This window comes from Streptomyces sp. NPDC005202, from assembly GCF_040608235.1.
In the GTDB taxonomy this organism is placed as follows: domain Bacteria; phylum Actinomycetota; class Actinomycetes; order Streptomycetales; family Streptomycetaceae; genus Streptomyces.
The window spans coordinates 1-57671 of the sequence record NZ_JBEXHW010000001.1 but is presented as its reverse complement, the minus strand read 5'-3'; the positions used below and the strand labels follow the sequence as shown (position 1 = coordinate 57671).

Sequence of the window (57671 nt, the reverse complement as noted above, 5' to 3'; positions counted from 1 at the left end):
CTCGCCGTATCTCCCCGTCCTCGTCACCGACCCGGTGGTCCTGATCCGCATGTGCGTCCTGACCCGCACCGTCCTGATCCGCATGGGCGTCCTCATGGGCGCCGTGACCCGCACGGTCCGGATCCGCTTCCCGCTCGGCCCATGACGGTCTGCTCCGCGCGTCCCGGACCGGCTCCGGGTGCGCACCGCACGTGCTGTTCAGGGTGATCCCCGGCGGTCCACTCCCCGACTCCCCCACCTGCCCGGCGCGTTCGGCGAACAGCGCCTCTGCGCGTCGGCGCAGTTCCTCGGCCGACGCGTGACGGTGCCGGGTTCCGCGCCGGGCGAGTGGGCGGCGGTGGCGGGTCCGGCCGTCCGAGGCGGGGCCGCGGCCCGGGCCGCTGGTTGCGGTCGCTGTGCGTGAGCGTGATCGAAGTGCCATGCGACGAGGATCGGGCACCTCGCCACGTTCGCGATGATCTTGCTCAATTTTCGGGGATTACCGCCCAGTTGTGGATAACTCCGTCACCCACACGAGTAACAGTCCACAGGCCACCGCACGATCCCGACCGCAGGAGCACGGCAGCACAATCGGAGGAGTACGGCAGCACCACCACACGAGCTTGGCAGCACAACCACACGAATACGGCAGCGCAGCCACACGAATACGGCAGCACGAGCGCACGAGTACGGCAGCACAACCGCACACCACCCTGCCGTCGCCGCCGTGAGACGACAGCCCTCCGCGGCGGCCGACGTCAGCGGGGCGAGACCACAACCCCCAGAAGCCCCGGCCCCGTATGCGCCCCGATCACCGCCCCGACCTCGCTCACGTGCAGGTCGGCCAGCCCGGGCACCCGCGCCCGCAGCCGGTCCGCGAGGGCCGACGCCCGGTCCGGGGCGGCGAGATGGTGGACGGCGATGTCGACCTCGGCACTGCCCGCCCGCTCGGCCACGATCTCCTCGAGGCGGGCGATCGCCTTCGAGGCCGTCCGTACCTTCTCCAGCGGTCCGATGCGGCCGCCCTCCAACTGGAGCAGCGGCTTCACGGCGAGCGCGGAACCGAGCAGGGCCTGCGCGGCACCGATCCGGCCGCCGCGGCGCAGATAGTCGAGCGTGTCGACGTAGAAGTAGGCGGAGGTGCCCCCGGCGCGCTTCTCCGCGGCCGTGACCGCCTCGTCCACCGTGCCGCCCGCCTCCGCTGCCTCGGCCGCTGCCAGTGCGCAGAAGCCGAGCGCCATCGCGACCATCCCGGTGTCCACCACCCGCACCGGCACCGGCGCCTCGCGCGCCGCGAGCACCGCGGCGTCGTACGTACCCGAGAGCTCGGCGGAAAGATGCAGGGAGACAATGCCGGAGGCGCCGGATTCGGCGACCTTGCGGTAGGTCTCGGCGAAGAGCTCGGGGCTGGGGCGCGAGGTGGTGACGGGCCGCCGCTTCTGCAGCGCCTGGGCCAGCGAACGGGTCGAGATCTCGGTGCCCTCTTCCAGCGCCTGGTCGCCGAGGACCACAGTCAGGGGCACCGCCGTGATGCCGTGGCGCTCCATCGTCCGCGGCGGCAGGTAGGCCGTTGAATCGGTGACGATGGCGACATGGCGGGACATGAGCTGGAGGTTACCTGCCGTAGTGCCCTGACGGCAGCCCGGCCCCTCTCACCCGGTGCGCGAGTGGCCGGATCAAGTGGTGCTCTCGGGGCGGGTCTTCTTTTGCCAGGGGTACGCGGGGCGGCGTCCCGGCGGGGTGATGGCGGGCCGGGTCGACTCCTGTGCGTCGGAGGACCGCGGGGGCTCCGGCCAGGTCGGCCGGGACGCCTCGGCGACCGGGGGATCGGGCCAGGGAGGCGGGGCAGGCGTGGGATCCGCCTTCGTCCAGTGGCGCAGGGCGCCGGCCTCCACGTCGATCTGGGTGCTCAGCGCGTCGAGGTCGTCGTCGGCGAAGCGGCGGGCGCGGTCCCGGGCCGCCCAGCGCAGCGAGTCGGCCGACTGTGTGATGCGCCGGGTGCGCGCGCGCAGTGCCGGAAGCCGCTCGGCGAGCGTCGCCCGGTCCGGTTCGGACTCCAGGCGCTTGAGCTCGGCGTCCAGTTCGTGCCCGTGCACGCTGAGGCGTTCGAAGAGGGCGACGGACTCCTTCAAGGATTCGTCCTCGGCCACGCCCGCGTGCAGAGCGTCCTGAGTGGCGCGCATCGACGTGCGCAGCGTGAGCCGGAGCTGGGCCAGCTCGCCCACCGGGCCGGGCTGGGCGAAGGACTTGGCCCGCAGCGTGTGGTCCTCGACCGTGCGGCGGGCCTGCGTGACGGTGCGGTCCACGCTGCGCTTGGCGGCGCCGATCACTTTCACCGTGGCGTAGGCGCCCAGCGCCAGGAAGAGCAGGAAGAGCAGGGCGAAGACTGCGACGACTGCTTCCACGACGCTCCTCCTCGGCTCCGGCGGCACCTGCCGCGCCGCTCTTCAACGGTAAACGCAACGGGCAGGCCCGGGGTTCCAGAAAAACCCCGAACCTGCCCGTAGGGGACTACCCGGAGGCGCCCCGCGCCTCAGCCCTCAAGAGCCCTGAGGAGTGATCCACGAGCTCTCGAACGCCTACGCCGGAACGATGTTCACCAGCTTCGGCGCCCGCACGATCACCTTGCGGATGCCCGCGCCGCCCAGCGCCGCGACGACCTTCTCGTCGGCCAGCGCCACCTTCTCCAGCTCCTCCTCGGAGATGGACGGGGAGACCTCCAGGCGTGCCTTGACCTTGCCCTTGACCTGGACGACGCAGGTCACGGTCTCGTCCACGACGTACGCCGGGTCGGCCACGGGGAAGTCCTGGTGGACGACCGAGTCGGTGTGGCCCAGCTTGTGCCACAGCTCCTCGGCGATGTGCGGGGCCAGCGGCGCGATCATCAGCACCAGCGGCTCGGCGACCGAGCGCGGCACCGGGCCTCCCGCCTTGGTCAGGTGGTTGTTCAGCTCGGTGACCTTGGCGATGGCGGTGTTGAAGCGCAGGCCCTCCAGGTCCTGGCGCACACCGTCGATCGCCTTGTGCAGCGCGCGCAGCGTCTCCTCGTCGGGCTCGGCGTCGGTGACGGTGACCTCGCCGGTGGCCTCGTCGACGATGTTGCGCCACAGCCGCTGCAGCAGCCGGAACTGGCCCACCACCGCGCGCGTGTCCCAGGGCCGGGAAACGTCCAGCGGGCCCATCGCCATCTCGTACAGGCGCAGCGTGTCGGCGCCGTACTCGGCGCAGATCTCGTCCGGAGTGACGGCGTTCTTCAGGGACTTGCCCATCTTGCCCAGCAGGCGGGTGACCTTCTCGCCCTGGTAGTAGTACGCGCCGTCGCGCTCCTCCACCTCGGCGGCCGGCACCGCGATGCCGCGGCTGTCGCGGTAGACGTAGGCCTGGATCATGCCCTGGTTGAACAGCTTGTGGAACGGCTCCGCGGAGGAGACGTGCCCCAGGTCGTACAGGACCTTGGACCAGAAGCGGGCGTACAGCAGGTGCAGCACGGCATGCTCGGCGCCGCCGACGTACAGGTCGACACCGCCGTGCGGCATGCCCTCGCGCGGGCCCATCCAGTAGCGCTCGATCTCCGGGTCGACCAGCTTCTCGCTGTTGTGCGGGTCCAGGTAGCGCAGCTCGTACCAGCAGGAACCGGCCCAGTTGGGCATGGTGTTGGTCTCGCGGCGGTACTGTTTCGGCCCGTCGCCCAGGTCCAGGGTGACGTTGACCCACTCCTCGTTGCGCGACAGCGGCGTCTCGGGCTGGGTGTTCGCGTCGTCCGGGTCGAAGGTGCGCGGCGAGTAGTCCTCGACCTCCGGCAGCTCCAGGGGCAGCATCGACTCGGGCAGGGCGTGGGCGACGCCGTCCTCGTCGTAGACGATCGGGAAGGGCTCGCCCCAGTAGCGCTGGCGGCTGAACAGCCAGTCGCGCAGGCGGTAGTTGACGGTGCCCTCGCCGATGCCCTTGCGCTCCAGCCACTCGGTGATCCGCGCCTTGGCCTCGACGACGCCCAGGCCGTCCAGCTTCACCTCGTCACTGGAGGAGTTGACGACCTTCGCGTCGTACGACACGAAGGCGTCGTCCCACGTCGACGGGTCGGTGCCCCGGCCGTCGGTCGGCTCGACGACGCAGCGCATCGGCAGTTCGAAGGCGCGCGCGAAGGCGAAGTCGCGGCTGTCGTGCGCCGGGACGGCCATGATCGCGCCGGTGCCGTAGCCCATCAGGACGTAGTCCGCGATGAAGACCGGGATCTGCTCGCCGTTGGCCGGGTTGGTCGCGAACGCGCCGGTGAAGACGCCGGTCTTGTCCTTGGCCTCGGCCTGCCGCTCCACGTCGGACTTCGAGGCGGCCTGCGCTCGGTATGCCGCGACCGCCTCGGCCGGGGTGGCGTGGCCGCCGGTCCACACCTCGTGGGTGCCCTCGGGCCAGGCGGCCGGCGTGAACTTCTCGACCAGCGGGTGCTCGGGCGCCAGCACCATGTAGGTGGCGCCGAACAGGGTGTCCGGGCGCGTGGTGAAGACCGTGATCGCTTCGCCGTCGATCGGGAAGTCGACGCGGGCGCCCTCGGAGCGACCGATCCAGTTGCGCTGCTGCAGCTTGATGGCCTCGGGCCAATCCAGCTCCTCCAGGTCCTCCAGCAGGCGGTCCGCGTACGCGGTGATCCGCATGTTCCACTGGCGCAGCTTGGCCTTGAAGACCGGGAAGTTGCCGCGCTCGGAGCGGCCGTCGGCGGTGACCTCCTCGTTGGCCAGCACGGTGCCCAGGCCGGGGCACCAGTTGACGGGCGCGTCGGAGGCGTACGCCAGGCGGAACTCACTCAGGACGTCGGCGCGCTCGGCTGCGCTCAGCTCGTGCCACCCGCGCGTGTGCCCCGGTACGGTGCGCTCACCGCTCTCGAATTGGGCGATCAGCTCGGAGATCGGGCGGGCCTTCTTCGCCTCGTCGTCGTACCAGGAGTTGAAGATCTGCAGGAAGATCCACTGGGTCCACTTGTAGTAGTCCGGGTCGATCGTGGCGAACGACCGGCGCTTGTCGTGGCCCAGGCCCAGCCGGCGCAGCTGGGCCTTCATGTTCTCGATGTTGGCCTCGGTGGACACGCGCGGGTGCGTGCCGGTCTGCACGGCGTACTGCTCGGCGGGCAGGCCGAAGGCGTCGAAGCCCAGGGTGTGCAGGACGTTGTGGCCGGTCATCCGCTGGAACCGGGCGTATACATCGGTGGCGATGTACCCCAGGGGGTGGCCGACATGCAGGCCCGCACCGGAGGGGTACGGGAACATGTCCATGATGAACTTCTTGGGTTTGGCGACCAGCTCGGGGTCGCCGACCAGGTCACCCTTCGGGTTCGGCGCCTCGTACGTGCCCTCGGCGTCCCAGAAGTCCTGCCAGCGTGCCTCGATCTCGGCCGCCATGGCGGCCGTGTAGCGGTGCGGCGCGGCCTCCGCCGACACAGCAGCGGCGGCAGCGGGGTTCGTCTCGCTCATGATCCTCAAAGCTCCATCGATCGTCTCTGCCAGCGGAAATGAAAAATCCCCTCGCACAGGAGGGGACGCCGCGCCGATGCCGACCATCCGATTCGCCCGGTGGTCGGGACTGATCAGCGCGGCTCGCTAAGCAGAAGGCGTACGGCACGCATGACGTCAGGGTACCGCAGCCGTCGAGTGCGCCGCGACGGGCTTCCGGCGACCCGCCCGGTGGCCCCGGACCCGCTTGTGAAGGTTCGGAAAAGTTGAACAAGGTTCAAATATTACCTGGCGTAACGGACCCTATAGGGACAACACGCGTCCCGCGAGCCCCTTTGATAACAACGCAATAACTCAAATGGCGTACCGCTCAGTTTGCCGCCGCTTAGAGTTCGTCCTCGGGACCGCTTTCCCGAACCGCTCGGAGTTGCCCCCATGAACCCTCGTCGCAGTAACACTGCGCTCCCCAAACCAGGCCGCTCGGCCTATGGGGTGGCGTCGGCTGTCGTCCTGCTCCTCATACCCGTGATCGTGCTGGCCGGAGGTGACAGGGTCCAGGACTTCCTGAATTTCGGTGCAGGCGTCCTCTCCCTCGTCTCCCTCAGCTGCTCGGTGATCTGGGGCCTGGTCGCCCAGGACCGGATCTTCCTCAACACGCGCCAGCGGATCGTGGGCCAGGCCGTGCACCGGACGACGGCGGTCGCCTCGATCGCCTTCCTCCTGCTGCACATCACCACCAAGATCGCGCTGGGCCACACCCAGCTGATCGCCGCGATCATTCCGTTCTCGCTCGGCGTCTCCGGAAGCGCCGGCCTGATCGGTCTCGGCTCCGCGGCCGGTCTGCTGATGATCTTCGTGGGCATCACCGGCGCGCTGCGCAGCAATTTCGCCTCCCCCGCCCCGGTCGCGGCCCGCTGGCGGGCGATGCACATGCTGGCCTATCCCGCCTGGTGCGCGGCGCTGGTCCACGGCCTGTACGCGGGCCGTCAGGCCAAGCCGATCTTCGTGATCCTCTACAGCCTGTCCCTGCTCGGCGTCATGGGGGCCCTGGCGCTGCGCGCGGCGCCGCGCCCGGTCAAGCGCAAGGTCGCCGACCGGCTCGTCGCGATCCTGGGCACCGAGGAGCGGCCGGGGATCGACGACCTGGAGGCGAGCCGGGCCAGGGTGGCGGAGTCCGCGCTGCCGGGCTACGAGAACGCGCGAGCAGCCCGGCCGGCGCCCGCCGACACGACGGGCTCCCTGCCGCGGATTCCGAGCCCTTCCGCGCCGCTGTACGAGACCGCGGCGCCCGCCGCGGCCCCCGAGCCCGCCTCCGGCTTCGCGGCCGCCTACCGGGCCGTCTCGACGCCTTCACGGGCCCAGCAGCCCTTCGCGGCCGACCAGACCGCCCGCATGGACCTGCCGCTGGACATGCAGGCCACGGAGGCGATCCCGCGCATGGAGAACACCGGCAGCACGTCGGGCAGCTGGCCGATCCCGTCTCCGCCTCCCGTCGGCGAGGCGCCCCCGTCGGCCTACGACCCGCTGAACGACACGGGATACACGATCCCTGCCCATGGCAATTCGGGCACAAGCGCGTACGGCGCGAGTGATGTGTACGACACCGGTGAGACGAACACCCTCTACGGCACGTACAACTCGAATGACACGTACAACAGCGGTCCCGCCACTGAAACACTGCCCGGTGCCTCCTACGACGCACCGGGTTCGGGCGAAGCTTGGAACACGCCTTCCGGAGGCTTTAAGTGAACGAGGCCCTGCCCGACGTCCCAGAAGTCCGCGTGGTCGGCCTTCCGCAGCTCACGTCGGGCTTCGACCTTGTCGAAAGGCTCGATCTGCCCATGCACCTGAAGGTGCACGGGCCGCTCGAACCGATGGGCGGCGAGCAGCTCGCGCAGCTCGCCGAGCGCATCAACCTCAGGGGCCGCGGTGGCGCGGGTTTCCCCTTCCACAAGAAGCTGCGGTCGGTCGCCGAGTCGGCGATCCGCCGCGGCGTGCGGCCGGTCGTCGTGGTCAACGGAAGCGAGGACGAGCCGGCCTGTCGCAAGGACACGGTGCTGATCAACCGTGCCCCGCACCTCATCCTGGACGGCGCGCTGCTGTGCGCGGAGGCGATGGGTGCCCGCACGCTCGTGGTGGGGGTCACCCGGGAGTCCACGCAGCGCTCCATGGAGGCCGCGCTCGCCGAACGCGGCCTCAGCAATGGGCGCCGATCGGCCCTCCGCGCGCGCGTGCAGCGCAATCCGGTGCGCATGGTTACCGGCGCGGCCGCGTCGCTGATCCGCTCGATCGACGGCGGCCCGGCGATTCCGCCGGGCCGCAAGATCAGCGCCTCGCAGAGCGGCGTGGGCGGCGCGCCCACCCTGCTGTCCAACGCCGAGACGTTCGCCCAGCTGGCGATCGCCGCCCGCATCGGCCCGGAGCGCTACGGCAACACCGGCCTGTACGACGAGCCGGGCACCGTCATGCTCACGGTCTCCGGGGCGGTCGCCCGCCCCATGGTGATCGAGGTCCCGACGGGTGTGCCGCTGCGTTACGTCCTCCAGCTCGCCGGCGCCCCGCCGGTGCCGCAGGGCGTGCTGACCGGCGGCTACCACGGCAAGTGGATCGACGCGGCGACCGTCAACGAGGCGATCGTCTCCCGCAACTCACTGGACGCGGTGGGCGGTTCGCTCGGCGCGGGCGCGATCCTGCCGATCAGCCAGGAGACCTGCCCGCTGGGCGAGTCGCTGCAGGTGGCCAAGTGGCTGGCCGAGGAGAGCGCGGGCCAGTGCGGCCCCTGCTACCTCGGTCTGCCGGCTGCCGCGCGCGGCATGGAGGACATCCTCAACGGCGGCGGACCGGCCGCCCTGGAGGCCCTCAAGCAGGTCGCCAAGAACGTGAAGCGGCGCGGCGCGTGTTCGCACCCGGACGGCTCCGCGATGTTCCTGGAGTCGACGATCAAGGCCTTCACGGACGACCTGGCCGCCCACGTCCTCGGAAACGGCTGCGGAAGGCCCGTGGAGGGCGTTCTGCCGCTCTTCGAGGGCGGCAGGGCCCCGACGGGCGTCCCCGGCGGCGCCGAGGCCGAGGAGACCGGCCCCAGCCGCCAGAAGATCTACGTCGACTGGACGCTGTGCCGGGGCCACGGCCTGTGCGCGGACATCCTCCCGGAGGTCTTCGAACTGGGAGCCGACGGTTTCCCGACCGTCGCCCAGGCGCAGGTGCCGCGCTACGCGGAGGCGAAGGCCCTGCGCGCGGTGCGCCGCTGCCCGGCGCTCGCGCTGCGCCTCGAGGAGGACACCCGCTCGCAGGCCCCGTCCCGCAACCTGCCGGTCCTCTCCCAGGGCCGCGGCCGCCGCGCCCTGGGCCGCTGAGCACGCTCACGGCGGGTCGCCCAGGTGGGCAACCCGCCGTTTCTCCGTACCGGGTTGCGGCACGCCACACCCCACCACACGTCGAAGGCGGGTCATCCGATCGGATGACCCGCCTTCGATTTCTGTGGAGCTAAGGAGAATTGAACTCCTGACCTCTTGCATGCCATGCAAGCGCTCTACCAACTGAGCTATAGCCCCTTGCGGTGTCCCGCCCGGTTTCCCCGGCGGCGACGCCAACATTACACGGTCCAGGGGGTGCAGCACCAAATCGGTTTCCGTTATGCCCGATATGGGCGGCACGCGAGTTGGGCCGGGACCTCGACGCGAGGCCTCGGCCGGGATCACGCCGTGACGAACGAATAGAACCGCTTCAGAGTGCAGTGCTCCTCGAGGAGCCGGCCGTAGATGGGCTCGCCCTCGAGCTCGCGGTACGTCTCGATCGGGTCGCCCTTTATGATCAGCGCCCGCGCGCACTCCTCGCACCAGTACTGGTAGTCGGGGTTGATCGGCTCCATGTCACGGACGATCGGCGTACCGCTGCCGCACCAGTCGCACTTTCGCCTGTGTGCACCCATCGATCAGCTCCAGCTGTGGCCGCAGGCCGTGCACACGTACGAGATCCCGCCGTTGTCGCCGAGGACTTGGGCCACATGGAGGGACCCGCAGGAAGGGCAGCTGAGGCGGGTGACCGTGTCCCGTATCAACGCCGCATCGAGAAAGCCACCGACCTCCTCGAGGATGCTCGCAGGCATCGCTACTCCCTCCCGTCGGGCCGCGCCCCCTTCCGGCCGTTTGATTCTGCCACGGCCGGACCAATACGGTCAGCGACGCCTCGGTACCAGTCCGGCCACAGCACCCGCCGCGGCCGTTCCGGCCAGCACGTACATGCACGCCGAGAGCGCCTCCGCAGAGGTATACGCCCCCGGGGCCCCCAGTGACTCAAGCCGGTTCAAGAACACTGTGCCCAACGCCGCAACGCCGATCAGCTGACCGAGCTGCGCGACCGTCGCGAGCAGGCCGCTGGCGTCCGCCGCGTCCTCGGGCCGCACGGTGGCCAGCGCCATGGTGAGCGTCGCACTGAAACCGAGGGCGAGTTGTGTGCCCACGCCGACATACGAGGCGTAGAGCAGCAGACCGCCGTCGCCGCCGCCCCGGAACGCCAGTCCGATGCCGGCCACGGACAGCGCGATCAGCACGAACCCGGCCGGGTCAGCCACCGCTGCCAGGAGGCGGGCCACTTCCGCCAGGTCAGCCCCACCAGGCCGAAGACGGCCGCGGTCGGCGCGAAGGTGAGGCCCGCCCGCAGCGGGCTGTAGCCGAGACCGCCCTGCACGTGCAGCACGAGCGCGAACAGCATGCCGCCGTTGACCGCCATGGCCGCCAGGATCCGGAAGACGGCGAGGCCCATACCGGGGTGGCGCAGCACCCGGGGCGCGATCAGCGGGGCGCCGCCACGCCGGGCGAGCCGGGACTCGTACGCGCAGAACAGCCCGAACAGCACCGCGGCCGCGCCCAGCGACAGCCAGGACCACAGGGGCCAGTCCTCCTCCTGACCACCAGCGGCACGGTCAGCAGCGAGACGGCCCCGCCGAGCAGCACCAGGCCGGGCAGGTCGAGGCCCCGCGCCCTCGACTGCGCTCCCGACTTCGCTCGAGCAGAGGGGACCTCCCTCGGCTCCCCCGCGCCGTCCCGCGGCAGGACGCGCCTTCCCACGGCCAGGAGTACGGCACCCACGGGCACGTTGACGAGGAAGACCGGCCGCCAGCCGGTGCCGAACAGGTCCGCGCCGACCAGCACGCCGCCGACGATCTGCCCGGCGACCGCGCCGACGGCGACGACGGCCGAGTACGCACCGAGCGCCCGCACCCGGGCCTCGCCGGTGAAGGTGCGCTGGATCAGGCTGAGCACCTGCGGGATCATCACCGCCGAGCCGGCGCCCTGGACCAGCCGGAAGACGATCAGCTCGCCTGCGCCCTGGGCCAGGCCGCAGGCGAGCGAGGCGGCGGTGAAGAGGGCGAGCCCGGCGAGGTGGACCCGGCCGTGCCCGAGCCGGTCGCCGAGGCGGGCGCCGGTGATCAGCAGGACCGAGTACGTGATCGCGTACCCGGCGATCACCAGCTGCAAGTCCGCGCCCGTGGCGTGGAGTTCGGCGCCGATGGTGGGGGCGGCGACGTTGACGATGAACACGTCGAGCAGCGCCATGAACTGGGCCGCGAGCACGACCGCGAGCAGCGGCCGGGGCCGGTTGTCAGTGCCGGGCGCTTTACTGATCGCAGGACTTGGAAGCGGGTGCACGGGTGCAGGACCTGGTCCCGTCCGGGGTGTTGTCGTCATGTTGTCGAGCCTGGCGAGGCCCCGGTACGGGTGCCGAGTGCCCGCTGGTGCTGGTACTGACAGCACCTGGCAGGGGACAAGTCGGGCATCGACGATGGGGGACGTGACGATGGGGACGACACAGCGCCGCCGGCCCGAGCTGGCCGCCTTTCTGCGCAGCAGGCGCGCCGGGGTGACACCGGCCGACGTGGGAATGCCGCCCGGCCTGCGCCGCCGCACACCGGGGCTGCGCCGCGAGGAGGTCGCCCAGATCTCGGGCGTGGGCGTCACCTGTACACCTGGCTCGAGCAGGGCCGGCCGATCAACGCCTCCCCCCAGGTGCTGGACGCGGTGGCGCGCACGCTGCGGCTGGACCCGCCGGAGCGGGAGCATCTGTACCGCCTGGCGGAGGTGCCATTCGACCCCACCCCGGAGCAGTTGGTGCAGCGGGTCGGACCGCAGGTGCAGGGCATCATCGACGCCCTCGATCCGCATCCGGCGGTGGTCTACAACTCGCGGTACGACATCCTCGCCACCAATGCCGCCTACCGCGACCTGTACCTGGTGCCGGAGACGCTCGGGATCGGCGTGCCGAAAGTGTTGTGGACGTTGTTCGCCGTCTCCGAGGAGGCCTGCCCGGTGGTGCACCGGGATCGTGAGCTGCCGGTGTTGGTGGCGACCCTGCGCGCCTCGTACGGCAGTCATGTGGGCGAGCCGGCCTGGGAGGACTTCATACGCGGACTGTCGGCCGCCAGCCCGCACTTCGCCGAGCTGTGGGCGAGCGGTGAGGTGACACCACCGGGGCCTCGGGTGAAGACGTTCCGTCACGAGGCGGTGGGCGAGCTGAGGATGACGTCCCTGTCGCTGTCGATCGACGGGATGCCGGAGTGCCGCATCGTGACCTCCACGCCGGAGGACGAGGAATCGCGCGAGAAGGTCGCACTGCTGAGGGAGCGGAGGCAGCGGCTGTGGCCGCCGTCGGACGAGGAGGCCGCGGAGATCGTTCACGCCTGGAACACAGAAAATCCCGCCCCCTGACGGGACGGGATCCTGATCACCGATCTTTGACAACTCAACAGAGCGTCGATCCGTGGAGCTAAGGAGAATTGAACTCCTGACCTCCTGCATGCCATGCAGGCGCTCTACCAACTGAGCTATAGCCCCTTGTGTTCTTCCCGCTCGGCGGGGCGAACAAGAAGAACTTTAGCCTGCGACCTGCCTGAAAGTGAAATCCGGGTCCCGGGGGCCCGCGAAGGCTCAGTCGTCGTCGCCGAGGACGGGCTCCGGCAGGGTGCCGGCGTTGTGCTCCAGCAGGCGCCAGCCGCGGGCCCCCTCGCCGAGGACGGACCAGCAGCAGTTGGAGAGGCCGCCGAGGGCCTCCCAGTACCGGGCCTCCAGGCCAAGGAGGCGCCCGATGGTGGTGCGGATCGTGCCGCCGTGGCTGACCACCACGAGCGTGCCGTCCTCGGGCAGCTTCTCGACGTGCCGCAGCACGACGGGGGCGGCGCGGTCGGCGACCTCGGTCTCCAGTTCGCCGCCGCCGCGGCGCACCGGCTCACCGCGCTTCCACGCGGCGTACTCCTCGCCGTACCGGGCGATGATCTCCTCGTGCGTCAGGCCCTGCCAAACCCCCGCGTAGGTCTCGCGCAGCCCCTCGTCCTGGGCGACCTCGAGGCCGGTGAGGGCGGCGAGCTCGGCGGCCGTCTTGGTGGCCCGCTGAAGATCCGAGGAGACGATCGCGTCGGGCCTCAGCGAGGCCAGCAGCCGCGCGGCGCGGCGGGCCTGCCCGACACCGGCCTCGGTGAGCTCGACGTCCGTCGTGCCCTGGAAGCGGCGCTCCACGTTCCAGGAGGTCTGGCCGTGCCGCCACAGGATGATGCGGCGGCCCCGGCCCGGCTTCCTGGCGGTCCCTTCAGCGGGGCCGCTCATCGCCACTCACCGCCCAGCTCCGCCGACTCCTGGGCGGCCTGCAGCCTGGCGTGCTCCTCGGCCTTGCCGCGGGTGGCCTGGGCATCGGCGGGCAGCTCGATCTCGGGGCAGTCCTTCCACAGCCGCTCCAGGGCGTAGAAGACGCGCTCCTCGCTGTGCTGGACGTGGACGACGATGTCGACGTAGTCGAGCAGGACCCAGCGGGCCTCGCGGTCGCCCTCCCGGCGCGCCGGCTTGGCGCCGAGTTCCTTCAGGAGCCGCTCCTCGATCTCGTCGACGATCGACTTGACCTGACGGTCGCTGGGAGCGGAGGCCAGCAGGAACGCGTCCGTGATCGACAGCACGTCGCTCACGTCGTAGGCGATGATGTCGTGCGCGAGCTTGTCGGCGGCCGCCTGGGCGGCGGTGTTGATGAGCTCGAGAGAGCGGTCGGTTGCGGTCACTACAAGGCTTTCGGTCGGCGGTCACTTGACAACAAGGGTCTCACGGACCGCCGGGCACACCCACGCGATGAACGGATCACCCGCCGGAAGGCAGGGGCGGCTTTGCGGAGACCGCGGACCGGGACCGTCCGGCTCCGCGGCGGGCGCGAGGAGGGCGACCCGGTCATCAGGAGCAGGGCTCGAGGGAGGCCGGCCCCGTGTGCCGCCTGAGGAGACCGGACCCGCCGCCTCCGATCCGACGGGCCCCCTTCCACCGACTCGGTGAAGCTCGTAGAGCCGCTCTGGTCCACTGCCCCTCTGAAGCCGCCCGGAGGACACCGCTCGGGCGTGCCCCCGCGGCCGGAGGCCCGCAGCGTGCCCCTGCAAGGCCCTGCCCGCCTGCCCGGCGGCCCGACGGCCGGCGGTCGACGGCCGCCCGGAGGCAAACCGTCCCCCCGGGGCAGCCGCTCCCCGGAGAAGCCGCCCCCCGGAGAAGCCGCCCCCGGGGGGCGCCCCTGGGGCGGGCGCTCTCCGGCTAGGACGACGACGGCCTGTAGTTCTGGCCGAGGATCACCGAGACGTCCGCATTCGACGAGACCTTGCCCTGCGTGACCGAGCTGGTGGGGAGGCCGAGGGTCTTGGCGACCTCGGTGGCGTTCTGCTTGTCGGCGGTGTCGGCGTAGATCACCTTGGACGTCGGCTGGACGGCGGACGCCGTGCCGGCCTCGAGGAAGGTGAAGCCGCCGTTGAGGAGGACGACGCGGGCCTTCTCAGTGTTGTCCTTGGTGCCGGTGGCGTTCTGAACGGAGACCCGGACCGCCGACCCCTGCTCGGGGCTCTTCGCGGTGCCGCCGAGGATGTCCTTGACGACGCTGTCGCTGGTCTGCGCGCTCAGCGTGCCGTCGGCCTGGACGGGCAGCAACGCCGTCCTGTAGTCGCCGCCCTTGGCGAGGTCGGCGAGCTTGGCGAGGAAGGTGCCGAGGTCCTTGTCGGTGAGCGACGGGTCGAGGATCTGCGCCAGGGTCTGCACCGTCGTGGTCGCGCCCTGTGGGTCGGAGGACATCTTGCGCAGGACGCCCTGCATCACCTGGCCGAACCGCTCCAGCTGGGCGTTCTCGGACTCCCCGGAGGCCCGGTAGGTGGCGTAGGCGACGGCCATCTTGCCGCTGAGGGACTGGTCCTTGCCCTTGTGGACCAGGGGCGCGGTGCCCTTCTTCTTCGCGGCCGGGTCGGGCACGTCGGCGTTGGTGTCGACCTCGATGTTGCCGACCAGGTCGACGAGGTTCTGCAGGTAGGGGGTGTCCAGCCGCCAGGTGCCCTCGATGTTGGTGCCGAGAACGGTGTCGAGTTGGTCCCGGGTCCCGGAGGAGCCGTCGTCCTGGACCGACTTGGCGAGGGTCGTGGTGGTGCCGTCGTCGTCGGTCAGGGCGAGGGAGTTGGGCAGCAGGACGGTGGTGCCCTGCTTGGTGGTGGTGTTGTCGACGAGCAGCGCCGTGGAGGTGCCGCCCTTGGCGGTGTTGTGCAGGTGGACGACGATCACGTCGCGCTTCTGAGCGGCGGCGGCGGTCGCGGTCCCGGTCTTCGAACCGGACGACGACAGCCCCGGAAGCTTCCCGGCGTACCAGAGGTAGCCGACGCCGCCGACCGCGACCAGCGCCAGAACCACGACCAGGGCGATGACGCGGCTGCGGGCGCGCCGGCGCGCCTCCTCGCGGCGCTCGGTGCGGTTCTCGGTGAACTTCAGCCAGTCGATGACGTCCTCGGAGGCGTCGGTCGGCTCCTCGACGAAGGCGAACTGCTCGGTGTGGTACTCCCGTTCACGCGACTCCCGCTGCTCCGGCCCCTCCTCCACCGGACCGGCCTGCTGCGGGATGCGGGCGGTCTGCTCGGCGACCCGGGGCTGCTGCCCGCTGGTCGCGGTCTGGCCGTACGGGTCGTACGACGCCGCCGTCGCACCGGCACCGGACGCGCCGGACCCGTAGGGGTCGTAGGAGCCGTGGGAGTCGTAGGAGCCCTGGGAGTCGTAGGAGGTGACGGGCGCCTGCCGGCCGGTGTCGTAGCCGCCGTAGGGCGGCGTGGGCTGCTGCTGCCCGCCCGTCGCGTACGGGTCGTAGCCGTAGCCCTGCTGCCCGTACGCGTCGTACGTCTGCTGCGGAGCCTGCTGCGCCGGTATCTGCCGGTACACAGGCCGGCCGTACTCGTCGTAGCCGACGAGCTCGTACGGGTCGCCCCCGTACCCAGCGTCGTATCGGTCGTTCACCGGTGCCCCTCTCGGCTCACTCGCCGCGGTACAGCTCGCGCTTGTCGATGTAGCGCACGACCCCGTCCGGCACCATGTACCAGATGGGATCGCCCTTGGCGACCCTCGCACGGCAGTCCGTGGACGAGATGGAGAGGGCGGGCACCTCGACGAGCGAGACACCGCCCTCCGGGAGCCCGGCGTCGGTCAGTTGGTGACCGGGCCGGGTGACCCCGATGAAGTGCGCGAGGGAGAACAGCTCCTCCGAGTCCCGCCAGGTCAGGATCTGGGCGAGCGCGTCGGCGCCGGTTATGAAGAACAGGTCGGTGTCGGGGTTGAGCGCCCGCAGGTCGCGCAGGGTGTCCACGGTGTAGGTCGGGCCGCCGCGGTCGATGTCGATGCGGCTCACGGAGAACTGCGGGTTCTCGGCGGTCGCGATGACCGTCATCAGGTAGCGGTCCTCGGCCGGGGATACCTTGCGGTGGGTCTTCTGCCACGGCTGGCCGGTCGGGACGAACACGACCTCGTCCAGGTGGAACTGCGCGGCGACCTCGCTGGCCGCCACGAGGTGCCCGTGGTGGATCGGGTCGAACGTTCCGCCCATGACGCCCAGGCGACGCTTGCCCGACGTCGACGGGCCGCTGCCGGGCCCGTGCTCCGGGCGCTTCACCGGGTCACTCGCCGGACCGGTAGGCATGTCCTGCTCTCCCATGCGTGCAGACCCTACCGGCCCGGCCTGAGGGCTCCGGCCGACAGATCCCCAGGACCGCGCCCGGCCCCCGGAGGGACAGCTCCGGGACGGGTCGCGGCGGTGCTCAGCGGTCGCGGTTGAAGCGGGTGGTGATCCACAGCAGGAGCAGCAGGATGAAGAGCGCGCCGCCGCCGGTGAGGAAGGGGTTGAGGCTGTTGTGGGTGCCGCCTTCCGCCTCGGCGAGGGTGACCAGCTGGGCAGCGGTGCTGTGGAAGCTCATCTTCGGCAGGACCTATCCGGTGTGGGCTGGATAAAGATGTCGGCTCATCGTAAGCGGCCGCCTCCGTGCCGATCACGCCGACTCCGCCGTTGGGGACGGCGGTTGTCCCGGGGCGACCGGCTCGGCACGCACCGACAGGTGCCTCGGCGTGCGCCGCAGGCCGACGCGGCGGGTGCGGGGAACCTTTCGCGCGGCTCAGTCGTCCTTCTGCTTGTACCCGCGCAGCAGGAACCACCCGGTGAGCACGCAGCCCACCACCATCACGATCAGTACGACCCGGAGCAGATTCCCCGCCCCCTGGTGCTGGGCGGCGGCGCTCGCGGCCTCGGTGAGCCGGGCGGCTGCGGGGTAGTGCTCCATGATGTGGACTCCTTCGCTGTACTGCCCGTCCACGGTATCTCCGCCTAGGCTGGGTCCTGCTTCGGGGGCACAGTGGGCACACAGACGCACATGGGGGACCACATGTCCGACGACGGCCACGAGCACAACGGGCACGAGCACGTGCCGAGCAGGCAGCGCACGCGCTTCCCGGGGATCTCCTCGCGAGCGTACGAGCACCCGGCCGACCGCTCCGCCCTGGTCGCGCTGCGCAAGCTGAGCGGCTTCGACGCGGTGTTCAAGGCCCTCAGCGGTCTGCTTCCCGAGCGCAGTCTGAGGCTGCTGTTCCTGTCCGACTCGGTGCGCGTGTCGGACCAGCAGTTCACGCACCTGAACGACATGCTGCGGGACGCCTGCTACATCCTGGACCTGGAGAAGGTCCCGCCGATGTACGTCAACCAGGACCCTCAGCCCAACGCGATGTGCATCGGCCTGGACGAGCCGATCATCGTCGTCACCACGGGCCTGGTCGAGCTGCTCGACGAGGAGGAGATGCGGGCGGTCATCGGCCACGAGGTGGGCCACGCCCTGTCCGGCCACGCCGTGTACCGCACGATCCTGCTGTTCCTGACCAGCCTGGCCGTCCGGGTCGCCTGGATCCCGCTGGGCAACCTCGCGATCATGGCGATCGTGACGGCGCTGCGGGAGTGGTTCCGCAAGTCGGAGCTGTCCGCCGACCGCGCGGGGCTGCTGGTCGGCCAGGACCTGCGGGCCTCCATGCGCGGCCTGATGAAGATCGCGGGCGGCAACCATCTGCACGAGATGAACGTGGACGCCTTCCTGCAGCAGGCCGAGGAGTACGAGGCCGGGGGCGATCTGCGCGACTCGGTGCTGAAGATCCTGAACGTGCTGCCGCGGACGCACCCCTTCACCACCGTGCGCGCGGCCGAGCTGAAGAAGTGGGCCGAGTCCCGCGACTACCAGCGGATCATGGACGGTCACTATCCGCGGCGTACCGAGGACAAGGACACGTCGGTCAGCGACTCGTTCCGCGAGTCGGCGGCGCACTACGCCAGCCATGTGAAGAGCTCCAAGGACCCGCTGATGAAGCTGGTCAGCGACCTCGCGGGCGGGGCCGGCGACCTGGGCGACCGGGTGCGGCGCGGCTTCAGCGGCTTCACGGGGTCGGCTCCGCCGAAGGACCGGCCGCCGACGGACCAGCCGCCGACGGACCAGCCGTCGACGGACCAGCCGTCGAATGACACGCCACCGCGGGACGAGGACTGAGGGCTGGCCACCCCGGAAGCCGGCCAGAGGGAAACGGGGACGTACCGGAAACGAGGACGGCGCACCCTCGTTTCCGAAACCCGCTGTCACACCTTCGGCTCTGCGCTCGCCGCCAAGGAACCGCACAGGGCCGTTGCGCTGCCCGTCGCGTACGGGTCCGTTCCGGACGGGCCGCCTGCCTTGGCGGTCTGGCCGGCGAGGAGCGGGCGGAGGTGGTTGGTGGAGTCCTCGGCACAGGACAGCGGGCCGGCCTGGAGGTAGGAGACCATGAGCTTGGTCTGGTGCAGGCGCAGGTCGTCGCGGTCGAAACGGAACTGCAGCTCGCGCCGGACGGTGAACAGCGAGGCCGGGGCCTTGGCGCCGGAGCCGGTCGGCCGCAGCGCGTACACGAAGGTGTGGTCCGCGGTGACCTCGAGGGTGGAGGAGTCGACCTCGGTGGCCCGCAGGCTGCCCTGCACCCGGATCTTCTGGTCGGCGAGCTCGGCCCGGGCCGGGTCGAAGCGAATGAGCCATCCGGTGGACGCGTGCCGGCCGTCGGCGGCGGGGTGCTCGAAGCTCTGGTCGAACTGGTCGAGCTGGTCGGCGTGGAGCAGCGCCCGCACGGGGTGGACCTGGCCGCCGGTGAGCACCTCCGGGTACAGGGAGGACTCGACTATGTAGTCCTTGGCGGTGGTCAGGGCGGCGACGACCTGGCTGTCCGAGAAGTGCGCGGTGCGCCGGACGGCGGGCAGCGGAATGCCCTCGGCGCCGACACTGAACTGGGCGGCGGGGCTGTGCGCGTACAGGTACTCGGGATCAGTGGCCCCTGGCACCTTGCCCTGCGGGGCAAGCGGGATGACGGTCATCCGCAGCGGCTCGACGGACTGCTGCGCCTGGGGGGTCTGGTACGGGTGTCGTACGCCCATGTAGATCGCGGTGCCGAAGGCGACGGCGATCAGCAGGACCAGGATCAGGGCCTGCCGGGACAGGCCGCGGCGCAGCGGCGGGCGGCGGCGCACGGCGGGGGTGTGGTCGGTCATGCGCTCGCGCGCGGAGTACTCCTGGAGGCGGGCAGCACGGACGAACGACTCGTCGAAGACGACGGATCGGTATTCGTCCTCCGCACCGCCGGGGGCGCCCTCGGGTGTCCCCTCAGGTGGGTCTCCAGGCCCTCCCATATATTCAGGGTAGGTCTCCCGGAGCCCGGGTAAACGCCCTGGTACACGACAAGTTCTGACAGGTTCTCACCAGGACCGTCGAAGGGCTCTCAGGGCGTGCGCGGGATCACCGAGACGGGTGGCTGGGAGTAGTCGGCGGACGCCGAGGGGGTCGTGCTGCCCTGTTCCAGGCCGGTCGAGGCGGGCAGCGGGCCCCGGTCGCGGCTGCCCGAGGAAGCGCCCCGGTAGACGGCCGTGAAGGCCAGCGCGACCATGCCTATGCCCATCACGAGGGCGAGCATCCAGGCGACGGGGCGGTGCCAGCGGACCTGTTTGCCGTACATCCCGGCGGCGCCGTAGTGGCCTTCAAGGACGTCGGTCTCGTCCAGGTCGTCGAGGTCGCGATCATGGCCGGAATCGTGCCCGTCGCGGCCGTCCCCGTCCTCGTAGCGCTCGCCTCTGGCGTGGGCACGGCGGGCCTCGGCCTCGGAGGCCTCGGCCCTGGCCTGCGCGGCGGCCAGGAGGCGTTCGACGGCGGTCGGCTCGTGGATCACGGCCGCTCGTACGAAGGCCTCGTCGAAGACCACGGAGGCGAACTCTTCGTCCGACACCCCGCGGTCGTGGTCGTCGTCGGGCTCCCAGCCGTCAGGGAACGGCGTGCCCCCCACGTCCTCCGGCACGGATCCAGAGTAGACCTGGGGGGTCAATTTGGGCAGACGGTATGGAAATTCATCCGCCTGGTGAGACGTCTTTCCTGCGGCAGGCGGGCATACCGGCCGCACATGCCTGGCGCATATGCCCGGTATGCTCCTCAGCGCCGGATGTGCCCGTCCCCGGTGAGGATGTACTTCGTGCTGGTCAGCTCCGGCAGCCCCATCGGCCCCCGCGCGTGCAGCTTCTGCGTGGAGATACCGATCTCCGCGCCGAAGCCGAACTGACCGCCGTCCGTGAAGCGGGTGGAGGCGTTGACGGCGATGGTGGTGGAGTCGACCAGCTGGGTGAAGCGGCGGGCGGCCTGCTGGGAGGTGGTCACGATCGCCTCGGTGTGGCCGGAGCTCCACAGCCGGATGTGCTCGACGGCCTTGTCGAGCGAGTCGACCACGGCGGCGGCGATGTCGTAGGACAGGTACTCGGCCTCCCAGTCGTCCGGCGTGGCCTCGACGACGGTCGCCTTGGAGTCCTTGGCATAGACCATGACCCTCTCGTCGGCGTGGACGGTCACGCCGGCCTCGGCGAGCGCGTCCAGGGCGCGCGGCAGGAACTGGGGGGCGATGTCCTGGTGGACCAGCAGCGTCTCGGCGGTATTGCAGACGCTGACCCGCTGCGCCTTGGAGTTGATCAGGATGTCGACCGCCATGTCGAGGTCGGCCTGCGCGTCGACGTAGACGTGGCAGTTGCCGGTGCCGGTCTCGATCACCGGCACGGTGGACTCGTTGACGACCGTCCGGATCAGCGAGGCGCCGCCGCGCGGGATCAGCACGTCGACCAGGCCGCGGGCGCGCATCAGCTCGCGCACGCTCTCGCGGCTCTCGCCGGGCACGAGCTGCACGGCGTCGGCGGGCAGCCCGGCCCCGCCCACGGCGTCGCGGATCACCCGGACGAGGGCGGTGTTCGACTCGTACGCGGAGGCGGAGCCACGCAGCAGCACCGCGTTGCCGGACTTCAGGCAGAGGGCGGCGGCGTCCACCGTGACGTTCGGGCGGGCCTCGTAGATGATCCCGACCACGCCCAGCGGGACGCGCACCTGGCGCAGGTCCATGCCGTTCGGCAGCGTGGAGCCGCGGACGACCTCGCCGACCGGGTCGGGCAGCGCCACCACGTCGCGCACGTCGGAGGCGATGGCGCGCACCCGCTCCGGCGTGAGCGTGAGCCGGTCGACGATGGCCTCGCTGGTGCCGGCCTCGCGGGCCTTGGCGACGTCCTTGGCGTTGGCCTCGACGATCTCGCTCGTACGGACCTCCAGGGCGTCCGCGACGGCGAGCAGCGCGTCGTCCTTCTCGACGCGCGGCAGCGGTGCGAGGTCGGCGGCGGCGGCCTTGGCACGGTAGGCGGCCCGGGTGACCGGGGACATCGAGTCGTATGGCGAGAGCGTGGTCATGAGGGAAGGGTAGTGCTCCGCCGGGGTGCGTCCACCGGTCATCCCATACCCCGAGACAAGCTGCGAAGAAGCCTAAGGACGCCCCCTAGCCCGCCAAACGGCCTCAAGCAGCCTCAAAGAGGCCAAGCGGTCCCAAGCAGACCCAAATAATCCAAGCAGTCCGAACGGCCCCAAAAAGACCCAAGTGACCTCAAAAGGGATGGACGCCCACGGGGCTCGCCGGTGGCGGGCCGTAGCCCTCGGCGAGGCGCTGGTGGTAGGTCTCGCGGTCAATGACCTCCAGGCCGACGATCTCCCAGGGCGGCAGCTTGGCGCTCTGCCGGTGCTCGCCCCACAGGCGCAGGGCGACGGCGGCCGCGTCGTGCAGGTCGCGGGCCTCCTCCCAGTAGCGGATCTCCGCGTGGTCGTTGGCGTAGCGGCTGGTCAGCAGGAAGGGGTGGTCGTGGGCGAGCTGTTCCAGGCCGCGCCGCACCTCCTTCAGCGGGGCCTCCTCGCCGGAGACGCTGAGGGTGACGTGCCACAGCCGGGGCAGGTCCTTGGGCTCCTCGTAGCGGTCCCCGGCCACCACACTGGTCAGGGTGCGCTCCTCGCCGGCCGCACGGGAGGGGGACCCGCCGGCACCACCGCGGGACGCCGCCGCCCCAGGGCGCACTCGTCTCACGACAGCCTCCTTTACGCAGCGCTCGTGCGGAATGTGTCCCTGAGACAAAGTGGAGCAGGCCGCACGGCCCCGTGGGGCGGTTTTACGGAACGTCCCCCACCTTCAGGACCGCGGCGGCCGGACGTTTCGGACCATTACGGCTGGAGGATCACGAGGTCGTCCCTGTGTACGACCTCGCGTTCGTACGCCGGGCCCAGCTCGCGTGCCAGTTCGCGGGTCGAGCGGCCGATCAGCCGGGGGATCTCCTTGGCGTCGAAGTTGACGAGCCCGCGGGCCACCGCGCGCCCCTCGGTGTCACACAGCTCGACCGGGTCACCGGCGGTGAACTCGCCCTCGACGGCGGCGATTCCAGCGGGCAGCAGCGACTTGCGGCGTTCGACGACCGCGCGGACCGCTCCGTCGTCGAGGGTGAGCGAGCCCTGCGGGGTGGAGGCGTGCTGCAGCCAGAGCAGCCGGTCGGCGGAGCGCTTGCCGGTGGGGTGGAAGTAGGTGCCGGTGTCGCCGCCGGACAGGGCGTCGGCCGCGTGGATCGCGCTGGTGAGGACCACGGGGATGCCTGCGGCGGCGGCGATCCGGGCCGCCTCGACCTTGGTGACCATGCCGCCGGTGCCGACTCCGGCCTTGCCGGCGCTGCCGATCTCGATGCCCTCCAGGTCAAAAGGCCCCCGCACCTCGGCTATCCGGGACGTGCCCGGTTTGCTGGGGTCGCCGTCGTACACGCCGTCCACGTCGGACAGCAGCACCAGCAGGTCGGCGTGGACGAGGTGGGCGACGAGCGCGGCGAGCCGGTCGTTGTCGCCGAAGCGGATCTCGTCCGTGGCGACGGTGTCGTTCTCGTTGACGACCGGAAGGGCGCCCATCGCCAGCAGCTTGTCGAGCGTGCGGGAGGCATTGCGGTGGTGGGAGCGGCGGCTCATGTCGTCGAAGGTCAGCAGGACCTGGCCGACGCGGACGCCGTAGCGGGCGAAGGATGCGGTGTAGCGGGCCACGAGCAGGCCCTGGCCGACGCTGGCCGCAGCCTGCTGGCGGGCGAGGTCCTTGGGGCGGCGGCGCAGGCCCAGCGGGGCGAGGCCCGCGGCGATGGCTCCGGAGGAGACGAGCACGATCTCCTTCTCTCCCCCGCTGCGGCTCTTGGCCAGGACGTCGACGAGCGCGTCGACCCGGTCGGCGTCCAGGCCGCCCGACGCGGTGGTCAGCGAGGAGGAACCCACCTTGACGACGATCCTGCGGGCCTCGCGCACGGCCTGCCTTGCCCCTGCCACCTTGCTGTCTGTCCCCTCGCGTAGGTTCGGCTTGCCCCGCTCGAATCTACGCGAAGGGGATCGTGCACCGCGCATCGGTCCAGCACGCGGACGGAGCCGTGATACGACCGCCGGCCGCCGAGGGCCGTCCAACAGGACCGCCAGCCCGCCGCGACCCGCCCACCCGGCGCGCCGACGACCGTCAGGCCACCACGGGCCGTCCAACAGCACCGCCAGCCCGCCGCGACCCGCCCACCCGGCGCGCCGACCGCCATCTGGCCGCCGCCGCCCGACCGACCGGCGTGACCCGGCGTGCCGGCGATTGTCAGGCCGCCGCGGCCCGCTTCCCCGGCGAGGCCGCGCGCCCCCGCAGCATCCGCCGGACCTTGCGGGCGGCCCGGCGCAGGAAGGAGGAGCCGGAGGTCTCCCGCCAGCCCAGGAAGGCGCGGGCCTCGCGCGGCTCGGCGAGGTAGACCCAGTCGGGGATACCCGCCTTCTTGGAGCGGAAGTGGGGGTAGACGAGGTACACCCGGGTGCCCCGCTTCTCCAGGATGGCGGCGGCCTGCCGCTTGGCCCGGAGGAACTCCAGGACGTCCTTGAGGAGGTCGGGCCGCTGCTGGGCCACCAGGTACAGCCGCAGCCGCTCGTGGACCTTGAGGCGGTGGGCCACGCCCTCGTTCCAGTGGGCGTCCATCAGCGGCTTGGCCAGTTCGAGCTTGTGCCGCTGGACCTCCTCGCTGTCCTTGAGGAACTTCGGCCCGAACTGGGGCAGCAGCGTGATGAGGAAGGGGCGGACCATGAGCGTGTCGCGCTTGGAGCCCGCGGGGACCATGTCGGCGATCAGGTTCATCAGGGCGCGCGCCGAGTCGAAGCGCAGGGTGTAGCTGCCGCTCTTGGTCACGTGCTTGCCGTCGTCGCGGCCCACCAGGTAGTAGCACGTGTAGTCGGAGATCACCGAGACGCCGTCGGCCCGCAGATAGGCCTCCATGGTGAACAGCGCGTCCTCGCCGGTGAACAGCGACTCGTCGAAGCGCATGCCGTGGCGCTCGAGGAGCTCGCGGCGGAACAGCTTCTGGGCGCTGAGCGTGAACTTGATGTTGGAGGAGAAGACGTCGGTGCGCTTGAGCGTCTTGCCCCACATCGACTTGGGCGCGGTGCGGTTGACGCCCTCGACCTTGCCCAGGACGACGTCCGTGCCGTTCTCGTCGGCCATGGCGACCATGCGCTCCAGGGCCTCGGGGCCGAGCCGGTCGTCGGCGTCGAGGAAGAAGACGTAGCGCCCGGCGGCCTTGCCGAGGCCGACGTTGCGCGGGCCGCTGGGGCCGCCGGAGTTCTCCTGGCGGATGACGGTGACGGCCATGGGGGCGCGGGCGGCGAACTCCTCCAGGTACTCCCCGGTGCCGTCCGTCGATCCGTCGTCGACCGCGATGACTTCGATGCGGGCCGGGTCGATGGTCTGCGCCTCGACGGATGCCAGGCACTCGACCAGGTACGGCATCGCTTCGTACGCCCCGATGATCACGCTCACATCAGGCTGCGTCACGGTCACACGTCCCCCTTGTCACGGTTTCCCCCAAGTCAACGGAAAATTTCTCCCGTATCACATCAAGCGCTAACCCTTAAGACAGCTGACCCCAGTAGCCGGTTGCCCTCGCCTCGGGAATTAGTGATGCAGGTCATATGGAAAGCGGACAGATAAGTACAGTAGGCGGCGAGAGTAAGAGACGGTAAAGGCCCGGCCCCGAGGGATCTCTCCCTCGGGGCCGGGCCTTTGGTCCGGGGCCGGGCGTGACCTCCGGCGGTCGTCAGCCCGTGGTCACGCCGTCCGTCTCACCGGCCGACGCCACCCGCTGCGCGGGCACCGCCTTCGCCGGGGTCGTCCCGGCGGCACCGGCCGCGGCGCGCGTGGCCTGGCCGACGTTGCGGGTCTCGGCCTTGAGGGCGAGGTTCGCCACCGCGGTGTTGAACTGGTCGATGGACTTCGGCTCGTCCGGCCCGAGCAGGTACCGCTTGAGCTCCTTGCGGTCCTCGGCCAGCGGGTCGGAGGCGGGGTCGCGCACCGCGGCCAGCAGCTCGCCGAGCTCGGCCGCACTGTTGGACAGGATCACGGCGGCGCGCACCGCGGTGTTCTGCCGCTTGAACTCCTCGGCGCCCAGGCCGGCGGAGTCCGTCACCGCGTACGGCTTGCCGCTGGCGATGAAGTCGGAGACCACGCTGGAGATGTCGGAGACCATCGCGTCGGAGACGTTGAAGCAGTCGTACAGGCGCGGCTCGGCGCCGGAGATGACGCGGTGCTGCCAGCTGCCGAAGGAGCGCCAGTAGGCGTCGTTCCACTCGGCGCGCAGCCGGGCGATCTCCTCGTGCTTGGCCACGTCGACCAGTCCGTCGCGGGTGGCCTCGGCCTCGTCGCCCTTCTCGCCGCCGGCACCGGCCAGTGCGGTGAGCCGGGCCTCGATGCGGGCCAGCTCCGCCTTGGCCTGCGCCTGGGCGGCGGCGTCGGCGGTGAAACGCGGGTCGGCGGCGCGCTCGGCGGCGGCCTTCTCGACCAGGGCGGTGATCCGCTCGTGCGCGGCCTTGGCCCGCGCGCTGCGGGTGCCGGTGAAGGGGTGCGGCTTGTACAGGACGCGGACCGGCGGGTCGGCCTGTACCAGCTTCCTCACGATGTTCTCACCCGCGAGGAGGATGGAGGTGTTGCCCGGGTTGTCGTCCCAGCCCTCCCAGGTGGGGGCGTACAGAACGGTGGGGATACGGCCCTCGGGCACGCCCTGCCAGGTCTGGATCGGCGCCAGCTGCGGGCGGCCGACCTCGACGATGTCCTCGTCGCGCACGCCGACGTCGGCGATGGCGTAGCGGTCGCGGCCCGCACGCCCGGCGGTCCACACCTCGTCGTACACCTTGCTGAACGGGTTGACGCTGGCGAGCTTGTCGCTGTCGCCGTGGCCGATGAAGACGTGCTTCATGGTGGGCACGCGCAGCATGTGGATGTTCTTGCCGACGTTCGCCGCGTACAGCGCGACGCGCACCGTGGACAGGTCCATGTTCATCAGGTGCACCCCTCCGGGCACGCAGATGACGGGGACCGTGGTGGGCGCGAGGTTCTGCAGGATGACGCGCTCGCGCAGGATGATCAGCGGCCGGGTGTCCAGCTGCTCCATCGTCTCCAGCCACATGTTGACCTGGTACGCGGAGTCCTTGGAGCCGGAGAAGTACAGCACCGTCTGCGGCTTGTAGGCGCGCAGCCAGTCGTCGACCGCGGCGAGGACCTTCTCGTCCTTCGGCGGGATCCTCCTGCTGCGGATGTACGGCAGCAGGGCGAGGACGTACAGGGCGCCCAGGCCCAGCGTGACGGCGATGCCGATGAAGCCGGCCGGGGGCGAGTCGATGGCGCTGGAGACCAGCAGGCCGACGACGGCCGCGAGGTCGAGGTGGAGCATCTTCTCGGCAGAGCGGTGCAGCAGCCGCTGCGGCGGCGCGTCCGGGATGCGGATGCGCGAGGCCAGGTCGACGTTGCGGGTGGCGACCGGCATCCGGCGGCGGTTGCGGATCAGGGTGACCAGGGCGCCGTGCGGGGCCTGCAGGCCGTAGAAGGCGATGAAGCAGGCGATCGCGCCGTAGAAGATCAGGTCGTCCGTCAGGGACAGCCGCGCCAGCAGCAGGACCAGTAGCAGTTGCCGGATCAGGAAGCGGATCGACAGACCGGCCCGCACCTTGCTGAGCCGGTTGATCAGATAGCTGCCCTTGCGGTGCAGATAGTGGTCCGCCAGGTACGTCACAGCGGCCGCGGCCGCGAAGGCGTACACGCTCGGGACGAGCGCAGCCAGCATGAGGCAGGGGAAGCCCAGCATCATGAGGGCCGCCGCGGCCAGCTCGGCCACGCTGCCCACCCGGGCGACGCGAATAGCGGTGGATATCACGGGGGAACCTGCTCTGGGAGGGGTGCCGGTTTTGTCACTGCATGGTCTAGAACCGCCGAAAAAGCCATGGAATGCCGAATTGGCCGGAAAAAGACCTTGCGAAACGATGTGAGAATTTCGAAACGATTTGGAAACTTACGGACTCAGGCCCCTGTGAATGCTCCGCAAACGGGCAGCCACAGAGGCCTGAATGACAGATGTCTATTTACAGTTGATTATGCCACGCCGTCCTGGCGGTCCAGGACAGCAGCCAGCGCCTGCTCGAATCCGGAGGCCTTGGACGCACCCGCCGTCGGGTCCTGCTGGCGGACGTCGATGACGTGTCCGGTCAGCTCCGACAGCAGCACGTCGAGCGAGGTGCGGGCCACGGCCTCGGAGGAGAGCAGGGTGCCCGCGGGCTCCTGACCGAAGGCCTTGGTGCGCATCGGGGTGGCGGTGCGCTCGGGGTTGATGCAGTTGACGCGGATGCCGTCGCCGGCCCACTCGTCGGACAGCGCCTGGGTGAGGTTCACCATGGCGGCCTTGGTGGAGGAGTAGAGGCTGTACTCGGCGCGGCCGCGGGTGTAGCTGCTGGAGGTGTACAGCAGCAGCTGGCCCTTGGTCTCCGCCAGGTACTTGTACGACGAGCGCGCGATCTGCACCGGCGCCAGGTAGTTGACCTTCAGCGCCTCCTCGATGGTGGCGTTGTCGGTCTCGGCGAGCTTGCCGATGCGCAGCACGCCCGCGGTGTTGACGACGTAGTCGATGCGCCCGGTCTCGGCGTACGCCTTGGACAGCGCGTCGTCGACCTCCTCCGGGTTCTCCACGTGGGTGCCGGTGGTGGAGCGGCCCAGCGCGTAGACGTCGGCGCCGTAGGACTCGGCGAGTTCGGCGATGTCCTTGCCGATGCCGTACGACCCGCCGAAGATGACGACCGTCTTGCCGGTGAGGAGTTCGCGGTAGGCCTCCTCGCCGTTCTGCTCGGGGGCCGCGGTGGAGGCGAGCTGGAAGAGCTTGTCGGCGATGAAGACGTCGACGGGCTGGGTGACCTTCATGTTGTACTCGTCGCCCGCCACGACGTGGATCGGCACGTCCGGCAGGTACTTGAGTACGACCGAGCAGTCGTCCGTGGCCTGGAAGTTGGGGTCACCGGCCGCCACCTCGTAGGCGCGGCGGATGGTGGACAGCTTGAAGGCCTGCGGGGTCTGGCCGCGGCGCAGGCGGGAGCGGTCCGGGATCTCGGTGATGAACTCGCCGTCCTCGCCGTGGGTGCGGGTGACGATGATGGTGTCCGCGGACGGGATGGCGACGTCGACGGCCTGGTAGCGCTCCAGGGCCGCCACGCAGTCGTCGATGACGCGCTGCGACAGCAGCGGGCGCACGGCGTCGTGGAAGAGGACGTTGAGGTCCTCGCCCTCGGCCAGGCCCTCGCCCAGGGCGGCGATGGCGCGCTCGGTGGTCTCGTTGCGCGTCGCGCCGCCCTCGATGATCCGCGAGACCTTCCGGAACCCGGCCTTGGCGACGATCTTCTCGACGTCCGGCACATAGCCCGGCGCCATCAGCACGATGACGTCGTCGATGGAGTCGGCCTTCTCGAAGGTGGTCAGGGTGTGCTCGATGACTGCCTTGCCGGCGATCTTCAGCAACTGCTTGGGGATCGACAGACCCACGCGCTGACCGGTACCACCGGCCAGGATCACTGCGGTGGTACGGGGCTTGGCTATGTGCTGGGACACAGGTGACCTACCTTGGGGCGACAGGGAACTTCGAAATGCTCCCACTTGTGGTTACCGCTGTGCAAGGTGAGCGACCTCCGGTGCATATCTGCCCGCAACCTGTCATTCACCTGGCACCGCTGGTGATTGGCGACGCCCTCGCAACACCCTCTGAAATTGCTGTGAGTAACTCCACAGGGGCCGTGATTGCCCTGCGTGATGCCGTGTCGGGCGGTGCGTGACGCCCCGTCGGTTGTCGGGCGGTGCGTGACGACCCGTCGGCTCAGCGCCGCCGCAGCCGGTTCAGGCAGCGGTGTCCGAGGACCCGGACGAGCTCCCTGGACGGGGTCTGGTGCACGGTGCGCACCCGGTCGGACCGGGCGGGTGCGGAGGCGGCCGCGGCCAACTCCCCGTACAGCGCCCGGGCCGCCACCTCGGGGGCGATCCGCGGCTCGGCGGGCGGCCGTTCGGCCGGCTCGGACGGCATCGGCGCGGCGGACAGCAGTGCCGGGTCGCCGATGACCCGCACGCCCATCCCCTGAATCCGCCCGGCCATCTCGGCGCCGATCGCGGCGGCGGCCTCGACGGCCCACCGCGGGGTGGCAATCTTCACGTCCCGCGGCGGCGGACTGCACATGCTCTTCATATGCGGGACCGCGCCGTTACGGACCATCCGAGAATACAGCTCGTCCGGAAGCCCATTGCCGCGGAATTCCACATTAAGATTCCGCAGCATTTCGGTCTCGGCGAGGGTAAGGGAGCGATTGGCCGTGTCCGGACCGGGCTGCAGGAGATTCCCGGGCAGTGCGAGCAGCGCCTCGAAGGTGTGCATCAACCCGCCCCGGTCCCGGTCGTCGACCACGACGACGGTGACCCGCTCCGGGCCGACGACCCGGGCCCAGCGCCCGACGAGCCGGTCGTGCCGGTGGCGGTGCCAGAAGCTGGGGTTGGGCTTGGCGTACGGAGGTTTGCGGAGCATGTGCTCCAGCCAGTCCTCGTAGCCCATGCCCAGGCCGTTCTGCACGTACTGCTGCCACTGCGAGGGCATGATCTTCACCAGCGGCGCAGGGTGACCAGGACGTGCACGCGGTCCCCGCCGAGCTGCTCGACGATCCGCCCGACGATCGTGTCGTCGGGGGCGTCGGCGAAGAACTCGCTGCTCACCACCGCCGTGCGCGCCCCGGTGGCCCGCACCCGGTCGAGCAGCCGCGTCGCCGGTCCGTGGGCACGGTGTCGCCCATCATCGCGGGCCGGGCGCAGGCGGCGAGGGCGGCCTCCATGGGGTGCCGACTGTGCGCCGGGAACTCGACGCCGTGCGCCCTCATCGCGTCCCTCGCGGCGAACAGGGCGCCCTGGACGGCGGTGGTCCCGGTCTTGTGCGGGCCGATGTGCAGCAGGCGGGTCCCGGCGGGAAGGGCGACCGGCCGGGCGTCTCTCGTACGGTCCGTCTCCATGGTCAACGGACGGTAGGAGGGCTCCCTGAGGTGGGGCTGAGAAGAGCCTGGGACACGGATGAGTCCCAGGCTCCGGTCACGCAGGATGCACCGTCGGGACGGGATGCGCCGTCGGGGCGCAGATCACACGGCTCGCCCCCGGGACGCGGGTCACACGGCTCGCCCCCGGGACGCGGGTCACACGGCTCGCCCCCGGGGCGCAGGTCACACGGTTCGCCCCCGGGGCGCAGATCACACGGCTCGCCCCCGGGACGCGGGTCACACGGCTCGCCCCCGGGGCGCAGATCACACGGCTCGCCCCCGGGACGCGGGTCACACGGCTCGCCCCCGGGGCGCGGGTCACACGGTTCGCCCCCGGGGCGCGGGTCACACGGTTCGCCCCCGGGACGCGGGTCACACGGCTCGCCCCCGGGACGCGGGTCACACGGCTCGCCCCCGGGACGCGGGTCACACGGCTCGCCCCCGGGGCGCGGGTCACACGGTTCGCCCCCGGGGCGCGGGTCACACGGTTCGCCCCCGGGCGCGGGTCACACGACCTCGACGCCGGGCCGTCCCGCCTCGACCCGCAGCCGGGCCAGCGTGCTCGGGGTCGCCTCGGGCTTCACCACCGTGTCCACGACCCGCACCTCGGCGTCGATGCCGTCGCGGCGGACATCGAGGAGGTGGTAGCCGCGGTGGGCGTCGATCACCTTCCAGTGCGGGTTGTCGGGCTTGAGCGGGTCCCACTCGGCGTGGAAGGCGGCCTGGTCCTGGTCGCCGTTGCTGGAGATCGACGTGCCGACGAACTCGGCGCCGACGACGGCGGAGCCGGGGTCGGCGAAGTCCTCCTTCAGGTCGCTGATCATCGTCAGGTGCCGGTCACCGCTGAGCACCACCGGGTTGCGGACGGTTTTGAACTCCTCCAGCAGGGCGTTGCGTTCGGCCTGGTAGCCGTCCCAGGCGTCGTAGAACCACAGCTTGCCCGGTCCGGTCTGCAGGTCGGTCTCGGCCATCATGATCTGCGAGGCGACAAGGTTCCAGCGGGCGGGCGAGTCGTGCAGCCCGTCGAGCAGCCACTGCTTCTGCTCGGCGCCGAGCATGGTCCTCGACGGGGACTCGGCGCCCTCCTGGGTGGTGGCCTGGTCGCTGCGGAACTGCCGGGTGTCCAGCACGTTCAGCCGGACCAGGCGGCCGAACTCCAGGCGGCGGTACATCCGGATGTGCGGCCCGTCCGGGACGGCCGTGGCCCGGACCGGCATGTGCTCGTAGTACGCCTGGTAGGCCGCGGTCAGCCGGGCCACGAACGCGTCGTGCGACTGCTTGTCGGGGTCCTGCGGCACTTCGCCAGCGAAGTCGTTGTCGACCTCGTGGTCGTCGAAGGTGACCACCCACGGCACGTGGGCGTGTACGGCGGCGAGGTCGGGGTCGGTGCGGTACTGGGCGTAGCGGTTGCGGTACTGCTCCAGGGTGTAGGGCTCGCCCTTGCCCTCGTGCTGGCGCACGGCCGTCGCCGACGGCGAGGACTCGTAGATGTAGTCGCCGACGAAGAGGACGACGTCCGGGTCCTGCTCCAGCAGGTCGGCGTACGGCGTGAAGTAGCCGTGCTGCCAGTTCTGGCAGGAGGCCAGCGCGATGCGCAGCGCCCCGCCCCTGCTGTCCGGGTGGGGCGCGGTGCGGGTGCGGCCGGCGGGCGAGAGCTGGCCGCCGGCGCGGAAGCGGTACCAGTACGTACGGTCCGGGTGCAGCCCCCGTACATCGACGTGAACGCTGTGCCCGTACTCGGGCCGCGCCTGCGCCAGACCCCGGCGCACGCTCTTTCTGAACCGCTCGTCGGCGGCGAGCTCCCACTCGACGGACACCACCCGGTCCGGCACGCCGCCACCGTTCAGCGGGTCCGGGGCGAGCCGCGTCCACAGCACGATGCCGTCCGGCAGCGGGTCGCCGGAGGCGACGCCGAGGCTGAACACGCCGTCGGGCAGCGGGGTTTCGGCCGCTCGGGCGACGGCCGGCAGCCACAGCTGGGCGGAGGCCGCGGCACCGAGCACGGCGGCACCGGCGGTCAGAAAGCGGCGGCGGTCGGGCGGTGGGGGTCCCCCCGCTCGAGCGGAGCCGAGAGTGGGGGAGGGTCCGGTCACTCCGGTCATCGGCGAACTCCCTTGCGTCCCTGGTCTCTTGACACTCGGAAGCTCCCACGGCCGGACGGTCCGCCCGCCGAACGGAGGTATGCACGTGCATGACAAATGAGCGGACAGCAAAAGACCCGTTGCACAAAGGCAACGGGTCCTTATGGCAAGGATGCGGTCCGTGCGGTCTCTACGTCGCTCAGAACGGCTCGAAGCCGTCGAAGTCCCGATGTGCCTCGTCCCGCTCGGCCTGCCGTTCGCGTCGGCGCTGCGCGGCCGGACGTACCGCCTCGAACCGGTGGTCCTCACCGCGCCGGCCCAGCATCTCCGCGCCCGCCATCACCGACGGCTCCCAGTCGAAGACGACCGCGTTCTCCTCGGGGCCGATGGCGACACCGTCGCCCGCCCGGGCGCCCGCCTTCATCAGCTCCTCCTCGACACCGAGGCGGCCCAGCCGGTCGGCGAGGTAGCCGACGGCCTCGTCGTTGTTGAAGTCGGTCTGCCGCACCCAGCGCTCGGGCTTCTCGCCCCGCACCCGGAACAGCCCGTCGTCCTCGCGCGTGACCGTGAAGCCCGCGTCGTCGACGGCCTTCGGCCGGATGACGATCCGCGTCGCCTCCTCCTTCGGCCGGGCGGCGCGCGCCTTCGCCACCAGCTCGGCCAGCGCGTACGACAGCTCCTTGAGCCCGATGCGCGCCGCCGCCGACACCTCGAAGACGCGGTAGCCGCGCGCCTGAAGGTCGGGGCGGACCATCTCGGCCAGGTCCTTGCCGTCCGGTACGTCGATCTTGTTCAGGACGACGATGCGCGGACGGTTGTCGAGCCCGCCGTACTGCCGCAGCTCCTCCTCGATGGCGTCGAGGTCGGAGACCGGGTCGCGGTCGGACTCCAGCGTCGCCGTGTCCAGGACGTGCACCAGGACGCTGCACCGCTCCACGTGCCGCAGGAACTCCAGGCCCAGGCCCTTGCCCTGGCTGGCGCCCGGGATCAGGCCGGGCACGTCGGCGATGGTGTACACCGTGGAGCCCGCCGTCACCACGCCCAGGTTGGGCACGAGGGTCGTGAAGGGATAGTCCGCGATCTTCGGCTTCGCCGCGCTCAGCACCGAGATCAGCGACGACTTGCCGGCGCTCGGGTAGCCGACCAGCGCCACGTCGGCGACGGTCTTGAGCTCCAGGACGATGTCCTGGACGTCCCCCGGCTCGCCGAGCAGCGCGAAGCCGGGCGCCTTGCGCCGCGCCGAGGCCAGCGCCGCGTTGCCGAGGCCGCCCCGGCCGCCCTGCGCGGCGACGTACGACGTGCCGTGGCCGACCAGGTCGGCGAGCACGTTGCCCGCCCTGTCGAGGACGACGGTGCCGTCCGGCACCGGCAGGACGAGGTCCTCGCCGTCCTTGCCGGCGCGGTTGCCGCCCTCGCCGGGCTTGCCGTTGGTGGCCTTGCGGTGCGGGGAGTGGTGGTAGTCGAGCAGCGTGGTGACGGACTGGTCGACGGTGAGGATCACGTCGCCGCCGCGCCCGCCGTTGCCGCCGTCCGGGCCGCCCAGCGGCTTGAACTTCTCACGGTGCACGGAGGCACAGCCGTGGCCTCCGTTACCCGCGGCGACGTGCAGCTCGACGCGGTCCACGAAGGTGGTCATGGTGGGTGCCTCCAGCACTTCAGTACTCAAGTACGTACGCGTTCCGTACGTACGGCTTTGTCTCCTGCGTCACACGCGAAAGGCGGACCCGCCTTCCCGCCCGGGAAGTGAGGTCCGCCTCGCGAAACGTTCGGTCGAAGCCTTGGATCAGGCAACCGGAACGATGCTCACGACCTTGCGGCCACGGTGGGTACCGAACTCCACCGCACCGGCCTGCAACGCGAACAGCGTGTCGTCGCCGCCGCGGCCGACGCCCGCACCCGGGTGGAAGTGGGTGCCGCGCTGGCGGACCAGGATCTCACCCGCGCCGACGACCTGACCGCCGAAGCGCTTCACGCCGAGCCGCTGGGCGTTGGAGTCGCGACCGTTCCGGGTGGACGATGCGCCCTTCTTGTGTGCCATCTGTTCTCAGTCCCTTACTTCGCAGCCGTGGGGATCTCGGTGACCTTGAGCGCCGTGTACTGCTGGCGGTGGCCCTGACGACGGCGGTAGCCGGTCTTGTTCTTGTAGCGCAGAATGTCGATCTTCTGGCCCTTGTGGTGGTCCACGACCTCGGCCTGGACCTTGATGCCGGCCAGCACCCACGGGTCACTGGTCACGGAGTCGCCGTCGACAACGAGCAGGGTCGAGAGCTCGACCGTGTCGCCAACCTTGGCAGTGGAAATCTTGTCAACCTCAACGATGTCGCCGACAGCAACCTTGTGCTGGCGACCACCGCTGCGCACGATGGCGTACACGCGGAACCCACTCTCTCGCTCGGGAAAACGGCACCCCCGCAGGCCAGCCGCCCGGCAAACGCGGACGACCTCTCCCGGCCAACCCTGTGCCCGGGAGGAAGAGGTTTACGGGGATGTGGCGTGTTCAGTGGACACGCCGACGGTCAAGGTTACGGGGCCGCGGCCGAAGGGGTCAAACCGGGCCGGGCCCCACAGGTGTGCGGCCGGTCACGCCGACCGGCCGCACACCCGCAGCCCTGACGTGCTTCAGCTCTCGTCGGTGGAGGCCGAGACGGAGGACAGCGTCTGCTGTGCCGCCGCGGTCTTCTTCGACGTCTTCTTCACGGCCGTCTTGGCGGTCGTCTTGGCGGTCGTCTTCGCCGCCTTCTTGGCCGTCGCCTTCTTGGCGGCGGTCTTCTTCGCCGCCATCTTCTTCGTGGCCGCCTTCTTCGCCGTGGCCTTCTTGACGGCCTTGCGGGCCGTCTTCTTGGCCGGGGCCGCGTCCTCGGCCGCCTCGGTGGCCACCGACGCCGGAGCCTCCTGCGCGGCGGGCTCCTGCGCGGGCGTCTCGGGCGCCGGGGCCGACGGGAGGACCACGACGGCCGTCTCCTCGGGCGCGGTCGGCGCGGTGGCCTTGCGCACGGCACGGCGGCGCGGACGGGCCGGGGCGGCGCCCTCGGTGGCCGTCCTGGGCTGCTCGGCCGCCGGAGTCTCCTCCGCCTGGGCGGCCTGGGCGGCCTGCGGCTCGGGCGCGGTCGGCGCGGACTCGGGGACCCTCACCACGGCCGCCTCGGCGCCCGCGGGCGAACCGGCCGGCGCCGAGACCTTGCGGGTCACACGGCGGCGGGCGCGCCCCTTGGGGGCGGCCTCCTCGGCGGCCGGGGCCTCGGCTGCGGAGGCCGCGGCTGCCAAGGCCGCGACGACCGGGTCCTCGGCGGCCACGGGCTCGGCCTGCGCCTCGGCGGCCGGCTCCGGCCGCACCGGGCGCTCGGCCTCCTCCTGGGCGCTCACCTCCTGCGCCGTCGGCGCCGCGCCGGCCCCGTCGGCGCCGGCCTTCGGCGCGCCTGCGGGAGCAAAAGCCCGCCGGCTCGCCCGGCGCCGCGTACGGCCGCGGGTGGCCGCCACCTCCGCCTCGGCGATGCTGCTGTACAGCTCCTCGTCCGGCGCGATCTCGGGCGCGGGCAGCGCGGCCGGCTCGGCGACCTCGGCGGCGATCTCCGCCTCGGTCTCCGCCTCCTCCTCGGCGGTCTCGGCAACCGCCGTGGCCACGGCCTCGTGCTCGTGCGGCTGCTCGGCACCGGCGCGGGCACGCTTGCGGCGCTTGCCGCCGCCTCCACCGGCCGTCGCCTGCTCCATGTGGACGATGACACCGCGGCCGTTGCAGTGGACGCAGGTCTCGGAGAAGGACTCCAGCAGGCCCTGGCCGACCCGCTTGCGGGTCATCTGCACGAGGCCCAGTGAGGTCACCTCGGCCACTTGGTGCTTCGTACGGTCCCGGCCCAGGCACTCCAGCAGGCGCCGCAGCACCAGGTCGCGGTTGGACTCCAGGACCATGTCGATGAAGTCGATGACGATGATGCCGCCGAGGTCGCGCAGCCGCAGCTGGCGCACGATCTCCTCGGCCGCCTCCAGGTTGTTCCTGGTGACGGTCTCCTCGAGGTTGCCGCCCTGACCGGTGAACTTGCCGGTGTTGACGTCGATGACGACCATCGCCTCGGTCCGGTCGATCACCAGCGAACCGCCGCTGGGCAGCCAGACCTTGCGGTCCAGCGCCTTGGCGAGCTGCTCGTCGATCCGGTACGTGGCGAAGACGTCGACCTCGCTGGTCCACCTCTGCAGGCGCGGCGCGAGGTCCGGCGCGACGTGCGAGACGTACCCGTGGATCGTCTGCCACGCCTCGTCACCGCTGACGATGACCTTGGAGAAGTCCTCGTTGAAGATGTCGCGCACGACCCGGACGGTCATGTCCGGCTCGCCGTACAGCAGCGTCGGCGCGTTGCCGTTCTTGGCCTTCTTCTGGATGTCCTCCCACTGCGCCTGCAGCCGCTCGACGTCCCGGCGCAGCTCCTCCTCGCTCGCTCCCTCGGCGGCGGTGCGCACGATGACGCCCGCGTCCTCGGGGACGATCTTCTTGAGGATGGTCTTCAGCCGGGCCCGCTCGGTGTCGGGCAGCTTGCGGCTGATGCCGGTCATCGAGCCCTCGGGGACGTACACGAGGTAGCGGCCCGGGAGGGAGACCTGGCTGGTCAGACGGGCGCCCTTGTGCCCGATGGGGTCCTTCGTCACCTGGACGAGCACGGACTGGCCGGACTTGAGGGCGGACTCGATGCGCCGCGGCCCGTTGGCCATGCCCAGCGCCTCGAAGTTGACCTCACCGGCGTACAGGACGGCGTTGCGCCCCTTGCCGATGTCGATGAAGGCGGCCTCCATCGACGGCAGCACGTTCTGCACCTTGCCGAGGTAGACGTTGCCGACGTACGAGGTCGACTGCTCCTTGTTGACGTAGTGCTCGACGAGCACGCCGTCCTCCAGGACGCCGATCTGCGTACGGTCGCCGTTCTGCCGGACGACCATGACCCGCTCGACGGCCTCCCGCCGGGCCAGGAACTCGGCCTCGGTGATGATCGGAACGCGGCGACGGCCCTGCTCCCGCCCCTCGCGGCGGCGCTGCTTCTTGGCCTCCAGCCGGGTCGAGCCCTTGATGGACTGCACCTCGTCGGACGGCTCGGCGAGCTTGCGGGGCTCGCGGACCTTGACGACGGTGCGCTCCGGGTCGTCGGCGGACGGCTCGGTGTCGGCGGCCGCGTCACCGGCACGGCGACGACGGCGACGGCGGCGACGGCTGCTGCTGGAGCCGCCGGCGGCGCCCGCCGACCGCTCCTCGCGGTCCGCGGCGTCCTCGCCGTCCTCCTCGAGCTGCTCGGCGGTGTCCTCGGCGTCCTGCGTGGCCTGCTCGGCAGCGAGCTCCTCGGCCTCCTCCGACTCCTCGTCACCGGCGGTCTCCGCGGACTCGCCCCGGCGACGGCGACGGCCACCGCGGCGACGGCGACGGCGCGAGCCGGTCTCCTCGGAGTCCTCGCCGTCAACGGCGTCCTGGGCCGACTCCTCGGCCTCCTCCGACTCGTCGTCAACGACGGTCTCGGCGGCCTGGGCCTCGGGCTCCTCACCGTAGCCGGAGCCCCGGCGACGGCGGCGCCGCGGCCCGGTCTGCTCGGACTGCTCGGGCTGCCCGGGCAGCTCCTCCGGGAACTCCTCGGTGTCGGCGGCCTCGGCGGCCGCTTCGGCGGCGGCCCGCTCCGGCGTCTGGAACTTCGGCTCGGTGAAGACGGGCGCCTGGAACACGGCGACGGCAGGACGCGCGGGCCGACGCGGGGCCGCCTCGGCCTCGGGGGCCTCGGGAGCGGCAGGCTGCGCCGGCTGCTGCGCGGGATGCTGCGCGGGCTCGAAAAACCCGGTGGCGGCATGCCGCACGACCCGACGCCGGCCACGCCGCGGCCCGGCCTCCTCGGCGGACGCCTCGGCAGCGGGGACCTCGTCGGCGGCGGGGGCCTGCGGCGCGTCGGCGGCGGGGGCCGCGAAGGTCGGGGCCTTGGTGTCGCCGGGGGCCTTGGCGGGGGCCGCGGACGCGGGACCGCTGGTGGCGGGGGCTTCGGAAGCCGACGCGCTCGGGGCGGTGGCCTCGGAAACGGGCTCGTCGGCGGCGGGGGCCTGGGCCGATCCGCTCGCGTCAGGAGCCGCCTCGGACGCCGACTCGCTCACCGCACCGACGGGCGTGGACGCACGACGCGACGTACGACGGCGGACGCGACGCGAAGCCGCCTCCTCGGCAGCCTCGGCAGGGGCGGCGGGCTTCTGGGCAGCGGTCTCGGCAGCGGGCGTCTCAGCGGGACCCTCGGCCGCGGAGGCGAACGTGCCGACGCTGACCTCGTCCGACGCGGTGGGCGCCTCGGCAGCGCCCTCCTGCGCGGGGCCCGTCGGAGCCTCGGCGACCTGGGCGGACGCGGCGGCCTCGGCGGCCGGCTCGGGCGCCCCGGCGGGGACGGACGCACGGAGGGCCGCACGGCGCCGCGTACGACCGGCGGGCGCAGGCGCCTCAGCGGCCTCGGCGGACTCAGCGGACGTCCCCGCAGACTCAGCGGACGTCTCGGCAGCGGGGGCCACGGCAGCAGCCTCCGGGGCAGGGCCCGCCGCGGTCACGGCAGGCACCACCGTCTCGGCCGCCTCGGCGGACGCCGGGGACCCGGTGGGCGCGGAGACACGGCGCGTGGCACGTCGGCGGGTACGACGCGGAGCGGCACCCTCGCCGACCTCGACGAACCCGGCGGACGTCTCGGCGGCGGCCTCGGCGGACGCGGCAGCCCGGTCGGAGTCGGCCGGCGTCCCGGCGGCGGCAGCCGCGGGCACGACCGTCTCGGCGGCCGCCTCGCCCTGGGCGGTCTTCGGCGTCCCCGCGGGCACGGAGACCCGTCGACGCGTACGACGCGCGGGCTCGGCGGCGGCAGGCACCTCCGCCCCACCGGTCTCCTGGGCCTCTGCGGTCGCCTCGGCCTCCTCGGCTTCGGTGCCCTCCGCATCGGCATCCGCCGTCGCCTCGGTGGCCTCAGCGCTCTCCGGGGCCTCGCCCTCGGTGGCAACGACGCCCTCGGCAGCCACAACCGCCTCGGCGCTTTCCGTGGCCCCGGCGCTCGCGGCGCCCTCGGCCTGCTCCTTCTCGGCGGTCTTGTCCGCCCCGTCCCCCGCAAGGTCGGCGGACTCCGCGGCCGGTATGGCCGGCGCGGTGATCTCCGCCGGAGTCTCGGAGGTGGTGGCAGGCGGGCCCGCCGGGCGGGAAGCGGCACGGCGCCGTCGGCGCGGCGGCAGGGTGTCGCTGGGGGTGTTGGGTTCGGAGTCCTTCAAGGACTCGGTGGGTTCGGTCGGCTCGAGCATGCGGGCGTATCTCCCGTCAGGCTCCCGGGCGCCGCGCCTGGTCCGGCATCGATCGCCGGTGACGTCCGCGGCTCGCGCGGTGCGCGGTGCCGCCGTCCGGGGCGCGGGCGCCGCACGGGAGCTCTCTGTGTCCTGTCTCGCCGGTTCCGTACGCCTTGTTGTGCACGGCCTGGCGAAAGTCTTCTGGTCGGTGCGCTGCCCGACCCAGGTGGCTCCCGAGTACGAGGGCGGCGCTTACGACGTCCGTCCCTACGCGGAACTTCCTTACGCCGGCGCCTTCGCGGCGGCAGGATCGGCGGCCCCCACCGAAGTGGCCGGGGCGGCCGTGTCTGCCTCGCGGTCGGGCGCGAGCGGGTCGGTCACCGTGCCGGTCTCTTCATCGAACAGCCCCTGCGCCAGCCTGGTCACCGCTGCGGGGACCGGCGGCGCCAGGTCGGCCACGGCGCGGAGACCGGACAGGACGTCGTCGGGTCGTACGGCAGGCGTCACGTGCCGAACAACCAGCCGCAGTATCGCACAGGGCTGGTCGCTCGGCCTATCAGCCTGCTGACTCTGTGTTGTCACACTCTCCAGGCTCGCGACCGCGGGGCGGGCGTCGAAGGTGCGCATGCCGTTCTTGGTCAGGCGCTGGACCTCGACGGTCTCGGCCCCGTTGAAGGCCGCGACCGCGCGCTCCGCCTCGGCCGGGTCCACGCCGTCCAGCCGCAGCTCCCACACGGAAGCCGTCAGCCGGTCGGCGAGCCCGGGCGTGCGGGCCTCGACCGCCTCGACGACGTCGAGCCCGGCGGGCAACGACTCGTCGAGGAGGACGCGCAACTGCTCCGGGTCGCGGGGCTCGGTGAGCGCGATCTCCAGGTACTCCGCCTCACTGCCCGTGCCGGTGGGTGCGGCATTGGCGTACGACACCTTCGGGTGCGGCGTGAACCCCGCCGAGTACGCCATCGGCACCTCGGCACGGCGCAGCGCACGCTCGAAGGCGCGCTGGAAGTCACGGTGGCTGGTGAACCGGAGGCGGCCGCGCTTGGTGTAGCGCAGTCGGATGCGCTGCACCGCGGGTGCGGGCGGCGGGCCTTCGGGCTGTCGCTTGCCCAGTGTCGTTCAGTCCTTCGTGAGAGCGGTCCTACTGCTATCAAGAGTACGTGTCTCGCGGACCGGAGGCTCCCGCCGGGCCACGGGCCGCGGCTGCCGGGGCTCCCCGAACAGCGTCCGCCGGACGTCCGCCCGGGCCTGTCGTACGGTCTCCCGCGCCGAGGCCAGGGCCTGCCGGGCGGCCCGTCCCAGCGTGCGCGCGACCTCGGCGGCGGGCCGCAGCACGACGTCCCGCACGACGTGCCCGACCGGCGTCAGCACGCTGCGGTACACCCCCCGCACGGGCTCCACGAAGATCCACCGGAAGAGGGTCCCGAGAAACCGTCCGACGGCGAGCGAGACATGCCCGGCGACGCGCCAGGCGTGCCCCAGCGCCTCCCCCACCTCACGCCCGACGACGGTGAGCACCCGCCCAACAGGCACGAGCACCCGCCGCCACAGGGCGAGCGCGGGCAACACGAGCAGGACGCGGACCGTCCAGTACAGGGCGGCCCCGACCCCGTCGATGACCGCGCTCCCGACCCACACGAGCCCCTTCGCAGCCCAGGCGATCGCGCGCCCGACCGGCGTGAGCACCCAGGCGTACAGCCACAGAGCCGGTACGACGAGGAGCCACCGCACGAGCCACGCCACGCCCGTGTACACCCCCACCCCGACGGCGGCGAGCACGACGCCGACCCCCTTGAGCAGCCAGGCGGCCGCGCGCCCGACCGGCGTGAGCACGCGCGCGTACACCCACGCCAGTGCGCTCCCGATCCCCCGCGCCACCCACGCAAGAACGTGTCCGACGAGTGTCAGCACCCACCGGTACACCCACACGAGGGGCACGACGACGAGCACGGACCCCAGCCGGCCGAGCGCCCTGCCGACGGACACGACGACGTACCGCCACAGCGCCACCCACGGCCGGACGAACACCGCCCGCCCGACCCACGCCAGCACCCGCCCGAGCGGCCGCAGCACGGTGTCCTTCAGGAACCGCCCGCCGACGACGAGCGCGTCCCACACCACCCGCACCGGCACGACCAGTACGAGCACGACGATCCGCACGGGAACACGAACCGCGACGGTCAAACACCCCTCCGGGCCCTGACGCTGCGGGGACGGCTTCTCGAGATCCATACCGACGTAGACGCCTCAGCAGCCCTTCCGGATCCAGCACCACGGCATCCAACCACCAAAGCAGGCAGCACTGTTACGGCCTTGACGCTGCACCCGCGCATCCGGAAACGAGGCGCGCCGCAGCGCCCCTGGCAGCCATCCGACGTACGCACGGCGGCAGTTCACGCCGACACACAGCACAAGAGGGACGAAATGGGAGCCTGGGGACCAGTCGCGTGGAACACCGGAAGTTCCAGGCACACTTTGCGTGTCGAAGTCCCGTCACCCAGAGGATGATCCACGCATGATTACGCTCACGAAGGAAGACGGCCCGGCGGATCTGGACGGAGTGACCCATCTGTCCATCGGGGTGTCCTGGGACCCCACCGCCGGCGCCAGCGGCGGAATGATGGGCATGCTCCGCCGCAAGGCCGGCACCGACCTCGACCTGATCGCCATCGCCATGCAGGGCGGGGACCCGGTGCGCCTGGCGGGCCTCGACTCCCTCGACCCCATGGGCAACGGCTCCTTGGTCCACAGCGGCGACAACCAGACCGGGCGCGGCGACGGCGACGAGACGGTGACGGTCGAGTTCGCGCGGATACCGCCCCACATCACGTCGATCGTGTTCGTCGCCGCCGCCTTCAAGAAGGGCAGCTCCTTCCAGAAGGCGCGCAACATCAGCTTCAAGGTGTACGACGCGACCGGGGGCAGCTCTCAGCAGGTCGCCGACATCTGGCCGAGTCTGCTCACCCAGGACAACGGCTGCGCCGTGGCCAAGGCCGTGCGGGTCGGCAACAGCTGGAAGCTCGAGGTGATCAACGTGACGGGGAAGATCAAGCAGGGCGACGAGCACGCCCTGATGCGCTTCGCCATCAGCAAGTAGCACGAAATCCCTGCGGCCCGGCACCCAACGCGACACCCGGGCCGCAGGAGACCTCAGTCCGCTCACCGGCTGCGCCCGCTCCCCGCCGGCTGCGTCACCGCCAGCGGCAGCAACTTCCCGCCGTCGGGCCGATTCGGATATGCGTGTTCATCTGCCGAAGGGCGCTCGCTGCCTGCCAGTTCAGAGCGCGTCGATCTGCCAAGCGACCACACCCGTCGAACCCAGCCGGTCTCGGATGTGGGCAGCGTCGCCGTACCAAGGCCGATCTCGACGGCTATTGATCAAGCCCCACGACAGTCGACAACGCCCGTGATCAATACAACCGGCGCGAGATCCTACGAGGGCCACTCGGCGCCGAGCTGATCCCCCAAGAGGAGATACGCGGACAGGCACGCGCCGATCCTCCGTGCCATTGGGCCGCCGGCGCCCAGGTGCACGGTCATGACCGTTGCGCAAGGATCGGTAGGGGTGGCTGTCCTGTGCCATGGTCCACGGGGCTCACCGCCGACCGGTGACTCGGCATCTGTCCGAGCTGGGGGTAACGCCCGGTTTCGGCGTTCTACCGGAGCACGTTCTACCGGAGCATTCACATGGTTACGAAGCGCATCCTGTACCGTCCTCAGGCACCCACGGGACCAGAAGCACACCACACCGCCGCGCCACTATCGTCCGCCGCCGACTGGGGACTTTTGCTCATCAGACTGACTTTCGGATTGCTGATGGCTGCGCACGGTGCTCAAAAACTGTTCGGGCTTTTCGGGGGCGGTGGACTGACGGCCACCGGCAAGGGGTTCGCAGCCCTCGGGTACCAACCAGGAAAGCTCTTCGCCGTGATCGGCGGTCTGTCCGAATTCCTCGGCGGCCTCGGCCTGGCTCTTGGACTGCTCACCCCGCTCGCGGCCGCCGCCCTCATCGGCGTGATGATCAATGCTATGGCAACCGTCACCGGCGCCCACGGTCTATGGGACACGGACGGCGGCGTGGAGTACAGCGTCTGCATCACCGTGGTCGCCCTGGCCATCGCCGCCATCGGTCCTGGCCGGCTCGCCATCGACCGGTTCTTCCGTTGGGGCGCGGGCGGCTGGGCCGAGGCCGCCTTTGCCCTCGGCCTGGGCGGTATCGGTGCCGCGATCACGCTAAGTCTTTGAACCTCGGGGCACATGCCCCCGGCAACACCGTCGACACCCCCTCGGGAGGCGCACCGCACTCTTTCGGCACGGTGGGCCGCACTGCCTCCCGGGCAGTCGCGGGGGGGATGCCGCCGGACGGAGCTCAGAAGGTCATACCGCCGCACGGAGGCCCGCAGCGAGCTCAGACCCACTCAACCCCACTGAGTGGATGTCCGAGGAGCTTCCATGCCCGGGCAAAGGCGTTTCAGCGCCGACAGCAGCCGACGCAGCGGCTACGTCGTACTCGCTCGCCCCGCCAGGGCATCCAATCCCCGAACGAGCGCGTCGCTCACCTCAGCTCGCGCTACCGCTGGGGCTGGGCACAGCGTTCTTGACCGTCAGTGGCAGCAACTTCTTGCCGGTCGGGCCGATTTGTATGGCCGTGTCCATCTGCGGACAGACCCCGCAGTCGAAGCACGGCGTCCAGCGGCAGTCCTCGACCTCCGTCTCGTCGAGGGCGTCCTGCCAGTCCTCCCAGAGCCAGTCCTTGTCGAGGCCGGAGTCGAGGTGGTCCCAGGGGAGGACCTCCTCGTAGGTGCGCTCGCGGGTGGTGTACCAGTCGACGTCGACGCCGTAGGGCGCCAGCGCCTTCTCCGCGCAGCTCATCCAGCGGTCGTAGGAGAAGTGCTCGCGCCAGCCGTCGAAGCGGCCGCCGTCGTCGTAGACGGCGCGGATGACCGCGCCCACCCGCCTGTCACCCCGCGACAGCAGGCCCTCGACGATGCCGGGCTTGCCGTCGTGGTAGCGGAAGCCGATCGAGCGGCCGTACTTCTTGTCGCTACGGATCTTGTCGCGGAGCTTTTCCAGGCGGGCGTCCGTCTCCTCCGCCGACAGCTGGGGCGCCCACTGGAAGGGGGTGTGGGGCTTGGGGACGAAGCCGCCGATCGAGACGGTGCAGCGGATGTCGTTCGAGCCCGAGACCTCGCGGCCTTTCTGGATCACGTGGCTGGCCATGTCGGCGATCTGCAGGACGTCCTCGTCCGTCTCCGTCGGCAGGCCGCACATGAAGTACAGCTTCACCTGGCGCCAGCCGTTGCCGTAGGCCGTCGCGACGGTCCTGATCAGGTCCTCTTCCGAGACCATCTTGTTGATGACCTTGCGGATGCGCTCCGAGCCGCCCTCCGGGGCGAAGGTCAGGCCGGACCTGCGGCCGTTCCTCGTCAGCTCGTTCGCCAGGTCGATGTTGAAGGCGTCCACCCGGGTGGAGGGGAGCGACAGGCCGATCTTGTCGTCCTCGTAGCGGTCCGCCAGGCCCTTGGCGATGTCGCCGATCTCGCTGTGGTCGGCGGACGACAGGGACAGCAGGCCGACCTCCTCGAAGCCTGTCGCCCTCAGGCCCTTGTCGACCATGTCGCCGATGCCCGTGATCGTGCGCTCGCGCACCGGGCGGGTGATCATGCCGGCCTGGCAGAAGCGGCAGCCGCGCGTGCAGCCGCGGAAGATCTCCACCGACATGCGTTCGTGGACCGTCTCCGCCAGGGGGACCAGCGGCTGCTTCGGGTACGGCCACTCGTCGAGGTCCATGACGGTGTGCTTCGACACGCGCCACGGAACGCCCGACTTGTTGGGGACGACGCGGCCGATGCGGCCGTCGGGGAGGTATTCGACGTCGTAGAACGCCGGGACGTACACTCCGCCCGTCTTCGCCAGGCGGAACAGCAGCTCCTCGCGGCCGCCGGGGCGGCCCTCCGCCTTCCAGGCGCGGATGATCTCGGTGATCTCCAGGACCGCCTGCTCGCCGTCGCCGATCACGGCGCAGTCGATGAAGTCGGCGATCGGCTCGGGGTTGAAGGCGGCGTGGCCGCCGGCCATCACGATCGGGTCGTCGAGCCCCCGGTCCTTCGACTCCAGCGGGATCCCGGCCAGGTCCAGGGCCGCCAGCATGTTCGTGTAGCCCAGCTCCGTGGCGAAGCTGATGCCGAGCACGTCGAAGGCCTTCACCGGCCGGTGGCTGTCCACCGTGAACTGTGGGACGCCGTGCTCCCGCATCAGCGCCTCCAGGTCCGGCCACGCGCTGTAGGTGCGCTCGGCGAGGACGCCCTGCTGCTCGTTCAGGACCTCGTAGAGGATCATGATGCCCTGGTTGGGCAGGCCGACCTCGTATGCGTCCGGGTACATGAGGGCCCAGCGGACGTCACAGGAGTCCCACTCCTTGACCGTGGAGTTGAGCTCTCCGCCGACGTACTGGATGGGCTTCTGCACATGCGGGAGCAGTGCTTCGAGCTGCGGGAACACCGACTCGGCGGCTTCGGCAGGCATCTCGCGAACCTTCGTGAGCTGACAGGGATTGACCATCCAGAGTAACCCGGCCGGAGACCTGCCCCCTACGTTCAGATCGCCGCCCTGCCTTTGATCGCTTTCCATACTGCGGGCACCTCCGCCTCCACGGCCGCCGCCCGCTGCTCCTCGCGCCCGTACAGTAGCCCGTACGTGAACGAGCTCTCCCGCGCCGCATCCGCCTGACCGGCGAGTTCCAGCAGGGCCTGGCGGGCCATCACGCTGTCCTGGTGGTCGCCCAGGAGGCTCTGGAGGGATTTCGCCGCCTTCACCAGGTGGGCGGCCGGGGCGCCGAGCGCAGGGACGGCCGCCTCCGCCGCGTAGCGCGTCCGCTTGACCTTCTTGCGGGCCTCGTGCAGCGCGAGGTCGCGGTCGTGCCCGGGCGGCAGGTCCAGGGCGTGTTCGAGCAGGCCGGTGAGGGTCGTGAAGTCCTTCCGTACGGCCTTGGCGATCACCTTGGACGGCTTGCCTGCGGCCGCCGGCCGCAGGGGCGGGTCGGCCAGCACCGCGTCCAGCGTGTCGAGCAGGGCCAGGTACCGCTTTCCGTTCAGCACGGCGATCAGCCGACGGCGGGAGCCGCTGCGCCGGGCTTGGGACCAGGTGCGCAGGCGGGTCCGCACCGGGCCGGACACCAGTGTCTCGGGCAGGTCGTCGAGGTCCGTCGTGAGGCGTTCGGTGAGCACCTCCTGGTCGCGGTCCAGGCCGATTTCGCCTCCGAGCCACTTCAGTTCCTCGCGGACCGGGTCGGTGACGGACCGGTCCAGGACCTTGCGGAACGTGCGGAAGGCACTGCGCATCCGGCGGGTGGCGACCCGCATGCGGTGCACGGAGTCGTCCACCTTCCGTCGTACGGCCGGGTCGAGTGCGACGATGGCCTCGCGCTGGGCGCGGAGGTACGCGAGGACGTGGTCGCCGGCCGTGACCGGTTTCCGCTCCTGCGGTTCGGGGCGCCCTTCCGGCGCAGTCTCGGCCAGGGCGCGGGCCAGCTTCGAGGCGGACGCCGACGGTCGTGCGCCGCCCTTGCGCAACCGTTTCTCCACCGTGTCGAGGAATGCCGGGTCGCCGCCGTCGGCCAGCTCCACCTCGATCTCGGTCCACTGGGCCGAGCCGCCGTCGCCGGTCAGCCGCTTCGCCCGTACGGCGTCGACGCTGACCTCGGCGAGCAGCTTGCCGTCCGCGTCGACGAGGTGGCGGACGCGGCGCTGCGTGCGGAGCCGGACCAGCGGCAGCAGCTCGGCGTCGCGGACGCGGGAGCGGACGAGGGCGGCGAGGCTGCGCGGCACGGTGTCGGAGAGGGGGGCGTGGATCTCGTCCCGCACGTCCGGGGCGACCGGGAACTTCAGGTGCCAGCCCGCGTCCGAGCCGCCGGTGCGGCGGCGCAGAGTGATCCCGGCGGCGGCGAGGCGTTCGTCGGCGGTGTCGTAGTAGACGGCGTCCAGGGCCGCGACACCCTTGTCGATGACGGCCGCGACCCCGCCGACGCCGGTCAGGTCGGGCAGACCGCTCTGGTCGGATTCGTACTTCCGCTCGATCTCGCGCTTGGTGTCCGCCATGACGTGAATCTAGTCGCAGCGGGCCGGAGACGGCATCCTTCGGCACCCGTGCAGCGCTGACCAGCACCCTCAGCCCGCCCGGGGGGACCACCTGCTCGAAGCAGCTTGGGGGGAGCTCGAGGACGGGGCGTTCAGGCCGACGCTCCGGGGGCCGAAGGCCCGGGAGCCCGGGAGCCCGGGCCTCCGGCCCGGGGGCCGGAGGCCCGCCCGGGGCCCGGAGGCCGACGCTCCGGAGGCCGGGACCCCGGGACCCGCAAGCCGAGGCTCCGGAGGCCGGGACCCCGGGACCCGCTAGCCGAGGCACCGGAAGCCCGGAGGCCGAGGGTCCGGAGGCTTTGGAGGCCGGGGGCCCGGTATCCGAACGCCGAGGGCCCTGAGGCAGAGCCCCAGGGACGAGGACCCCACCGCCCGGCACCCTGGCGCGCCCCCAGCCGGGCGAGGCGCCCGGTGCCACGAGACCGACCCGCAGCGCCCTCTTCGTGCCCAGCCGCCGGAGGCCTACGCTGACATGGGCCGCTGTACCCGGATCGACTGCAGCAGCCCCACCGCCACCCACACCGCGAACATCGACGAGCCGCCGTAGGACACGAACGGCAGTGGCAGGCCGGTGACCGGCATGATGCCCAGGGTCATGCCGATGTTCTCGAAGGCTTGGAAGGCGAACCAGGCGACGATCCCGGCCGCGACGATCGTGCCGTACAGCTCGGTCGAGTCGCGAGCGATCCGGCAGGCGCGCCACAGCACGACGCCCAGCAGGAAGATGATCAGGCCGGCGCCGACGAAGCCCAGTTCCTCCCCCGCGACCGTGAAGACGAAGTCGGTCTGCTGCTCGGGTACGAACTGGCCGGTGGTCTGCGAGCCGTGGAAGAGGCCCGCGCCGGTGAGGCCGCCGGAGCCGATGGCGATGCGGGCCTGGTTGGTGTTGTAGCCGACACCGGCGGGGTCGAGGTTGGGGTTGGCGAAGGCCGCGAAGCGGTTGATCTGGTACTGGTCCAGGATGTGCAGCTGCCAGACGGCGATCGCGCCGGTCGCGCCCGCGGCGAGCAGGCCGAAGACCCAGCGGTTGGAGGCGCCGGAGGCCAGCAGCACGCCGAGGACGATGATCACCATGACCATGACCGAGCCGAGGTCGGGCATGAGCAGCACGATCAGGATCGGCACGGCGGCCAGGCCCAGGGACTGCAGGACCGTGCGGTGGTCGGGGTACTTCTTGTCGCCGGCGTCGACCCGGGCGGCGAGCAGCATGGCCATGCCCAGGATGATCGTGATCTTCACGAACTCCGACGGCTGGAGCGAGAAGCCGCCGCCCAGCACGATCCACGAGTGCGCGCCGTTGACGGTGGAGCCGAGCGGGGTGAGTACCAGCAGGATCCCGAACACCGAGGCGCCGTAGAGGATCGGCACGGCGGTGCGCAGGGTGCGGTGGCCGAGCCAGACGGTGCTGATCATCAGGGCGAGCCCGATGCCGGTGTTCATCAGGTGCCGGATCAGGAAGTAGTACGGGTCGCCCTGGTTGATCTCGGTGCGGTTACGGGTCGCCGAGAAGACGAGGGCCGAGCCGATCGCCGACAGCGCGAGCGCCGACAGCAGTATGGGCCAGTCGAGCCGGCGGGCCAGCGAGTCGCGGGCGAGGATCCGCGTCCAGCCGGCGCGCTCGGGACCGTATCCGGGGACGGAGAAGCTGTTCGCGCCGGTCATGTGAGCATCCTCCGGCTTCCCCTTCGGTGCCGTCGCCGACGGGTGTTGCGGTTGCCTGCCGTGGGTGACGCGGTGGTCGCCGGCGTCTGCTGGCCGCCCTGGGGGGTGTCGCCCTTCTTGGTGGCCTGCTGGTCCTGAGCCGGGTCCTTGGAGATCTTCGGGGCGGTGATCGTACCGTCCGTCTGGATCTTCGGCAGGTTCTTCTCCGGGGTGGGCAGCAGGGCCTTCTTGTTGTCGATCGAGCCGTCGCCCTGGACGCCGTACAGGGCGCTGTAGATGTTGCGCACGGCCTCGCCGGAGGCGCCGGAGCCGGTACCGGCCTGGGCGATGGTCATGATGACCGTGTAGTCCTTGGTGTACGTGGCGAGCCAGGACGTGGTCTGCTTGCCGTAGACCTCGGCGGTACCGGTCTTGGCGTGCAGCGGGATCTTGTCCTGCGGCCAGCCGGTGAACTTCCAGGCGGCGGTACCGCGGGTGGCCACGCCGGCGAGGGCCTGGTCCATCATGTCGCGGGTGGCCTTGGTGATGGGCAGCCTGCCGTGGGGCCGGGGCTTGATCTCGGTGACGTGCTTGCCGTCGGCGCTGACGACCGCCTTGCCGATGGTCGGGGCGTACACGGTGCCGCCGTTGGAGATCGCCCCGTAGATGACGGCCTCCTGGATCGGGGTGACGAGGGTGTCGCCCTGGCCGATGGAGTAGTTGATCGCGTCACCCTCGCGCAACTTGTTGCCCTCGAGGCAGTTCTCGTAGGCGATCTTCTCGACGTAACTGCCGTCCTTCTTGCCCGTCTTGCACCAGGCGTCCTTGTTGGCCTTCCAGTAGTTCAGCTTCCACTGGCGGTCGGGGACGCGGCCGGTGACCTCGTTGGGCAGGTCGATGCCGGTCTCCTTGCCGAGGCCGAACTGGTGGGCGGCCTTGAAGAAGTAGTCCTTGGGCGTCTTCTTCGGGTTGATGCCGCCGTCCTTCCTCCACTCGTTGTCCGCGAGGCCGTAGAAGACGGTGTCGCAGGAGACCTCCAGCGCCCGGCCGAGCGAGATGGGGCCGAAGTTCTCCCCCTCGAAGTTCTTGAAGACCTGGCCGCCGACGGAGTACGAGCTGGTGCACGGGTAGCGGCCGTTGAAGTCGTAACCGGCCTCGACCGCGGCGGCCGTGGAGACCACCTTGAAGGTCGAACCGGGCGCGGACTGACCCTGTATGGCCCTGTTGAGCAGCGGGTAGTTGGAGCCCTTGCCGGTGAGCTGCTTGTAGTCCTTGGCGGAGATGCCGCCGACCCAGACGTTCGGGTCGTACGTCGGGCTGGACGCCATGGCGACGATCCGGCCGGTCCTGGCCTCCATGACGACGACGGCGCCCGAGTCGGCCTTGTACTTCTCGCCGGAGACCTTGTCGAACTGCTGGCGGGCCTTCTTCATCGCCTCGTCCAGCTGGTACTCGGCGACCCGCTGGACGCGGGCGTCGATGCTGGTGACGAGGTTGGAGCCGGGTTCGGCGGCGTCGGACTCGGCCTTGCCGATGACGCGGCCGAGGTTGTCGACCTCGTAGCGGGTGACGCCGGCCTTGCCACGCAGATACTTGTCGTACTGGCGCTCCAGGCCCGAGCGGCCGACCATGTCGGAGCGCAGGTAGGGCGAGTCGCTGTTCTTGGCCTGCTGGATCTCGTCGTCGGTGACCGGCGAGAGGTAGCCGAGGACCTGGGCGGTGTTGGCCTTGCCGGGGCTCGGGTAGCGGCGCACGGCCTCCGGCTCGGCGGTGATGCCGGGGAAGTCCTCGGCGCGCTCCCGGATCTGCAGGGCCTGCTTCGGGGTGGCCTCGTCGGTGATGGGGATCGGCTGGTACGGCGAGCCGTTCCAGCACGGCTGCGGGGTCTTGGCGTCGCACAGCCGGACCTTCTGCATGACCTCCTTGGGGTCCATGCCGAGGACGCCGGCGAGTTTGGTGAGGACCGCCTTGCCGTCGTCCTTCTGCTTCATCAGGTCGGTGCGGGAGGCGGAGACCACCAGCCGGGTCTCGTTGTCGGCGAGCGGGACGCCGCGCGCGTCCAGGATCGAGCCGCGCACGGCGGGCTGCACGACCTGCTGGACGTGGTTCCCGGAGGCCTCCTTCTGGTACTCGGCGCCCTGGCGGATCTGGAGGTACCAGAGGCGGCCGCCGAGGGTGCCGAGGAGGGAGAGGACGAGGATCTGGATGACGACGAGCCGGATCTGGACCCGTGGAGTCCGTCCGGTCTCGGGGATGTTGGTCACTGCTGCTGTCTCCCCCTCTCAGTGTGTGTACGAGTCATATACGACGGACCTGTGAGGCCGTACGGCCGCCAACTCCCCTTTGGTCACAGGCGCTTGACCCCCTTGATGCGTCCCGCGCGGGCGATGCGCGACCGGGTGGACTTCAGCTTCCGGCCGCCCAGTCCGCCCCGCTGGCCGCCGATGCGCAGGCCGGTGCCGGAGGAGAGCCAGCCGGAGGAGATGTCGGTGGCCTTCCTCGTCGCGGAGTTGGTCTCGGCGAGCGGGTCGTTGTCCGCACGGCGGGCCAGCGCCATGATCCCGGGAACGACGAACGGCGCCAGCAGCAGGTCGTACAGGGCAGCCGTGAACAGCAGGCTGACCAGGCCGACATGGCGCGCGGCGGTGTCACCGACGAGGGCGCCGACGCCGGCGTACAGCAGCGTGGAGCCGAGCGCGGCGGCGACCACCACGACCATGGGGCCGGTGGCCGACCTGACCTGGCCCGTCTCCGGCTTGATGAGCCCGGCGAGGTAGCCGATGACGCACAGCACGAGGGCGTAGCGGCCGGCGGCGTGGTCGGCGGGCGGGGCGAGGTCGGCGAGCAGGCCGGCGCCGAAGCCGACGAGGGCGCCGCCGACGTGGCCGTAGACCATGGCGAGGCCGAGGACGGTGAGCAGCAGCAGGTCGGGTACGGCGCCCGGCAGGTGCAGCCGGGCCAACACGCTCACCTGAACGACCAGGGCGACGACGACCAGCGCGGTGGAGAGCAGGATCCGGTTGATGCGCATGGGACTTCGAGCTCCTACTGCTGCTGGCCGTTGGTGGGCTGCCCGTCGGTGGGCTGGCCGTCGGTGGGCTGCCCATCCGTGGGCTGCCCGTCGGTGGGCTGGCCGTCGGTGGGCTGGCCGTCGGTGGACGCGCTGGCGGACGGGGTGACCGTCACGGTCACCGTCGGCGTCGGGGTCGGCTTGGACTTCGGCGGCAGGACGGTGTCGCGCGGGTCCTTCTTCGGGGCCTCGACGACGACACCGACGAGGTCGAGCTTGGTGAAGCCGACATACGGCGTCACGTAGACGGTGCGGGTCAGGCCGCCGCCGGAGGGGTCGACGCGGGAGACGACACCGACCGGCACGCCGGGCACGAAGGGCCTGTCGGCCTGCGAGCCGAAGGTGACCAGCCGGTCGCCCTTCTTCACCTCCGCCTTACCGTTGAGCAGTTGGAGGCGCAGCGGGCGGTCGCCCTGCCCGGAGGCGAAGCCCAGCTCGTCGCTGCCCTCCATGCGGGTGCCGACGGTGAAGTCCGGGTCGTTGGCGAGCAGAACGGTGGAGGAGTCGGGACCGACGGTGGTGACGCGGCCGACCAGGCCGTCGCCGTTGACGACGGTCATGTCGCGCTTGATGCCGTCGTTGGCGCCGACGTCGATGGTGATGGTCCAGGAGAAGCCCTGCGCCGCCCCTATGGCGATGACCTCGGCGCCCTTGATGCCGTACTGGCCCTCGCCCGCCAGCTTCAGCATCTTGTCGAGCTGCTTGAGGCGGCTGCGGTTGCGGTCGTCGCTGCCCAGCTTGGCCTTGAGGGCCGCGTTCTCCTTCTCCAGCGCGGCGAGCCGGTCGTGCCGCTCCCCGGAGGCGCGGATCGCGGAGACCGCGCTGCCGACCGGGTTCACCGCGGCCGACACGCCGTTCTCGATCGGGCCGAAGACAGTGGCGGCGGCCTGCCGGGCACCGTCCACCGGGGAGTTCTGCCCCCCGCGGATGTCCACTGTGATCAGCGCGAACGCGATGGCGATCAGCAGCACCAGGAGCAGCCGGCTCTCTCGTGTGTCCCTCACGTGCGGCGGCCGTGCCTTCCTCATCGGGATTCGGAAAGCCCCAGGACATCCCCCAGGGGCTCTTTTGTGGGAGCTTATGCCTCTATATCAACGATCCGCCGCACGAGAGGAGATCATCTCGTACGGCGGAATCGAAGAGTTACCTCATCTGCGCGGCTGGGCGTCCAGGACCTGCTGGAGCGCCTCGAACTCCTCGACGCACTTGCCGGAGCCGAGCGCCACGCTGTCCAGCGGGTCCTCGGCGATGTGGATCGGCATGCCGGTCTCCCGGCGCAGCCGCTCGTCCAGGCCGCGCAGCAGCGCTCCGCCGCCGGTCAGAACGATTCCCCGGTCCATGATGTCGCCGGACAGCTCCGGCGGACACTTGTCGAGGGTCGTCTTGACCGCGTCGACGATCGCGTTGACCGGCTCCTCGATCGCCTTGCGGACCTCGGCGGCCGAGATGACGACGGTCTTCGGCAGCCCGGAGACGAGGTCCCGGCCGCGGATTTCGGTGTGCTCGTCGGTGTCGAGGTCGTACGCCGAACCGATCGTGATCTTGATCTGCTCGGCCGTCCGCTCACCCAGCAGGAGGGAGTACTCCTTCTTGATGTGCTGGATGATCGCGTTGTCCAGTTCGTCGCCCGCGACGCGGATGGACTGGGCGGTGACGATGCCGCCGAGCGAGATGACCGCGACCTCCGTGGTGCCGCCGCCGATGTCCACCACCATGTTGCCCGTGGCCTCGTGGACCGGCAGGCCGGAGCCGATGGCCGCGGCCATGGGCTCCTCGATGATGTGCACCTGGCGGGCGCCGGCCTGGGACGAAGCCTCGATGACGGCGCGGCGCTCGACACCGGTGATGCCGGAGGGCACGCAGACAACGACCCGCGGACGAGCCAGATACCGCCGCTTGTGGATCTTCAGGATGAAGTAGCGGAGCATCCGCTCGGTGATCTCGAAGTCGGCGATGACGCCGTCCTTCAGCGGACGGACGGCGACGATGTTGCCGGGCGTGCGGCCGATCATCTTCTTCGCTTCGGCACCGACCGCGAGGATGCCACCGGTGTTCGTGTTGATCGCGACGACGGACGGCTCGTTGAGTACGATCCCGCGACCCCTGACGTACACCAGCGTGTTGGCGGTCCCGAGGTCGACAGCCATGTCACGGCCGATGAACGACATTGAGTTCCCCATCAGGATTCGTCTGGCCTTCCCGGGAGCTTTTGAGGGCTTTTCAGGTCGGCGAGGTGGGTGCTGTGACGTGAAGGCTTCCATCGTAGACGCGCCTGCACGAACACTGCGCGAGGGTCTTCGCCATTGTCGGCAGATGGCGTACCGCCTCGCTTGTGGAGACGGTCCATCGGAGGCATCCGTTCCCCCGATCGGCACGCGTATACCAGGGGGCGGCCGGCTTTCCGCGGCCGCCCCAGGTCAGGCGGGCGGATGAGCTGACGTGGCGTCAGAAAGCACTGCCGGGACCCGGTTGCCCCCGTGGGTCAGACGCGGCACGGGAAGAAGATCTTCAGCTCGCGCTCGGCGGACTCCTCCGAGTCGGAGGCGTGGATCAGGTTCTCGCGGACGATCACGCCGTAGTCGCCGCGGATGGAGCCGGGGGGCGCGGCGATCGGGTCGGTGGGACCGGCCAGCGCCCGGACGCCCTCGATGACCCGCTCGCCCTCGACGACCATGGCCACGACCGGGCCGGAGGACATGAACTCCACCAGCGGCTCGTAGAAGGGCTTGCCCTTGTGCTCGCCGTAGTGCTGCTCCAGGGTCTCCTGGTCCAGGGTGCGCAGCTCCAGCGCGGTGATCTGCCAGCCGGCCTTGCGCTCGATACGGCTGATGATCTCGCCGGTCAGGCCGCGACGGACGGCGTCGGGCTTGAGCAGGACGAGGGTGCGCTGGGTCACGGGAGGGCTCCTTACTCCTGACAGGTGTGCGGTGGGACGAGGTTACAGGGCGTGTCCTCGCCCCTGTTACGCAGCGTCAGCCCCTGAGGAGTCGCGCTGCGCGGCGAATCTGGCCTTGGCTTCGTCGACCTTCTTGCCGTAGTGCACCGACGCCCACCACAGCGCCGCGAAGATCGCGCCCATGAAGAACATCGTCGGCACGACGAAGCCGGAGGCGACGAGCGCGACCTGGAGGGCCCAGCCGAGGGCCACGCCGCCGGGGCGGGTCACCATGCCGCACAGCAGTACGCACAGCAGCATCGCGATGCCGCTGACCGTCCACACCGTCGTCGTGGACAGGGAGGGGTACTTCATCGCGACCAGCGCGGCGAAGCCGATGACGAAGAACTCGCCGATCAGGGTCGAGGAACAGAGCGTACGCACGGAAAGTCAGCCCCTCCCGAGGAGCAGTCGGGCCTCACCGACGGTGATGACGGAGCCGGTGACCAGCACACCGCCGCCCGCGAACTCGCCCTCCTCCTCGGCGAGCGTGATCGCGGCCTCCAGCGCGTCCGGCAGCCGCGGCTCGACCTGGACGCGGTCCTCGCCGAACACCTCGACGGCGATCGCGGCCAACTCGTCCGGGTCCATCGCGCGGTGGCTGGAGTTCTGCGTGATCACGACCTCGGCGAAGATCGGCTCGAAGGCCTCGAGGAGACCGCGCACGTTCTTGTCGCCGCTGGCCCCGACCACTCCGATCAGCCGGCTGAAGTCGAACGCCTCCCCGATCGCCTCGGCCGTGGCCCGGGCGCCCGCCGGATTGTGCGCGGCGTCCAGGACGACGGTCGGCGACCGGCGTACGACCTCGAGCCGTCCCGGGGAGGCGACGGACGCAAAGGCCTTGCGGACGGTCTCGACGTCGAGCGGCTCGGCCCGCTGGGCGCCGACCCCGAAAAAGGCCTCGACGGCGGCGAGCGCGACGGCCGCGTTGTGCGCCTGGTGGGCGCCGTGCAGCGGCAGGTAGACCTCCGTGTACTCGCCGCCGAGGCCGCGCAGGGTCAGCAGCTGCCCGCCGACGGCGACCTGCCGCGACACGACACCGAACTCCAGCCCTTCACGGGCCACGGTGGCATCCACTTCGACGGCCTTCTTCAGCAGCACCTGGGCCGCGTCCACCGGCTGCTGGGCCATGATCACGGTGGCGTCCTGCTTGACGATGCCAGCCTTCTCGCCCGCGATCTCGCCGGGCGTGGAGCCGAGGCGGTCGGTGTGGTCCAGGTCGATGGGGGTGACGACGGCGACGTCACCGTCGATCACATTGGTGGCGTCCCAACTGCCGCCCATGCCGACCTCGACGACCGCCACGTCGACGGGCGCGTCGGCGAAGGCGGCGTATGCCATGCCGGTCAGCACCTCGAAGAAGGACAGGCGGTACTCCTGCGAGGCGTCGACCATCTCGATGTACGGCTTGATGTCCTGGTATGTCTCGACGAACCGCTCGGCGGAGATCGGGGCGCCGTCCAGGCTGATCCGCTCGGTGATCGACTGCACGTGCGGGGAGGTGTACCGGCCGGTCCGCAGCTTGAAGGCGCCCAGGAGGGCCTCGATCATGCGGGCGGTGGAGGTCTTGCCGTTGGTCCCGGTGATGTGGATCGAGGGGTACGACCGCTGCGGCTCGCCCAGGACGTCCATCAGCGCGGAGATGCGGCTGACGGAGGGCTCCAGCTTGGTCTCACCCCAGCGAGTGGCCAGCTGCCCCTCGACCTCGCGCAGCGCCTTGTCGGCCTCGGGGTCCTCCGGCCGCGCCGGTACGTCGGCCTGCGGCGGGCCGCCCTGCGTGCGCAGGGTACGGCTGCCGGCCTCGATCACCGCAAGATCGGGGTCGCGGTCGGTCTCGGCCGCGATGATCTCGCCGAAGGAGTCGAGGGGGTCGGGCTGCTCGTTGTCGTCGTGCCGGGGGAGGTCGCTCACGGGGCCAGTCTACGGAGCCTCGGTGACAGACGTGGACGAAGGCCCCGGAGCCGTGTGGGACGCTGTTGGTTAATTCGGGGCCTTACGCGTTCTTCGCCCCGTCGATCGTTTGGTCGGCGGGGCGAAGTCGCGCGAAGTGGCTGGTGCGGGTGCGGGCTCGTGGGGTGCTG

Annotated in this window: 44 protein-coding genes, 2 tRNA genes and 2 pseudogenes (1 of these 48 running past the window's edge); 6 read left to right on the top strand and 42 right to left on the bottom strand. The window is 70.9% G+C overall.

From position 1 onward, the window contains the following. From ABZV31_RS00240 to leuS, 4 genes are all read right to left on the bottom strand, one after another. A protein-coding gene (locus tag ABZV31_RS00240) for a ComEA family DNA-binding protein (protein ID WP_355886037.1) crosses the window boundary here: on the bottom strand, positions 1–421 show its start. It extends 788 nt beyond the left edge of the window; only the first 421 of its 1209 coding nucleotides appear in the window; its start codon is at positions 419–421; the stop codon falls past the left edge of the window. 316 nt (positions 422–737) lie between these two features. After that, on the bottom strand, positions 738–1583 hold the full coding sequence (locus ABZV31_RS00235) for a DegV family protein (protein ID WP_355886034.1): 846 nt from the start codon (positions 1581–1583) through the stop codon (positions 738–740). A 72-nt stretch (positions 1584–1655) separates the two neighbouring features. Beyond that, a complete protein-coding gene (locus tag ABZV31_RS00230; protein WP_355886032.1) occupies positions 1656–2384 on the bottom strand; it encodes a hypothetical protein in 729 nt (242 codons plus the stop codon). A gap of 174 nt (positions 2385–2558) precedes the next feature. Continuing rightward, positions 2559–5441 (bottom strand): leucine--tRNA ligase, encoded by a 2883-nt coding sequence (leuS, locus tag ABZV31_RS00225; RefSeq protein ID WP_355886029.1) that lies wholly within the window; start codon positions 5439–5441, stop codon positions 2559–2561. Positions 5442–5855: 414 nt separating this feature from the next. Between leuS and ABZV31_RS00220 the strand changes: the two genes are divergently transcribed. Together ABZV31_RS00220 and ABZV31_RS00215 are read left to right on the top strand one after the other, a co-directional pair. After that, a complete protein-coding gene (locus tag ABZV31_RS00220) occupies positions 5856–7169 on the top strand; it encodes a cytochrome b/b6 domain-containing protein (protein WP_355886026.1) in 1314 nt (437 codons plus the stop codon). Next, on the top strand, positions 7166–8776 hold the full coding sequence (locus tag ABZV31_RS00215) for an NADH-ubiquinone oxidoreductase-F iron-sulfur binding region domain-containing protein (RefSeq protein WP_355886023.1): 1611 nt from the start codon (positions 7166–7168) through the stop codon (positions 8774–8776). The genes ABZV31_RS00220 and ABZV31_RS00215 overlap by 4 nt, the downstream gene beginning before the upstream one ends. A gap of 125 nt (positions 8777–8901) precedes the next feature. Here ABZV31_RS00215 and ABZV31_RS00210 read toward each other — a convergent pair. The 4 genes and pseudogenes from ABZV31_RS00210 to ABZV31_RS00195 form a co-directional block, all read right to left on the bottom strand. Continuing rightward, positions 8902–8974, bottom strand: a tRNA-Ala gene (locus tag ABZV31_RS00210). Positions 8975–9117: 143 nt separating this feature from the next. Beyond that, a complete protein-coding gene (locus ABZV31_RS00205; protein WP_006136074.1) occupies positions 9118–9351 on the bottom strand; it encodes a hypothetical protein in 234 nt (77 codons plus the stop codon). Positions 9352–9354: 3 nt separating this feature from the next. Then, on the bottom strand, positions 9355–9528 hold the full coding sequence (locus ABZV31_RS00200) for a hypothetical protein (protein WP_355886020.1): 174 nt from the start codon (positions 9526–9528) through the stop codon (positions 9355–9357). 69 nt (positions 9529–9597) lie between these two features. Beyond that, positions 9598–10996 (bottom strand): annotated as a pseudogene (locus ABZV31_RS00195) (MFS transporter). Between the two features lie 223 nt (positions 10997–11219). Here ABZV31_RS00195 and ABZV31_RS00190 point away from each other — a divergent pair. After that, positions 11220–12127, top strand: a pseudogene (locus ABZV31_RS00190) (helix-turn-helix transcriptional regulator). Between the two features lie 53 nt (positions 12128–12180). On the opposite strand, the gene ABZV31_RS00185 reads toward ABZV31_RS00190, so the two are convergent. From ABZV31_RS00185 to ABZV31_RS00155, 7 genes are all read right to left on the bottom strand, one after another. Further along, positions 12181–12253, bottom strand: a tRNA-Ala gene (locus ABZV31_RS00185). A gap of 93 nt (positions 12254–12346) precedes the next feature. Continuing rightward, entirely contained in the window at positions 12347–13018 is a 672-nt protein-coding gene (locus tag ABZV31_RS00180; RefSeq protein ID WP_355886017.1) for a histidine phosphatase family protein, read from the bottom strand. Then, on the bottom strand, positions 13015–13461 hold the full coding sequence (rsfS, locus tag ABZV31_RS00175; protein WP_355886015.1) for a ribosome silencing factor: 447 nt from the start codon (positions 13459–13461) through the stop codon (positions 13015–13017). The genes ABZV31_RS00180 and rsfS overlap by 4 nt, the downstream gene beginning before the upstream one ends. A 514-nt stretch (positions 13462–13975) precedes the next feature. Continuing rightward, positions 13976–15700, bottom strand: a complete 1725-nt coding sequence (locus ABZV31_RS00170) for an LCP family protein (protein WP_355886012.1) — start codon at positions 15698–15700, stop codon at positions 13976–13978. Positions 15701–15716: 16 nt separating this feature from the next. Next, positions 15717–16391: a nicotinate-nucleotide adenylyltransferase gene (gene nadD / locus ABZV31_RS00165; protein WP_355886009.1), complete on the bottom strand. Its 675-nt coding sequence runs from the start codon at positions 16389–16391 to the stop codon at positions 15717–15719. 103 nt (positions 16392–16494) lie between these two features. Then, entirely contained in the window at positions 16495–16650 is a 156-nt protein-coding gene (locus tag ABZV31_RS00160; RefSeq protein WP_355886006.1) for a hypothetical protein, read from the bottom strand. Between the two features lie 195 nt (positions 16651–16845). Then, the gene (locus tag ABZV31_RS00155) at positions 16846–17010 is read right to left on the bottom strand and encodes a hypothetical protein (RefSeq protein WP_355886003.1); all 165 of its coding nucleotides are present in this window, start codon (positions 17008–17010) and stop codon (positions 16846–16848) included. 102 nt (positions 17011–17112) lie between these two features. Between ABZV31_RS00155 and ABZV31_RS00150 the strand changes: the two genes are divergently transcribed. Then, complete coding sequence (locus ABZV31_RS00150; RefSeq protein ID WP_355886001.1) at positions 17113–18255, top strand: M48 family metallopeptidase; 1143 nt, start codon at positions 17113–17115, stop codon at positions 18253–18255. A gap of 86 nt (positions 18256–18341) precedes the next feature. Here the strand turns inward: ABZV31_RS00150 and ABZV31_RS00145 are convergent, their stop codons facing one another. From ABZV31_RS00145 to ABZV31_RS00065, 17 genes are all read right to left on the bottom strand, one after another. Then, the gene (locus tag ABZV31_RS00145) at positions 18342–19412 is read right to left on the bottom strand and encodes a hypothetical protein (RefSeq protein WP_355885998.1); all 1071 of its coding nucleotides are present in this window, start codon (positions 19410–19412) and stop codon (positions 18342–18344) included. An 89-nt stretch (positions 19413–19501) separates the two neighbouring features. Further along, positions 19502–20098, bottom strand: a complete 597-nt coding sequence (locus ABZV31_RS00140; protein ID WP_355885995.1) for a hypothetical protein — start codon at positions 20096–20098, stop codon at positions 19502–19504. 104 nt (positions 20099–20202) lie between these two features. Beyond that, the gene (locus ABZV31_RS00135) at positions 20203–21489 is read right to left on the bottom strand and encodes a glutamate-5-semialdehyde dehydrogenase (RefSeq protein ID WP_355885992.1); all 1287 of its coding nucleotides are present in this window, start codon (positions 21487–21489) and stop codon (positions 20203–20205) included. 190 nt (positions 21490–21679) lie between these two features. Then, on the bottom strand, positions 21680–22141 hold the full coding sequence (locus ABZV31_RS00130; protein ID WP_355887506.1) for a hypothetical protein: 462 nt from the start codon (positions 22139–22141) through the stop codon (positions 21680–21682). Positions 22142–22284: 143 nt separating this feature from the next. Beyond that, entirely contained in the window at positions 22285–23391 is a 1107-nt protein-coding gene (gene proB, locus ABZV31_RS00125; protein WP_355887503.1) for a glutamate 5-kinase, read from the bottom strand. A 325-nt stretch (positions 23392–23716) separates the two neighbouring features. Then, positions 23717–24940: a glycosyltransferase family 2 protein gene (locus ABZV31_RS00120; RefSeq protein WP_355885989.1), complete on the bottom strand. Its 1224-nt coding sequence runs from the start codon at positions 24938–24940 to the stop codon at positions 23717–23719. 256 nt (positions 24941–25196) lie between these two features. Beyond that, positions 25197–27305: a hypothetical protein gene (locus ABZV31_RS00115; protein ID WP_355885986.1), complete on the bottom strand. Its 2109-nt coding sequence runs from the start codon at positions 27303–27305 to the stop codon at positions 25197–25199. A 215-nt stretch (positions 27306–27520) separates the two neighbouring features. Beyond that, positions 27521–29020 (bottom strand): bifunctional cytidylyltransferase/SDR family oxidoreductase, encoded by a 1500-nt coding sequence (locus ABZV31_RS00110; protein ID WP_355885983.1) that lies wholly within the window; start codon positions 29018–29020, stop codon positions 27521–27523. Positions 29021–29282: 262 nt separating this feature from the next. Beyond that, positions 29283–30056, bottom strand: a complete 774-nt coding sequence (locus ABZV31_RS00105; RefSeq protein ID WP_355885980.1) for a hypothetical protein — start codon at positions 30054–30056, stop codon at positions 29283–29285. Between the two features lie 103 nt (positions 30057–30159). Further along, the gene (locus tag ABZV31_RS00100; RefSeq protein WP_355885977.1) at positions 30160–30453 is read right to left on the bottom strand and encodes a hypothetical protein; all 294 of its coding nucleotides are present in this window, start codon (positions 30451–30453) and stop codon (positions 30160–30162) included. Between the two features lie 527 nt (positions 30454–30980). Then, positions 30981–32576: an alkaline phosphatase D family protein gene (locus tag ABZV31_RS00095; RefSeq protein WP_355885974.1), complete on the bottom strand. Its 1596-nt coding sequence runs from the start codon at positions 32574–32576 to the stop codon at positions 30981–30983. Between the two features lie 178 nt (positions 32577–32754). Further along, positions 32755–34191 carry a GTPase ObgE gene (gene obgE / locus ABZV31_RS00090; protein ID WP_355885972.1) on the bottom strand — a complete coding sequence of 479 codons (1437 nt, stop codon included), beginning with the start codon at positions 34189–34191 and terminating at the stop codon, positions 32755–32757. 147 nt (positions 34192–34338) lie between these two features. After that, complete coding sequence (rpmA, locus tag ABZV31_RS00085; protein WP_355885970.1) at positions 34339–34593, bottom strand: 50S ribosomal protein L27; 255 nt, start codon at positions 34591–34593, stop codon at positions 34339–34341. 14 nt (positions 34594–34607) lie between these two features. After that, a complete protein-coding gene (gene rplU, locus ABZV31_RS00080; protein WP_355885967.1) occupies positions 34608–34928 on the bottom strand; it encodes a 50S ribosomal protein L21 in 321 nt (106 codons plus the stop codon). A 246-nt stretch (positions 34929–35174) separates the two neighbouring features. Beyond that, positions 35175–39833, bottom strand: coding sequence for an Rne/Rng family ribonuclease (locus ABZV31_RS00075; RefSeq protein ID WP_355885964.1), 4659 nt, complete (start codon positions 39831–39833; stop codon positions 35175–35177). A gap of 264 nt (positions 39834–40097) precedes the next feature. Beyond that, on the bottom strand, positions 40098–40883 hold the full coding sequence (locus ABZV31_RS00070; RefSeq protein WP_355885963.1) for a TIGR03936 family radical SAM-associated protein: 786 nt from the start codon (positions 40881–40883) through the stop codon (positions 40098–40100). Between the two features lie 48 nt (positions 40884–40931). Next, positions 40932–42044: a hypothetical protein gene (locus ABZV31_RS00065; protein WP_355885960.1), complete on the bottom strand. Its 1113-nt coding sequence runs from the start codon at positions 42042–42044 to the stop codon at positions 40932–40934. Positions 42045–42327: 283 nt separating this feature from the next. Between ABZV31_RS00065 and ABZV31_RS00060 the strand changes: the two genes are divergently transcribed. Next, positions 42328–42909 (top strand): TerD family protein, encoded by a 582-nt coding sequence (locus ABZV31_RS00060; RefSeq protein WP_355885957.1) that lies wholly within the window; start codon positions 42328–42330, stop codon positions 42907–42909. A gap of 590 nt (positions 42910–43499) precedes the next feature. Next, positions 43500–44057, top strand: a complete 558-nt coding sequence (locus ABZV31_RS00055; protein ID WP_355885954.1) for a DoxX family protein — start codon at positions 43500–43502, stop codon at positions 44055–44057. A 315-nt stretch (positions 44058–44372) separates the two neighbouring features. On the opposite strand, the gene ABZV31_RS00050 is transcribed toward ABZV31_RS00055, so the two are convergent. The 10 genes from ABZV31_RS00050 to ABZV31_RS00005 form a co-directional block, all read right to left on the bottom strand. After that, positions 44373–46337, bottom strand: a complete 1965-nt coding sequence (locus tag ABZV31_RS00050) for a TIGR03960 family B12-binding radical SAM protein (protein ID WP_355885952.1) — start codon at positions 46335–46337, stop codon at positions 44373–44375. A gap of 71 nt (positions 46338–46408) precedes the next feature. Beyond that, entirely contained in the window at positions 46409–47908 is a 1500-nt protein-coding gene (locus ABZV31_RS00045) for a CYTH and CHAD domain-containing protein (RefSeq protein ID WP_355885949.1), read from the bottom strand. A gap of 498 nt (positions 47909–48406) precedes the next feature. Beyond that, a complete protein-coding gene (rodA, locus tag ABZV31_RS00040) occupies positions 48407–49606 on the bottom strand; it encodes a rod shape-determining protein RodA (RefSeq protein WP_355885947.1) in 1200 nt (399 codons plus the stop codon). Further along, positions 49603–51849: a penicillin-binding protein 2 gene (mrdA, locus tag ABZV31_RS00035; protein WP_355885944.1), complete on the bottom strand. Its 2247-nt coding sequence runs from the start codon at positions 51847–51849 to the stop codon at positions 49603–49605. The genes rodA and mrdA overlap by 4 nt, the downstream gene beginning before the upstream one ends. Positions 51850–51932: 83 nt before the next feature. Beyond that, positions 51933–52616: a rod shape-determining protein MreD gene (gene mreD / locus ABZV31_RS00030; protein WP_355885941.1), complete on the bottom strand. Its 684-nt coding sequence runs from the start codon at positions 52614–52616 to the stop codon at positions 51933–51935. Positions 52617–52630: 14 nt separating this feature from the next. Next, the gene (gene mreC, locus ABZV31_RS00025; RefSeq protein ID WP_355885938.1) at positions 52631–53659 is read right to left on the bottom strand and encodes a rod shape-determining protein MreC; all 1029 of its coding nucleotides are present in this window, start codon (positions 53657–53659) and stop codon (positions 52631–52633) included. Between the two features lie 144 nt (positions 53660–53803). After that, positions 53804–54823, bottom strand: a complete 1020-nt coding sequence (locus ABZV31_RS00020; RefSeq protein WP_006133575.1) for a rod shape-determining protein — start codon at positions 54821–54823, stop codon at positions 53804–53806. 314 nt (positions 54824–55137) lie between these two features. Further along, positions 55138–55551: a nucleoside-diphosphate kinase gene (ndk, locus tag ABZV31_RS00015; RefSeq protein WP_355885934.1), complete on the bottom strand. Its 414-nt coding sequence runs from the start codon at positions 55549–55551 to the stop codon at positions 55138–55140. Positions 55552–55617: 66 nt separating this feature from the next. Continuing rightward, complete coding sequence (locus ABZV31_RS00010) at positions 55618–55974, bottom strand: DUF4233 domain-containing protein (protein WP_355885932.1); 357 nt, start codon at positions 55972–55974, stop codon at positions 55618–55620. 6 nt (positions 55975–55980) lie between these two features. Next, complete coding sequence (locus ABZV31_RS00005) at positions 55981–57501, bottom strand: folylpolyglutamate synthase/dihydrofolate synthase family protein (protein ID WP_355885929.1); 1521 nt, start codon at positions 57499–57501, stop codon at positions 55981–55983. Positions 57502–57671 lie beyond the last annotated feature (170 nt).

What these genes read in the sequence shown, in the direction of transcription:
- leuS (WP_355886029.1), bottom strand. Translation starts at nt 5,441, where the DNA reads ATGAGCGAGACGAACCCCGCTGCCGCCGCTGCTGTGTCGGCGGAGGCC.
- ABZV31_RS00060 (WP_355885957.1), top strand. Translation starts at nt 42,328, where the DNA reads ATGATTACGCTCACGAAGGAAGACGGCCCGGCGGATCTGGACGGAGTG.
- ABZV31_RS00150 (WP_355886001.1), top strand. Translation starts at nt 17,113, where the DNA reads ATGTCCGACGACGGCCACGAGCACAACGGGCACGAGCACGTGCCGAGC.
- ABZV31_RS00075 (WP_355885964.1), bottom strand. Translation starts at nt 39,833, where the DNA reads ATGCTCGAGCCGACCGAACCCACCGAGTCCTTGAAGGACTCCGAACCC.
- ABZV31_RS00055 (WP_355885954.1), top strand. Translation starts at nt 43,500, where the DNA reads ATGGTTACGAAGCGCATCCTGTACCGTCCTCAGGCACCCACGGGACCA.
- ABZV31_RS00145 (WP_355885998.1), bottom strand. Translation starts at nt 19,412, where the DNA reads ATGGGAGGGCCTGGAGACCCACCTGAGGGGACACCCGAGGGCGCCCCC.
- ABZV31_RS00200 (WP_355886020.1), bottom strand. Translation starts at nt 9,528, where the DNA reads ATGCCTGCGAGCATCCTCGAGGAGGTCGGTGGCTTTCTCGATGCGGCG.
- ABZV31_RS00095 (WP_355885974.1), bottom strand. Translation starts at nt 32,576, where the DNA reads ATGACCGGAGTGACCGGACCCTCCCCCACTCTCGGCTCCGCTCGAGCG.
- ABZV31_RS00220 (WP_355886026.1), top strand. Translation starts at nt 5,856, where the DNA reads ATGAACCCTCGTCGCAGTAACACTGCGCTCCCCAAACCAGGCCGCTCG.
- ABZV31_RS00205 (WP_006136074.1), bottom strand. Translation starts at nt 9,351, where the DNA reads ATGGGTGCACACAGGCGAAAGTGCGACTGGTGCGGCAGCGGTACGCCG.
- ABZV31_RS00065 (WP_355885960.1), bottom strand. Translation starts at nt 42,044, where the DNA reads ATGGATCTCGAGAAGCCGTCCCCGCAGCGTCAGGGCCCGGAGGGGTGT.
- mreD (WP_355885941.1), bottom strand. Translation starts at nt 52,616, where the DNA reads ATGCGCATCAACCGGATCCTGCTCTCCACCGCGCTGGTCGTCGTCGCC.
- ABZV31_RS00160 (WP_355886006.1), bottom strand. Translation starts at nt 16,650, where the DNA reads ATGAGCTTCCACAGCACCGCTGCCCAGCTGGTCACCCTCGCCGAGGCG.
- obgE (WP_355885972.1), bottom strand. Translation starts at nt 34,191, where the DNA reads ATGACCACCTTCGTGGACCGCGTCGAGCTGCACGTCGCCGCGGGTAAC.
- rodA (WP_355885947.1), bottom strand. Translation starts at nt 49,606, where the DNA reads ATGACCGGCGCGAACAGCTTCTCCGTCCCCGGATACGGTCCCGAGCGC.
- ABZV31_RS00180 (WP_355886017.1), bottom strand. Translation starts at nt 13,018, where the DNA reads ATGAGCGGCCCCGCTGAAGGGACCGCCAGGAAGCCGGGCCGGGGCCGC.
- ABZV31_RS00135 (WP_355885992.1), bottom strand. Translation starts at nt 21,489, where the DNA reads ATGACCACGCTCTCGCCATACGACTCGATGTCCCCGGTCACCCGGGCC.
- rpmA (WP_355885970.1), bottom strand. Translation starts at nt 34,593, where the DNA reads ATGGCACACAAGAAGGGCGCATCGTCCACCCGGAACGGTCGCGACTCC.
- nadD (WP_355886009.1), bottom strand. Translation starts at nt 16,391, where the DNA reads ATGGGAGAGCAGGACATGCCTACCGGTCCGGCGAGTGACCCGGTGAAG.
- ABZV31_RS00100 (WP_355885977.1), bottom strand. Translation starts at nt 30,453, where the DNA reads ATGGAGACGGACCGTACGAGAGACGCCCGGCCGGTCGCCCTTCCCGCC.
- ABZV31_RS00020 (WP_006133575.1), bottom strand. Translation starts at nt 54,823, where the DNA reads ATGTCGTTCATCGGCCGTGACATGGCTGTCGACCTCGGGACCGCCAAC.
- ABZV31_RS00235 (WP_355886034.1), bottom strand. Translation starts at nt 1,583, where the DNA reads ATGTCCCGCCATGTCGCCATCGTCACCGATTCAACGGCCTACCTGCCG.
- ABZV31_RS00045 (WP_355885949.1), bottom strand. Translation starts at nt 47,908, where the DNA reads ATGGCGGACACCAAGCGCGAGATCGAGCGGAAGTACGAATCCGACCAG.
- ABZV31_RS00050 (WP_355885952.1), bottom strand. Translation starts at nt 46,337, where the DNA reads ATGCCTGCCGAAGCCGCCGAGTCGGTGTTCCCGCAGCTCGAAGCACTG.
- ABZV31_RS00155 (WP_355886003.1), bottom strand. Translation starts at nt 17,010, where the DNA reads ATGGAGCACTACCCCGCAGCCGCCCGGCTCACCGAGGCCGCGAGCGCC.